Annotated in this window: 44 protein-coding genes, 3 pseudogenes and 1 riboswitch (2 of these 48 cut by a window edge); of the genes and pseudogenes, 32 read left to right on the top strand and 15 right to left on the bottom strand. The window is 38.9% G+C overall.

Annotated elements, in window-relative coordinates; all coding sequences use genetic code 11:
• Both ACZ43M_RS03500 and dacB read left to right on the top strand, forming a co-directional pair.
• A protein-coding gene (locus tag ACZ43M_RS03500) for a GMC family oxidoreductase (protein ID WP_464506075.1) crosses the window boundary here: on the top strand, positions 1-728 show its 3' portion. The gene continues 1,009 nt to the left of window position 1, outside the view; the window shows 728 of its 1,737 coding nt (coding positions 1,010-1,737); its start codon lies off the left edge, out of view; it ends in the stop codon at positions 726-728.
• Between the two features lie 504 nt (positions 729-1,232).
• Positions 1,233-2,627, top strand: a complete 1,395-nt coding sequence (gene dacB, locus ACZ43M_RS03505) for a D-alanyl-D-alanine carboxypeptidase/D-alanyl-D-alanine endopeptidase (protein ID WP_464506076.1) — start codon at positions 1,233-1,235, stop codon at positions 2,625-2,627.
• A 337-nt stretch (positions 2,628-2,964) separates the two neighbouring features.
• Here the strand turns inward: dacB and ACZ43M_RS03510 are convergent, their stop codons facing one another.
• The 3 genes from ACZ43M_RS03510 to ACZ43M_RS03520 all read right to left on the bottom strand — a co-directional run bounded on the left by ACZ43M_RS03510 (position 2,965) and on the right by ACZ43M_RS03520 (position 6,078).
• The gene (locus ACZ43M_RS03510; protein ID WP_464506077.1) at positions 2,965-3,612 is read right to left on the bottom strand and encodes an NADPH-dependent F420 reductase; all 648 of its coding nucleotides are present in this window, start codon (positions 3,610-3,612) and stop codon (positions 2,965-2,967) included.
• A 199-nt stretch (positions 3,613-3,811) separates the two neighbouring features.
• Positions 3,812-5,044 carry an MFS transporter gene (locus ACZ43M_RS03515; protein ID WP_464506078.1) on the bottom strand — a complete coding sequence of 411 codons (1,233 nt, stop codon included), beginning with the start codon at positions 5,042-5,044 and terminating at the stop codon, positions 3,812-3,814.
• A 164-nt stretch (positions 5,045-5,208) separates the two neighbouring features.
• Entirely contained in the window at positions 5,209-6,078 is an 870-nt protein-coding gene (locus tag ACZ43M_RS03520; RefSeq protein WP_464506079.1) for a LysR family transcriptional regulator, read from the bottom strand.
• 315 nt (positions 6,079-6,393) lie between these two features.
• On the opposite strand from ACZ43M_RS03520, the gene ACZ43M_RS03525 reads away from it, so the two are divergent.
• The 16 genes and pseudogenes from ACZ43M_RS03525 to ACZ43M_RS03600 all read left to right on the top strand — a co-directional run bounded on the left by ACZ43M_RS03525 (position 6,394) and on the right by ACZ43M_RS03600 (position 25,799).
• Positions 6,394-7,344, top strand: coding sequence for a threonine ammonia-lyase (locus ACZ43M_RS03525; RefSeq protein ID WP_464507936.1), 951 nt, complete (start codon positions 6,394-6,396; stop codon positions 7,342-7,344).
• 76 nt (positions 7,345-7,420) lie between these two features.
• Positions 7,421-7,540, top strand: a pseudogene (locus ACZ43M_RS03530) (M48 metallopeptidase family protein); the annotation flags it as partial.
• A pseudogene (locus ACZ43M_RS03535) lies at positions 7,541-7,672 on the top strand (cytidine deaminase); the annotation flags it as partial.
• 585 nt (positions 7,673-8,257) lie between these two features.
• Positions 8,258-12,037, top strand: a complete 3,780-nt coding sequence (locus ACZ43M_RS03540) for a discoidin domain-containing protein (RefSeq protein WP_464506080.1) — start codon at positions 8,258-8,260, stop codon at positions 12,035-12,037.
• Positions 12,038-12,317: 280 nt separating this feature from the next.
• Positions 12,318-12,776: a heme-binding protein gene (locus tag ACZ43M_RS03545; RefSeq protein ID WP_464506081.1), complete on the top strand. Its 459-nt coding sequence runs from the start codon at positions 12,318-12,320 to the stop codon at positions 12,774-12,776.
• Between the two features lie 17 nt (positions 12,777-12,793).
• The gene (locus ACZ43M_RS03550; RefSeq protein WP_464506082.1) at positions 12,794-13,501 is read left to right on the top strand and encodes a M48 family metallopeptidase; all 708 of its coding nucleotides are present in this window, start codon (positions 12,794-12,796) and stop codon (positions 13,499-13,501) included.
• A gap of 375 nt (positions 13,502-13,876) precedes the next feature.
• Positions 13,877-15,625 (top strand): beta-N-acetylhexosaminidase, encoded by a 1,749-nt coding sequence (gene nagZ, locus ACZ43M_RS03555; RefSeq protein ID WP_464506083.1) that lies wholly within the window; start codon positions 13,877-13,879, stop codon positions 15,623-15,625.
• Positions 15,626-15,863: 238 nt separating this feature from the next.
• A complete protein-coding gene (locus ACZ43M_RS03560; RefSeq protein WP_464506084.1) occupies positions 15,864-16,460 on the top strand; it encodes an NADPH-dependent FMN reductase in 597 nt (198 codons plus the stop codon).
• Between the two features lie 198 nt (positions 16,461-16,658).
• The gene (locus ACZ43M_RS03565) at positions 16,659-17,387 is read left to right on the top strand and encodes a GntR family transcriptional regulator (RefSeq protein WP_464507937.1); all 729 of its coding nucleotides are present in this window, start codon (positions 16,659-16,661) and stop codon (positions 17,385-17,387) included.
• Between the two features lie 186 nt (positions 17,388-17,573).
• Positions 17,574-18,479 (top strand): ribokinase, encoded by a 906-nt coding sequence (gene rbsK / locus ACZ43M_RS03570; RefSeq protein ID WP_464506085.1) that lies wholly within the window; start codon positions 17,574-17,576, stop codon positions 18,477-18,479.
• 12 nt (positions 18,480-18,491) lie between these two features.
• The gene (locus ACZ43M_RS03575; RefSeq protein ID WP_464506086.1) at positions 18,492-19,436 is read left to right on the top strand and encodes a nucleoside hydrolase; all 945 of its coding nucleotides are present in this window, start codon (positions 18,492-18,494) and stop codon (positions 19,434-19,436) included.
• 14 nt (positions 19,437-19,450) lie between these two features.
• On the top strand, positions 19,451-20,842 hold the full coding sequence (locus ACZ43M_RS03580; RefSeq protein WP_464506087.1) for an MFS transporter: 1,392 nt from the start codon (positions 19,451-19,453) through the stop codon (positions 20,840-20,842).
• 293 nt (positions 20,843-21,135) lie between these two features.
• Complete coding sequence (locus tag ACZ43M_RS03585) at positions 21,136-21,666, top strand: RNA polymerase sigma factor (protein ID WP_464506088.1); 531 nt, start codon at positions 21,136-21,138, stop codon at positions 21,664-21,666.
• Positions 21,653-22,633, top strand: a complete 981-nt coding sequence (locus tag ACZ43M_RS03590; RefSeq protein ID WP_464506089.1) for a DUF4179 domain-containing protein — start codon at positions 21,653-21,655, stop codon at positions 22,631-22,633. The genes ACZ43M_RS03585 and ACZ43M_RS03590 overlap by 14 nt, the downstream gene beginning before the upstream one ends.
• Positions 22,634-22,995: 362 nt before the next feature.
• The gene (gene speG, locus ACZ43M_RS03595; protein ID WP_464506090.1) at positions 22,996-23,511 is read left to right on the top strand and encodes a spermidine N1-acetyltransferase; all 516 of its coding nucleotides are present in this window, start codon (positions 22,996-22,998) and stop codon (positions 23,509-23,511) included.
• A gap of 575 nt (positions 23,512-24,086) precedes the next feature.
• On the top strand, positions 24,087-25,799 hold the full coding sequence (locus ACZ43M_RS03600; protein ID WP_464506091.1) for a M4 family metallopeptidase: 1,713 nt from the start codon (positions 24,087-24,089) through the stop codon (positions 25,797-25,799).
• 422 nt (positions 25,800-26,221) lie between these two features.
• Here the strand turns inward: ACZ43M_RS03600 and ACZ43M_RS03605 are convergent, their stop codons facing one another.
• The 3 genes from ACZ43M_RS03605 to ACZ43M_RS03615 all read right to left on the bottom strand — a co-directional run bounded on the left by ACZ43M_RS03605 (position 26,222) and on the right by ACZ43M_RS03615 (position 29,415).
• Complete coding sequence (locus tag ACZ43M_RS03605; protein ID WP_464506092.1) at positions 26,222-26,929, bottom strand: FTR1 family iron permease; 708 nt, start codon at positions 26,927-26,929, stop codon at positions 26,222-26,224.
• A 187-nt stretch (positions 26,930-27,116) separates the two neighbouring features.
• Complete coding sequence (locus ACZ43M_RS03610) at positions 27,117-28,472, bottom strand: glycoside hydrolase family 27 protein (protein WP_464506093.1); 1,356 nt, start codon at positions 28,470-28,472, stop codon at positions 27,117-27,119.
• A gap of 463 nt (positions 28,473-28,935) precedes the next feature.
• Positions 28,936-29,415: a PAS domain-containing protein gene (locus ACZ43M_RS03615; RefSeq protein ID WP_464506094.1), complete on the bottom strand. Its 480-nt coding sequence runs from the start codon at positions 29,413-29,415 to the stop codon at positions 28,936-28,938.
• Between the two features lie 331 nt (positions 29,416-29,746).
• On the opposite strand from ACZ43M_RS03615, the gene ACZ43M_RS03620 reads away from it, so the two are divergent.
• A complete protein-coding gene (locus ACZ43M_RS03620) occupies positions 29,747-31,156 on the top strand; it encodes an IS110 family RNA-guided transposase (RefSeq protein ID WP_464507938.1) in 1,410 nt (469 codons plus the stop codon).
• 563 nt (positions 31,157-31,719) lie between these two features.
• On the opposite strand, the gene ACZ43M_RS03625 is transcribed toward ACZ43M_RS03620, so the two are convergent.
• The 3 genes from ACZ43M_RS03625 to ACZ43M_RS03635 all read right to left on the bottom strand — a co-directional run bounded on the left by ACZ43M_RS03625 (position 31,720) and on the right by ACZ43M_RS03635 (position 33,388).
• Positions 31,720-32,046 (bottom strand): hypothetical protein, encoded by a 327-nt coding sequence (locus ACZ43M_RS03625; protein WP_464506095.1) that lies wholly within the window; start codon positions 32,044-32,046, stop codon positions 31,720-31,722.
• Positions 32,046-32,426, bottom strand: coding sequence for a hypothetical protein (locus ACZ43M_RS03630; RefSeq protein WP_464506096.1), 381 nt, complete (start codon positions 32,424-32,426; stop codon positions 32,046-32,048). Before ACZ43M_RS03630 ends, ACZ43M_RS03625 begins: the two co-directional genes overlap by 1 nt.
• 71 nt (positions 32,427-32,497) lie before the next feature.
• Positions 32,498-33,388, bottom strand: coding sequence for a hypothetical protein (locus ACZ43M_RS03635; protein ID WP_464506097.1), 891 nt, complete (start codon positions 33,386-33,388; stop codon positions 32,498-32,500).
• A gap of 509 nt (positions 33,389-33,897) precedes the next feature.
• A riboswitch (glycine riboswitch) is annotated at positions 33,898-33,978 on the top strand.
• Between the two features lie 134 nt (positions 33,979-34,112).
• Between ACZ43M_RS03635 and ACZ43M_RS03640 the strand changes: the two genes are divergently transcribed.
• Together ACZ43M_RS03640 and ACZ43M_RS03645 are read left to right on the top strand one after the other, a co-directional pair.
• On the top strand, positions 34,113-35,477 hold the full coding sequence (locus ACZ43M_RS03640) for an amino acid permease (RefSeq protein WP_464506098.1): 1,365 nt from the start codon (positions 34,113-34,115) through the stop codon (positions 35,475-35,477).
• Between the two features lie 501 nt (positions 35,478-35,978).
• A complete protein-coding gene (locus ACZ43M_RS03645) occupies positions 35,979-38,948 on the top strand; it encodes an EAL domain-containing protein (protein WP_464506099.1) in 2,970 nt (989 codons plus the stop codon).
• A gap of 365 nt (positions 38,949-39,313) precedes the next feature.
• Here the strand turns inward: ACZ43M_RS03645 and ACZ43M_RS03650 are convergent, their stop codons facing one another.
• The 4 genes from ACZ43M_RS03650 to ACZ43M_RS03665 form a co-directional block, all read right to left on the bottom strand.
• On the bottom strand, positions 39,314-41,224 hold the full coding sequence (locus ACZ43M_RS03650) for an N-acetylmuramoyl-L-alanine amidase (protein WP_464506100.1): 1,911 nt from the start codon (positions 41,222-41,224) through the stop codon (positions 39,314-39,316).
• A gap of 437 nt (positions 41,225-41,661) precedes the next feature.
• Complete coding sequence (locus tag ACZ43M_RS03655; RefSeq protein ID WP_464506101.1) at positions 41,662-42,792, bottom strand: Ger(x)C family spore germination protein; 1,131 nt, start codon at positions 42,790-42,792, stop codon at positions 41,662-41,664.
• A 13-nt stretch (positions 42,793-42,805) separates the two neighbouring features.
• Positions 42,806-43,891, bottom strand: a complete 1,086-nt coding sequence (locus ACZ43M_RS03660; RefSeq protein ID WP_464506102.1) for a GerAB/ArcD/ProY family transporter — start codon at positions 43,889-43,891, stop codon at positions 42,806-42,808.
• A gap of 8 nt (positions 43,892-43,899) precedes the next feature.
• The gene (locus tag ACZ43M_RS03665) at positions 43,900-45,384 is read right to left on the bottom strand and encodes a spore germination protein (RefSeq protein WP_464506103.1); all 1,485 of its coding nucleotides are present in this window, start codon (positions 45,382-45,384) and stop codon (positions 43,900-43,902) included.
• Between the two features lie 236 nt (positions 45,385-45,620).
• On the opposite strand from ACZ43M_RS03665, the gene murQ reads away from it, so the two are divergent.
• The 8 genes from murQ to ACZ43M_RS03705 all read left to right on the top strand — a co-directional run bounded on the left by murQ (position 45,621) and on the right by ACZ43M_RS03705 (position 52,902).
• Positions 45,621-46,520: an N-acetylmuramic acid 6-phosphate etherase gene (gene murQ, locus ACZ43M_RS03670; RefSeq protein ID WP_464506104.1), complete on the top strand. Its 900-nt coding sequence runs from the start codon at positions 45,621-45,623 to the stop codon at positions 46,518-46,520.
• A 45-nt stretch (positions 46,521-46,565) separates the two neighbouring features.
• Positions 46,566-47,858: a PTS sugar transporter subunit IIC gene (locus tag ACZ43M_RS03675; protein ID WP_464506105.1), complete on the top strand. Its 1,293-nt coding sequence runs from the start codon at positions 46,566-46,568 to the stop codon at positions 47,856-47,858.
• Between the two features lie 33 nt (positions 47,859-47,891).
• The gene (locus tag ACZ43M_RS03680; protein ID WP_464506106.1) at positions 47,892-48,845 is read left to right on the top strand and encodes a GNAT family N-acetyltransferase; all 954 of its coding nucleotides are present in this window, start codon (positions 47,892-47,894) and stop codon (positions 48,843-48,845) included.
• Positions 48,846-48,860: 15 nt separating this feature from the next.
• On the top strand, positions 48,861-49,559 hold the full coding sequence (locus ACZ43M_RS03685) for a PIG-L deacetylase family protein (protein ID WP_464506107.1): 699 nt from the start codon (positions 48,861-48,863) through the stop codon (positions 49,557-49,559).
• Positions 49,560-49,571: 12 nt separating this feature from the next.
• Positions 49,572-50,648: a DUF871 domain-containing protein gene (locus ACZ43M_RS03690; protein WP_464506108.1), complete on the top strand. Its 1,077-nt coding sequence runs from the start codon at positions 49,572-49,574 to the stop codon at positions 50,646-50,648.
• A 170-nt stretch (positions 50,649-50,818) separates the two neighbouring features.
• Positions 50,819-51,667 carry a MurR/RpiR family transcriptional regulator gene (locus tag ACZ43M_RS03695; RefSeq protein ID WP_464506109.1) on the top strand — a complete coding sequence of 283 codons (849 nt, stop codon included), beginning with the start codon at positions 50,819-50,821 and terminating at the stop codon, positions 51,665-51,667.
• Between the two features lie 19 nt (positions 51,668-51,686).
• Entirely contained in the window at positions 51,687-52,169 is a 483-nt protein-coding gene (locus ACZ43M_RS03700) for an alanine racemase (protein WP_464506110.1), read from the top strand.
• On the top strand, positions 52,156-52,902 hold the full coding sequence (locus tag ACZ43M_RS03705) for an aminotransferase class V-fold PLP-dependent enzyme (protein WP_464506111.1): 747 nt from the start codon (positions 52,156-52,158) through the stop codon (positions 52,900-52,902). Before ACZ43M_RS03700 ends, ACZ43M_RS03705 begins: the two co-directional genes overlap by 14 nt.
• A gap of 120 nt (positions 52,903-53,022) precedes the next feature.
• On the opposite strand, the gene ACZ43M_RS03710 is transcribed toward ACZ43M_RS03705, so the two are convergent.
• Positions 53,023-54,963, bottom strand: coding sequence for a discoidin domain-containing protein (locus tag ACZ43M_RS03710; protein ID WP_464506112.1), 1,941 nt, complete (start codon positions 54,961-54,963; stop codon positions 53,023-53,025).
• A 362-nt stretch (positions 54,964-55,325) separates the two neighbouring features.
• Here ACZ43M_RS03710 and ACZ43M_RS03715 point away from each other — a divergent pair, with 362 nt between their 5' ends.
• A complete protein-coding gene (locus ACZ43M_RS03715; RefSeq protein WP_464507939.1) occupies positions 55,326-56,168 on the top strand; it encodes a MurR/RpiR family transcriptional regulator in 843 nt (280 codons plus the stop codon).
• 80 nt (positions 56,169-56,248) lie between these two features.
• Here the strand turns inward: ACZ43M_RS03715 and ACZ43M_RS03720 are convergent, their stop codons facing one another.
• Positions 56,249-56,515, bottom strand: coding sequence for a DUF6081 family protein (locus ACZ43M_RS03720; protein ID WP_464506114.1), 267 nt, complete (start codon positions 56,513-56,515; stop codon positions 56,249-56,251).
• Positions 56,516-56,941: 426 nt separating this feature from the next.
• Here ACZ43M_RS03720 and ACZ43M_RS03725 point away from each other — a divergent pair.
• Together ACZ43M_RS03725 and ACZ43M_RS03730 are read left to right on the top strand one after the other, a co-directional pair.
• Positions 56,942-57,121, top strand: a pseudogene (locus tag ACZ43M_RS03725) (SDR family NAD(P)-dependent oxidoreductase); the annotation flags it as partial.
• A 229-nt stretch (positions 57,122-57,350) separates the two neighbouring features.
• A protein-coding gene (locus tag ACZ43M_RS03730) for a sigma-54-dependent Fis family transcriptional regulator (protein WP_464506115.1) crosses the window boundary here: on the top strand, positions 57,351-57,671 show its 5' end (the start). The gene runs 1,620 nt beyond the window's last position; 321 of the gene's 1,941 nt are visible here — the first part of the coding sequence; its start codon is at positions 57,351-57,353; the stop codon falls past the right edge of the window.

Here is a 57,671-nt window from a genome sequence, read left to right on the forward strand (position 1 = left end):
TAGAAACAGGTAGACTGCTCCAGGTTTTTGGTGCGGACCCCAATCAGCCTCTGACATTAGGCGCTTTTAAAACCGATAAGGGGACAGGCCGTCGTCTGCAGTTATTAGGGATTATCGCCCCAACTTTTATACCAGTCCAGGATGTGTTCATTAATAATTGGGCATTTGACGGAGGAAAGCCAAGTAATATTATGAGTATTGGGATTATTAACCTAAACCCTAGCAGCGATGGAACAATAACCCTTGCCCATAGTGACCCCGAAGCATATCCATCTATTACCTTTAATCCCCTTCAAAATCAAGATGACGTAAACTTTTTAGTTGATTCATACATTGAAACCTTCAATATCATGATGAGAGCACGTAAACTAGACCCCGATGGAAAATATAATGTAGTCTATCCTCCCGAGCATATCTTCCTGAACCCGAATGAAAAAGAAAAGCGAAATCAACTTGCAGCATATGCCAAAGCTTCGTATGCCAATTTTGATCACTTTGGCGGACAATGTAAAATGGGGCGGGATATTCATGAAGGAGTAGTAGATGGGTTTTTGAATGTATACGGTACTAGAAATTTAAAAGTCGCCGATCTTTCTATAGCTCCCATCTTACCAGACGGTAACACTTCTATACCTGCACAGATGATAGGTTTAAATGCGGCAAGAATCATTAAAGATCATGATCACCTTGATGGAATTGATGATGAGGAAAGCGAAGAATCTGATTAAATAGTTAAAAAAAAAGCTCTGTTATTTTCACTGTTGATTTTCGTATAGATATGAGAATCTATAGACGGAGAATTTCCGGCTAATGTATATAGAGGTAGTTTAAGAAGCTGATATAAGGGGAGATATTCCGATTAACTACTTTAAATAAGACAAAATCCAAAGATTTGGATCATATAAGCGGAAAAACTTCCTTTATTATTAAGGAAATATGGGTATTTCCCAATTTAACCGGAATTTCTCCGTTTATTTTTCAAGCACAGTGAAATCAATATAAAAGGTGCCATCACTACCCGTAATTGGACGAGTATTCATGAGAATATTGGGGGTAGGACTGGCACTCTTTTTGTTGGGAGAGGATTGATTGTGCTGATTTTTCAGTATTATTTAAAAATTAAACCACCTGAAATAACACAAATATGGGATAATTTGAAGAAGCAGCGATTCTTTCGCTAGAACAGGATGGAAGCATTTCTTTTTCAAAAAAAAGGGCGGGGGAAAATGGATATGGAGATAACAAACCAAGTACAGAAAGCAGATTGGAAGGATAAATTAGATAATTACATAGCGCAGCATCCAAAGCTGCAAGGGGCGATAATCGGCGTCGATGTTTGTGAGGCTGCAACCGGCCATAACCTCTATCACCACAATGCAGGTACACGGCTGCATCCGGCTTCTAATATGAAATGTTTGACAGCCGCTGCCGCTTTGGAAACGTTGGGGAAGGATTATGTGTTCCCCACTGAAATATGGATCGATGGTGAAATAGTCAATCAGGAACTCCAAGGGAATCTGTACATCAAAGGAATGGGGAATCCGACACTGCTCCCAAAAGACTTGGAGCAATTTGCAGAGCAACTGTACCATCTCCATGGCATCCAATCTATTTCAGGCCATGTGATCGCGGATGATGGGTGGTATGATGATGTACGCCTATCACCGGATTTGTGTTGGGATGATGAACATTTCTATTACGGTGCCCAGGTGTCTGCCTTAACGCTTTCACCAAATACCGATTACGATGCGGGGACCGTGATGATACAAGTACAGCCAGGAACAACAGACGGGGAAGCAGTCCATGTCTCAGTATTTCCTGATACGGCTTATGTCCAAATTGAAAATCATGCGGTCACGGTAGAAGATGTAACAAACGAAAAGGAAGTGAAAATCGTCCGCCGCCATGGGGAAAATACGATCACGATTAACGGCAAGATGGCAGTGGGAACCCAACCCATCAAAGAATGGATTGCTGTTTGGGAACCAACGAAGTACGTTTTACAAGTTTTCGCAGAAAAACTAACACAGGCTGGCATTCAACTAAACGGAAGCAAGGAAATTGGCACCGTCCCTGAACACGCTAGACGCTTGATCCATCATACATCGATACCGCTCGCAGAGCTGCTCATCCCATTCATGAAACTAAGCAACAATGGCCATGCCGAAATATTGGTAAAAGAGATGGGGAAGAGGGTAAAAGGGGAAGGCAGCTGGGAAGCGGGAATGGACGTGCTGGTAACAGAGGTGGCCAAGCTCGGAGTCGACCCGGATGCGGTGCTACTCCGAGATGGGTCAGGACTTTCGCATGTGACGTTAATCTCTCCGAATCAATTAACCAATCTACTATTTCACGTACAGTCCAAACCATGGTTCGATGCCTATTATCACAGTCTGCCCATTGGAGGGCAGCCAGAACGAATGGTGGGAGGCACCTTGAGGGAACGCCTTGATGGTCTGAACGTGCACGCGAAAACCGGAACGATTTTCGGGGTAAGCACGCTGTCAGGCTACCTGCAAACAGAGTCAGGGAAGAGGTTAATTTTTTCCATCATGCTGAACAACTTACTAGATGAAGAACAGGGGCCAGAAATACAGGATCAGTTACTTGAACTGCTTGCTCAATAGTAGGTTTAATCAAAATCTATTGAAAAGGGATTTGCCATTGTTGCTGGAGTGATAGTTTGTGAAACAGAACAGAACTAATATGATGCCGGAGAAAGAAAAATCGGATCAATGGGGGACCAGTATAGTTTGAAAATGAAAGTTTAAATCAATATAACAGTGGGACATAAGCAAGTGCCTGTTACCACACGTAATTTGTTGATAATTGATCAACATGATTCGGCAGGTGACAGGCACTCTAGTTTACATTGAAACATGTAAGACTTCTTATACAGTAAGGTTTTTAAATGAATCCATCACTGGGATTTCTGGATATAAACTGAAGTGGCTGCAGCACCATTTATCTGGATTCGCTTAATTTCATACCAAATAATCGATTTGATACATAAGGGTAGTTCTCATACCGAATGGCAATTTCCCGTTCGAAAAGTGTAAGCCTTTCAATAATCCTGTTGTTTTTCAGTTTACCTCCATCAATAACTCTAAATGGAAGAGGACTCAGTAACGTCATGACATTTTGTTTTGCACTTTCATGATCAGAGGTTACATAAACATCACTCTTTAAACCTTCATGTATAGGCTCTTCGAATACTTGAAAAAAGGTATTTTTGAAGGCACCTACTATTTTTGTGCCGGGAAGCAACATTTGCAGCTCTTCAGCGGCGGAATTCCCCCAATCTAAAGTAAAATCTGTAAAATCCTCTGTGAATGGGTTGGTGATATCAATCAAAATTTTATTGGCTAGTTTCTCCTCGTTTTCCTTTGCCCAAGGGATTACATCCCTGAACCAGAGTGCAGGAATAATGATGTCTGCCTCAAGTGCTTCTGCATAGGATACTGCTGCAATACTAGATAATTTATTTGCTTGTATGAAAGACTCTATGCGTTCTTTATCCCTTGAGGCCCAAAATAATTCATTTACATATGGATCAAGCGTTTTAACCAGACCGCTCCCCATTCGTCCGCTTCCGATTATACTTACTTTCATGTTCTATACCCCCAAATTGTTTAATAACAATAACATAGTATCTTGATTATGAGGAAAATGGTAATCCCTATATTTTATAGGTTTATAACTTAGAGTTATAGGGATAGAAATAGTGATACGTTTGATAGTAATCCAAAGGTTTATGTTTATAAATTAATTCTATCCCCAACCGTGCTTGGGCTGGAAATAACTAAGAACTCTATATCGTCTCCGCTTCTTCCGCAGCTTTCATTCCAATGAATGTATACGATAGAGGAAGAATTAATAGTAAAGAAACAGTTAAATAGGACAATAAAATACTTCTTTCTGCCAGATAAGAAACGAACAAGGACATAATGATCGCTTGTGTCAAACTAAGCATCGAAACAGTAGTCATAACCCTGCCGATAAATTTCTCCTCAACAAACTCGAAAACTAAGATTCTCGATAAGACTTTCACGTTTCCAATAAAAAAACCAATCATAATGTACGTGAAAAAGGCAATGATGACTGAATGGGTAAAGCTAAATAAAACCGTAGAAACGCCTAATAAAAGGATGGAAGTGATTAGGTATTTTTGGGAGTTAATTCTTGCAGCAAGAAAAGCGCATAACATGGCTGATAGTAAGCTGCCGATTCCAGCTCCGCTATCAATAATCCCTAATGTAGTACCAGTACCATTCAAGATGTATTGATTAAACGGGGCAATTAAGGCATTAATTCCGTAAAAATAAGGCAAGGTTATGCTTGTAGTTAAAATAAAAAATTTCGCTTTTCTATTTTGAATGAAATAGGACCACCCTGCTATGAAATCAGCGGTGTATTTCTTATAGGATAATCGGGTGGTTTCCTGTTCCCCTTTGAGTTGATTAGGTAATTCAATAAGTAGAAAAAAGATGGCGGCTGGCAAATAGGTCATACCCGCTAAAAGAATGGAATACTCTACTCCAATCCAATCAATTACTAACCCTGCAATGACGGCTGAAGCCAATAGTCCTACTTGCCATGCTCCTTGGACTAAGGCAATCCCTTGTCGATAATGATGTTTGTCCAGGATGTATTTTAAAATACTTTCCTTCGTTGGTTCTAAAATATACCAGGCGATGTAACTAAAGAATATGGATATAGAAAAAACAGAAATGGAAAAAAAACCAGCATAAAAGCTAACCGGAATAATGAAAATAGCCAGTAGTCGAACTAAGTTGCAAAGCATCGCTACCTTTCTCTTGTCCATTCGGTCAATCAGCACCCCAATGAAGGGGGCTAAAATCACCGACGGGAACAGTGTTAACACGAACATCTTTCCAACTTCAAAAGCGGAATCGGTTTTACTTAAAACTAATACGATGGAAGAAAGCCCAAAAATCCCCTCACCAAGTACACCGATTAGGCTGGCAGCAAAAAAGTACCTAAAATTCTTTTCGCTGCATAATGAGAAATAATTTTTATACATATTTACACATCCTGTCAAAGCTTATTCTTTAGTTTAAGAGTACAGCTGGTTAGAAAAGGATGGTAATACATAAAAATTACGAATCTATAAGAAAAAGTTATAGGGTATTGATCTCCATTTAGGAAATGTAAAAGCCGGTAATGGAGTATGACTCTTTACCGGCTTTATGTAGTACCTTCTAAATGTTGAATAACCTCATTTGCTTTCTTTCTGTAAGCATACTTATAAAGTAAATCAATGCTTCTTTTGAAGTTCTGATTAACAATCGATTTAATAATGGCGGAAGGAGTAGAGTATTTTATATGTTCTGCTACCATACGTGGTACAAGAGAAGAACCAATCCCCTTTGAGACAAACGCTATGATGGAATCGTTGAACTCTAATTCTATAATGGGATGGATGGATAAACCTATTTTTTGGCAATACCGATCTAAGAAAGCTCTAATATCACAAGGATCTTTATGCAAAATTAATGGTTCATTTAATAGCTCCTCCAAACTTACAGTTTCTAAGTTTATGAGAGGGGAATCGTGAGATAGAATCGCATCATAGGGTTCATTAAATAAATGCTTTACAATGATTTCATTGTAATCAGAAGCATCCTGAACAAATGCAAGATCAATTTTTTCATTTTCTATTAATGTTACAAGTTCAGAGGTTGTATCTTTAATAGTAAGTTCCATTTTATATTTTGGGCTTATTTTAGGAATAAGTGCCGGCAGCAAATAGCTGCCAATGCTGGGTAAAGCACCGATACGCAGAATGTTCTTTTGATTAAACGTATTCATTTGCTCTGTTAAATTCTCTACATCATTCAATATTTTCCTAGCATTCTCGAAAAAGTATTTTCCTGCTTCGGTGATTTCAAGTCCTGTAGTCTTTCGATAAAACAGCTGACAGCCGAGTTCCTCTTCTAATTGCTGAAGCTGTTTGGTTAGAGCAGGCTGCGAAATGAATAATTTTTTAGAGGCGGATGTAAGACTGCCAGCTAAAACAGTATGAACAAAGTACTCCATTTGTTTTAGTTTTATCAAATGCCTCGACTCCTTTAAGGTAAGTTACATATTTTTATTTTCAATCAACGGTTGTAAATTGTAAAGCATTAACAGGTAATGAAAATACTGCCGATTGACCCCCAATATGGCGCCCTGCACCACACCTCAAACTGTTCCTCATAACTAATAGTTATGAGTTTTAAACCTTTTAGTATTACCCCCCAAAAAAAATTTATTGTTAGTATTAATTTAACCAATTCACGAATCTTCCTAAAAAGTCGTACCCTTACCATCCGAACTACAAATAATCATGTTTTTCTTAAAAACAAAAAGGAGTGAGAACTTTTGGGTGGAATGATTACTTTACAAGAAATTATCCAAACAAAAAAACGTATTCAAAATTATATCCATCATACACCATTAGAATATAGTGAAGAGTTAAGCATAATCCATGATGCGGAAATTTATTTAAAATTAGAAAATCTCCAAGTAACGGGTAGTTTTAAAGCCCGTGGAGCGTTTAACAAGGTTTTGACGTTAGCTCAAAATGACTCAACTAGTGGTGTCATTGCTCCTTCTGCTGGAAACCACGGAATAGGTTTAGGATTTGCTGCTAAAAAGTTGAACATGGAGGCACATATTTACTTACCCGAAGATGCGGATCAAAGTAAAGTAAACATGTTGGAGAATTATGGTGTGAAACTGAAGTTCTTTCCTTCTATAGAAGCGGCTAGACATACTGCCCTTTTGGATGCAAAAGAAAAAGGACTTACTTTTGTTTCAGCCTATAATGATGAAGCCATGATTGCAGCTGGAGGATCTGTAGGATTAGAAATAGTAAATGATTTATCCGATGTTGATATTGTATTGGCTGGCATAGGAGGCGGGGGACTAACCTCTGGAATCTGTATTGCTCTTAAGTCGATAAATCCCAAAATACAAATTTGGGGTGTCCAGACTGCAAATAGTCCTACCATTGCAGTTTGGTATCAGCAAGGAAGAGCCATATCTGTAAAAATTAAGCCCTCTATTGCCGAAGGATTAAGTGGCACAATTGAACCAGAAACGATTACGTTCCCGATTCTTTTAAAATACATGGATCGAATAGTTACGGTATCTGATGCAGAGATAGTAATGGGGATGAAGGGACTTTTTCAGGCAAATTATATCGTCGAACCTTCTGGCGCAGCTGCAGTGGCTGCATTAAAGGTTGATGAACAGGAGCTGAAAGGTAAAAAGGTAGCGGTTGTTGTTACTGGCCGAAATGTCTCGTGGTCAAGGTTTAAGAATTTAGTTGAGAATTAGTCCATGGATGAAGTTCAACTTTTCCGGTCCATTAAGGTGATTGCATGATACATACCTACATGGGGGAGACCATCATAACTTCAAAACAAAACCCCGTTCTATTACGATCAAAGATAGCAAAACGGCTTGGGGAACCTGTGATTCAAAGCAGCAGTTGACCTTTAATTGGCGGCTGGCAATGGCACCACAAGAGGTCCCCTGTGGTATGTGTCGAGAGTTAATCAGTGATTATGGAAAAAATATAGATGTAATCATTCCTTATAATGATAAATTAGTGAAATGTAATGTATTGGAGCTACTGCCTGAAAAATATACAAGCGATATTTAATAATATCTTCAACGGGCTTTAATAGAATAAGAAGGCTCAGAGCAGTAAACTCTGAGCTTTTTAGAGTGTAATTTACTGATTGAATTAATAGGAATTCATTTAGCTTGTTACTTTAAATCTCCTCCACAATAACTGAACAAATTACCCGGGTAAAGGATGGCCCTAAAACTTTGTTGCAAATAAAGTCATCGAAAAATCTCTGCATTCTTGACGATTAAACCATCATAAGTCATTTTGCTTGCTTCAGTTAGTCTGACCAAATTTGAAAAAATGGGAGGATATTTCTTGGGGATTGGATTTAACAAAATGCAATACTTAGAACTTATTGAATATTACAAAATTTGGTGGTAATCTAATATTACAGAAATAGTTTAATAAGGTTCACATGTGACTAATTCGATTAGGCATGGGGATAAACCGGAATGATTGTCAGTGCAAATCCTTCCGTTTTCCCCGTGCCTTTTATTATTTCTTCAACCAGTTTTGTCTTTTTTAAAAAGCATTTGGAAGCGGTTTCTAGTAGAAAGCATCATTTTCACTTTTTTAATAGGAACAATAACCAATTTTAAATCGAGGAGGATGAAAATGAAGAAAAGTAAAAAAGGAAGGGTCATAATGAGTTTGTTTGCTGTATTGCTATTATTAGCAAGCCTAGTACCCGGATCAATCGCTTATGCAGAAGCGGGCACGAATGAGAATACGCCAGTCGTGTTCAGCAATGCAAAAGAGGCGGTGAAAGTGATTAGCCAGATAAAGCCGCACTTATCGAGTGATGGAAAATCCGTTGTACTTCCTGAATCTCCTGACCCGCAATACGAGGTTGCTTTATATGGTTCAGATAATAAACAAATTATCGGCATGGATCATGCCTATTACGAACCAATCAGTAACATGACGGTCAACATCCTATACAAAGTAACAAACAAGAAAGACCGTTCTGACACCGCCGTTTCCGAAGACGATGTTCCCATCCAAGTGAAAGGGACCCATACCCGTGAAGAAGGGGACAATCCCGTTCCGAATGTGATTCCTGGATTGAGAGAATGGAAGGGATATAATGGGAACCTTACATTGACCCCGTCTTCGAAAATAGTTGTCGATGCCCGAAGTGGAGAGGCTCTAAAGGAAACAGCCGAGTTAATCCAAGGCTATTTTAAAAATATGCTTAAAAAAAAGATGGTGATAGTGGTTCGTCCAAAACCGTCTGCGGGTGATATTTTTCTCACGCTTGATCAAACAAAAAGCTCTTTAGGCGAGGAAGGCTACCTATTAGAGATTGCTGATCATATTACGATTACAGCCCCAAAACCAAAAGGCATTCTCTATGGCGGAACATCTATTACGCAAATTTTATATCAATCCCCAACAAAAGATGCTATTCCAAAGGGGATTGCCCGTGATTATCCGAAATATGAAGTTCGCTCCGGGATGATTGATGTCGGCAGAATGTATATCCCGCTGGAATATATTCAGGACATGGCGGAATACATGGCCTGGTTTAAGTTGAATGAAATCCATATGCATATTAATGATTTTCGCGCCGGGGCCAACTACGCGGGCTTTCGTGTTGAAAGTAAGAAGTACCCGGAAATCAATGCAAAAGACGGCTATTATACTCAGGAGGAGTACATTGCCTATCAGAAACATATGCAAAAGTATGGCCTAGATGTCGTAACGGAAATCGATACGCCTTATCATGCCGAGAGTTTCCGGGCAGTAAATCCTGACATGATGCTCCCGGGTACAAGAGGATATCTCGATATTACCACTCCTGAAAAAAGGGGAATTGTGTACCCCTTTATTGAATCGCTGTTTGATGAGTTTTTGGGCAAGGATATTCATGACCCTGACAGAGTCTTCTTAAGCAGCGAATTTAATATCGGCACCGATGAATATGACAAGAAGTATTCCGAGGAAATGCGGGCGTATACGAATCATTTTATTAACTATGTGAATGACAAAGGCTACCGGGCCAGGCTTTGGGGTTCGATTGGGAAAAATGGCTTTGACGGGGTGACACCAATAAGCAATGAAGCCACGATGAATATTTGGGCGCCTTATTGGTCCGATGTCCAAGAAATGTATGACTTAGGCTACGACATCATTAATACAAATGGCACGGATTTATACATTGTGCCATTAGGAAATGCCGGATTCCCAGACTACCTGAATATTAAAGATAAATACGATACTTTCGATGTAAATAAATTCATCACGACCAAATCAAGTGGAAAAGGCAGCGCGGAAATGCCGCTCGCTCATCCACAGACAAAAGGTGCGGCTTTCGCATTATGGAATGATTTAACTGCTTACACAGGCGGGCTGTCTAGCTTTGATATTTTTGACCGCTTTAAAGATGCTGTTATGCTCGTTGCAGAAAAGACATGGTATGGGGAGAAAACAGCAGGACAGACCTCGGATCAATTTATGGAGAGAGTTGACGCAGTCCAAACCATGACGCCAATGTCCAACCCTGCGAGATACGTAGAATCCAAGTCTCCACTCGTTGCGAAGTATGATTTTGAAAAAATTACTGCACATAAAATCCAAGACCAGTCAGGGAATGGCTATGATGCCAAAGTACACGGCGGTAAATTAGTGGATGGCCCAAGAGGGAAGGCATTAAAGCTGGATGGCAGCGGATATTTGGAATTACCGGTTTCTTCGATGGGATTCCCCTATAGTGTGGCGTTCGATATCAAATTGGACAAAGGTTCGCTTGACAATGCCACCTTATTCTCCGGAAAGGATGGAGACCTTTATTTGAATTTGAACGGCACCGGAAAAATAGGCTACGAAAGAAGTGAGCCGACCTCCGAAGGAAGCAAGGCCAAATTTGTAAACTATCAATTTACCCATGATTATGCCCTGCCGGAAGAAAAATGGCACCATGTGATCTTAGTTGGGGATCATCGTGAAACAAATTTATATATCGATGGAAAAAAGGTATCCACGTCCAAGCAAGCCAATAAATTAGAAGGCCGCACCAATGATTCAAGCACCTTTGTGCTGCCGCTTGAAAAAATTGGCCTTGGAGTCAAGGGCACAATTGATAACTTTGAAATCATGAATAAAGGTCTGGAAAACAGTCTGCAAAAAAATCTCGCGCTTGGCCAAAAAGCCACGGCATCTTCAGACTATGATTTATCGCAGCGGGCAGCCTTTATGGTGGATGGAAACCCCGGAACCAGATGGGGGTCCAATTACCGGAATAAGACCGAAGCGCAAAAAGACGACGAGTGGACAATGATTGAGCTTGATGATTCCTATGATTTAAATAGGGTCAAGATTTATTGGGAAACCGCAAGGGCCAAGGAATATAAACTGCTCGCTTCCAACGATGGCGTGAATTTTAAGCAAATCCATTCCTTCAAGCAGGGATCTTCTGATGGAAGTATTGATACGATTGAACTAAAAGACGTCCAGGCAAAATATATTAAGATTGATATGGATAAGCGAAACACAACCTATGGCTACAGTATTTTTGAGGTAGAGATATTCGGGAACACAGGTTTTGAACTTGGCGAGAAATTAATCAATGAGGCAGATCAACTGCTTGGTGCGGTTCCGGAAGAGGAAAGCGGGGAAAGTGAGCGAGCCGAGCTTTTAGCGGCGAAAGACGAGCTGAAGGACTTATTGGCAGCTGTGAATCCTGATTTGTTCACATTTGATGTGTTAGCAGGAAAGCTGCAGGCAAAATTAGACGCTTTTAAGAATACAATTACAGCTCCAGGCAATCTGGCAGTTGGCCGAAAAGTGGCGGCATCGTCGGAGTACAGTTCAGCACAAGCAGCCAGCTTAGCCACTGATGGTAATATAACGACAAGATGGGGCTCCCAGTATAAAAATATCCCCGTCGAAGAAATTGAAAACCAATGGCTGACGGTCGAGTTGGATCAGATGACCGATTTTGACACTGTTATCCTTCACTGGGAAGCAGCAAGAGCCAGTAAGTACGATTTGCTTGTTTCCAATGATGGGGTTCATTTTGAAAAAGCATATTCGTATACGCATGATGGAAGTAAGGTGCTAACGGATGTCATCCATCTAAAGGATGTAAAGACAAAGTATGTGAAAATTGCTATGTCTCAAAGGACAACAAAATATGGTTACAGCTTATACGAATTGGAAGTTTATAAGTTTACGAAAGCAACAAAACTATTGGAAGAAGCCGCCCAATTGCTGGAGCAAACGCCTGCCGAATCAGCGAGTGAAACGAAACGGGCTGAGTTGGTGAAAGCCATCAGTGAGATGGAGGGTTATCTATCCAATGTGGATAAAGAAGCAGTCCAATATCACATTTTAACGAAGGCATTAGAAAATGCAGTAGCCAGCTTTAAAGAGTCCATTGTCGGGCCAAGCTAGGATTGACGTAATTGCAGTCAAGCTGGAAAAGCGGCCATAGAAATAAAAAACATCCTAAAATCATGAATAATGACAAGGAAGCTGGCGAAGTGTAGATTTCGCCAGCTTCTTTTTGGTTGTATTCAAATGTCAGGGGAGGATCATAGTGAAATTGTGTTAGAAGTAGTTGAAAAAGCACCTTCCAGCGCTCGGTTAAAACTGGGATAATATAAATGGAGGGAAGATAAGATTCAAGTGTTCCCATCCGAATAACTGAGGCTATTGAAGAAGGTGAAATATAATGAACGATAAAACAAAATATACTCCTGAAGAAGTCCTTGCTCACGAGAAAAAATATCGGTTTAGAAAGTTTGATAATCAATTAGCATTAGATATTGCATTAAAGATCATTCAATATGTTAAAGATCATAATTTAAAAAGTGTTAGAATTCAAATCACCTTTGAGAATGAAGTGGTTTGTTACTATTTAATGCAGGGCAAAAATAAAAGTAATTGGTTAGATAGAAAAACTAAAACAGTTTTAACAACGTCACATAGTTCGTTATATACATTTTTGATGGCAGATAAAAATCCTGTCTATAAAGAAATGATAGCAGATGAACAATATTGCATTGGTGGCGGTGGTTTCCCTATTTTTGTTAATGACGAGCTTAAAGGGGCCATTTGTGTGTCTGGTTTACCTCATGAAGATGATCATAGCTTGATTATTGAAGTGTTAAAAGATATTGATGCATTTTAAATGATTAAGGTGATGGAATGATACATACCTACTTAGGAGAGACCATACGTTTTGAGGTCAAATATAAAAATCGAACATCGATGGGGATCACGATCGATAGTTATGGGAATCTGGAAGTCCAAGCTCCAAAAGGGACACCTGAAGAAGTGATTCATAAGCTATTAGAAGGAAACTGGGACCTTATTCAGCAAAAATTGACAGAAATGAAGGATAGGCTGGAAGGGCCGCAGAAAAAAGTGTATGAGTATGATGAGAGCTTTCTATATTTAGGCAGCGCTTATCCCATCCAAATCCTTGAAGATAAACATATAAATCAAGACCATGTAGTGTTTAAAGAAGATAGGCTGCACATATTGGTTAAGCAGCGTGACGCTGAAAAAATCAAACAAGCCTTAAAACGATTTTATTACCAGCAGTGCAAGGCGTTGGTTGAGAAGAGCATAGCTAGCTATCAACCTAACTTCAAAACAAAACCACGTTCTGTGACGATCAAAGATAGCAAAACGGCATGGGGAACCTGTGACTCAAAGCAGCAGTTGACCTTTAATTGGCGGCTGGCAATGGCACCACAAGAGGTCATCGACTATGTCGTCATTCACGAAATGTGTCATATGGTGCATCTTAACCACGACCGCTCCTTCTGGCGTCTTGTTGGAAAAATAATGCCTGATTATAAGGAAAAAGAGAACTGGTTGAAGATATCAGGTTGGAAAATGACGGTTTAGGGGGACGGTTATCCTGGCGCTTTCTTTTCTTGCCACATCATTGTAGCCAAAGCAGGGGATTACTGGCTTTGGCCGCAGAAATATGGAACCAGAAGAAGCAGGAAATTTGACTATGGATGTCGAATTACTTGTACAAAAACTTTAAAACTTCCTGCTTACTCAGGCAATCAAAAATTTTGCGATAATTCCTTAGAAGTAATTCCTTTAGATTAAAATTCCGTTTACTTATAAAGTGCTTCGAAACTTGAGCAAAACTTCCGATTGCCTATATTAGAACCGTCCCTGTGGTCCTTTAAGCGGATTGGCATTAAGACAAATAATCGGTAAAATAGTTACTCTAGACTTACCAAAAAAAGTGGAAAGGGGAATGGGGCAATGAGGAGAAAAAGGGCTTCTCGAAAGAAGCTGCGTATGTTTACGATTCTACTTTTCATGTTTGTCTTATTCATTGGAGTTTATTATGCCATCAAAGAAATGAATAGCGAACAGATGCCAGTGAAAGAAAGCCCCATCATAACTAAGCCATCCGATAAACCTTCCGATAAACCTTCCGATAAACAGGGGGTGAATCAGATTTCCAATCTTGAGAAATTAGTAGAAGAAACCTTTGCCTTATCTAAGGAAGGTAAAGTACTAAACATTCCCTTTGTCTCTGGTAAAACAGAATGGAAGGAAGTAACCACTGAGTGGGGAAAGCCAGACCATACTTCGGAAACGGCTAAAGGCAGGTATGAGGAATACAAGAGTCATCATGCTGCAATCGGTTATGCCAATCAGACTGTGAATGATATCCGATCATATGATACAGAACTACAAAAGATTTCTTTGAATGAAATTAAGAAAACGGGTGGAGAGCCCGATGCCATTCGTTACTATAAAGATTCCACTCATGACCAAATGATTCTTGTCTATCATGCAGCCACGGCCACTGATTTATTATGGGTTTTGCCTATAACAACAGAGCAGCAGCCAAATCCTAAAGTGGACCATATCTCACTTTTTACACAGGTTGAAGAAAAGCCAACTCAACAATCCATTGCGGAAGTAATTTCGAAAATGAGCTTAGAAGATAAAATAGGACAGATGATTCTTGCTGGAATATCCGGAACCACAATGGATACAAACGCAAAAAATTTAGTAAACCAATTCCATGTGGGGGGAATTATTTTTTACAAAGATAATTTCGAAACCCCTGCACAGGCGATTCAACTAGTCAATCAAATGAAAGCTGAAAATAGTTCGAATCTACCGCTCTTTTTAAGTACTGACCAAGAGGGAGGAACTGTGACAAGATTGCCGGGTGGGCTTACTAACTTTCCGCCAAATAGCCAGATTGGAAAGGTAAATAATCCCGAGTTTTCTTATAAGGTCGGAACACTATTGGGCCGTGAAGTAAAAGAATTTGGTTTAAATCTTGATTTTGCCCCTGTTCTTGATATTAACAGCAACCCTAATAACCACGTTATCGGTACACGTTCCTTTGGAATTAATGCGGAAATCGTAAGTGAACTTGGGATTCAAACGATGAAAGGGATTCAGTCGCAAAATGTCATCCCTACGATTAAGCATTTTCCTGGTCACGGAGATACGTCGGTGGATTCCCATCTGGAACTCCCAATTGTCAATAAGAGCCTTGAAGAGCTTAAGAAGCTGGAGTTAATTCCGTTTGAACGCGGGATTGCACATGGAGCAGATGTTGTGATGGTCGCCCATATCTTATTGCCTCAATTGGATAAAAATAATCCGGCCTCCATGTCAAAAGTGGTTATGACGGATCTTCTTAGAAAACAACTTGGTTTCACGGGAGTCATCATAACGGATGATATGACAATGGGGGCGATTACAGAGCATTTTGATATTGGCAAAGCAGCGGTAGAATCTGTAAAGGCAGGGAGCGATATTATTTTAGTAGGACATGACTATAATAAGGTTGTAAAGATTATCTCGTCTTTAAAAACTGCAGTTCAAAATGGGGAAATTTCACAACAAAGATTAAATGAAAGTGTCGAAAGAATTATCCAACTTAAAAGGAAATATAGCCTTACCGATGCGAAAGTAAATAATCCTAACATAAATGAAATGAATCAATCCATTAATAGCCTTCTGAAAAATTATTTACATTAATTATTCTTGTTTGCAAAGAAAAAAGTTTTTGCTGAAAGAAATGTAAGTATGAACGAGGTAGAAAAGCAGCCACAAAAATAAAACCGTCAATCTATCATTCGACCTATTCAGTCATTCTGAATAGGGGCATTACTGTAGCAACGGTAATGCTTTTTATTTTTATATTAAAAGTATAAAGAGATAGTACAAGGGAAACAGTAAATTTGTCATATATTTGATTTTAAAGGTGGTAACCAATATGGGCCTTTTTGACAAATTATTTGGAGGTTCTACTAATAAGGAGGAAGAACAGATGGCAAACTTAAACATTGGAATTATTTTGGGGAGCACTCGCGAAGGCCGTCTTAGCCCACAAGTGGGAGAATGGGTGAAGTCACTTGCGGACAAACGTGGTGATGCAAATTATGAAATAGTGGATATTAAAGATTTTAACCTGCCTTTCTTAGGTACAACTGATGGGTCAGAGCCAGGGATTGCAAAATGGAATGAAAAAATCGGCAGCTTAGATGGATTTGTATTTATTGTCCAAGAATACAACCATAGTATTACGGGCGCCTTAAAAAATGCAATGGATATGGCACGTGAGGCATGGTTTAACAAAGCAGCAGGAATTGTGAGTTACGGCTCAGTAGGTGGTGCCCGTGCCGCAGAACATTTACGAGCAATCCTATCTGAACAATCTATTGCACATGTTCGTACACATCCAGCTCTAAGTTTATTTACTGATTTTGAGAATGGTCAAACCTTCAAACCCGCTCAAATGCATGAAGGAACAGTAAAAGATATGTTAGATCAACTAAATTCTTGGGCAACTGCTCTTAAAACAGTTCGCTAATAAATTTAAGTACGAAACTCTACCCCTTTGGATACCTTCCAAAGGGGTGTTCTTTTGAGATTGCTACGTAAGATCTTCTTGTTTAAAAAAGACAGGAGATGTATAATTTTTTAGTGATGAGAAAAAATGTCAGGTATATAAAACTAGCTGCTTTACTAAAGAATTGAATAGCCGAGAGATTCAGGGGAGGGGAAAATAATCAAAAATAATGAGCTATTTAAAAAAGCAACACGATATGCTACTACATATAATCAAATCTTAAAAATGATACAAGATGGATTATATCCTGAGGATAGTAAATTACCTTCTGAGCCATTATTGGCAGAACAGTTAGGTGTAAGCAGGTCGACCTTAAGACAAGCATTAGGGTTATTACAGGAAGATGGCATATTAGAGGCTAAAAAGGGAATAGGTAACTTTGTTCGTAAAACGCTAAATGTGGACAATATTGGGCTTGAAAGAATGGGAAATCCATTCTATAAAAGCTGCATCGATCCGATTGACAATGTTGATATAGAGATGAAAATTGAAGTATCAAGTGAGCATGTTGAACGGATTTTCAACAGGAAAACCTCGGTAGTGCTTGCTATCTACAGGTATTATAAAGAAAAAGATAGTGTTAAGGGCTACTGTTTTTCCCATGTAGCGACTGATTTTGATTATATCAAATCAATTGATTTAAATAATCAGGATGAAGTATTAGATTTTCTTGAAAATCAGATTTACGAATATGGCCTTTCCTCAAAGCTTGAAATTCGCATTGTCTCAGCAACAGAGGTGATCAAAACAGCAAGTCAAGGTAATCCCTCTAAGTATTACCAAATGATTGCTGAGCGTATAACCGATAAAAATGGAAACATTATCGCCTATAATAAGTATTATATCCCTTTTGAACGTGCTGTTTTTAAGGTGTCCAGAAATAATTAAATAGAGTAAAGGAATGAAAACTTCCTGGTTTTGAGAAATCAAACCAGGAAGTTTTTTATTTTTAAATAAAATCAAAATGTTGACAGCGTTTGCATACGGGTATATTATGAATGTATAAAACATACAGCAATACATACAAGTGTACAATGTATGTTTAAAATCAGATTGATAGAAGGCGGTGATGGAATGAAGAGGATCGTTGTATTAGGGAGCTTAAATATGGATATGGTGTTGACCACAGAAAGACTGCCGCTAATCGGCGAAACTATCCACGGAAATCATATTCACTATATGCTGGGCGGAAAAGGAGCCAATCAGGCTGTAGCAGCATCCCGGATGGGGATTTCAACATCATTAATCGGGTGTGTAGGGAATGACACATTTGGTGAGAAAATAGTAAAGCATTTATCGGAAGAGAACCTAGACATTTCAGCTGTGAAAATGGAAGAAAATATTTTCACAGGAATTGCAAGCGTTTTTAACATAAAAGGCGATAATGCCATAGTGGTGATCCCTGGTGCGAATGAGTGCTGCAACCAACAAGTCGTGGATGACCATATCGATCTTATTAAGCAGGCAGATGTGTTACTAACCCAACTAGAAATCCCTATAGAAACGATTGCATACGCTTTAAAAAAGGCGAAGGAATTTGGTGTAAAAACAATCCTAAATCCTGCTCCATTTAAAGATTTACCTGCAGGGTTGTTAGAATATATTGATTATCTCACTCCAAATGAAACTGAATTTGAGAGTATGGCAGCCAAGAAATTGGAGACCTCGGAAGACTTTGATAAGGAAATGCTCCAATGGAGTAAAAACAATAAGGTGAATTTAATTGTTACTAGAGGGTCTAGAGGCTCTTCTTATATTGAAAATGAGAGCGTTTATACCGTTCCCTGCATGAAAGTGGATGTCGTAGATACGACAGGTGCAGGCGATACCTTTAATGGAATCTTAGCATACGCACTTGCGGAGGAAATGACCTTACGAGAAGCGGTAAAGATGGCTGGTATTGGTGCTTCTTTATCCATAACGGCCTTCGGCGCACAAAGCGGAATGCCTTCGCTAGAAAAATTAAAAAAGCATTTATAGGAAGGGGAAATAATGATGATTAAGATGATTTTGGATGTAGATACTGGTATCGATGATGGCATGGCGATCGCTTATGCTCTTGGGAGTAAAGAGATTGATTTGATTGGTGTGACAGGTACATTCGGAAATGTTTATACAGAAGATGGGGTACAAAATGTGTTAAATATATTGCATATGTGTGATGCGAGCGCTATCCCGGTATTTGCCGGGGAAAGCCATTCTCTATCACAAGACAATTTTACTAGATTAGAAGTGAGTGCACGTATCCATGGAGAAAATGGTGTTGGGCAAGTGGAAATGGAAACATCACCAAGGGAAAAAGAAACGAAAAGTGCCGTCGATTTTATCATTGAATCTGTAAAGAAATATGGGAAAGAATTAGTCATTGTCGCTACTGGGCCACAAACAAACCTTGCGATGGCACTAAAAAAAGCTCCAGAGATAAAAGACATGATGGGCAGAGTGGTCATTATGGGTGGAGCTTTAACCGTTCCTGGAAATGTCAATCAATATACGGAAGCCAATATTTCACAAGATCCAGAGGCAGCTAAGTTTCTTTTTGAAAGCGGTTTAGACGTTACGATGGTTGGTTTAGATGTAACGACGCGATCGACGCTAACGAACGCAGATACACAAAAGTGGAGAGAGACAGGAAGCGTAGCAGGCAAGACATACGCAGATATGGTGGATTACTATATTAATGAAAATTTGGGTGTCGAAGGCTGCTATCTTCATGACCCATCTGCTGCGATTAATGCCGTCCATCCTGAATACTTTACAGTGCTGCCGATGCATTTAACAGTTGTGACTGAAGGAGAAGCAGAAGGCAGAACGATTGGAGACCCCAATAAATTAAGAGATCCGAACCCTAATGTAAAAGTTTGTATTGAGGTAGATTCGAAAACCTTAGTAAGCCATTTAAATGAAACGCTATTATCCTTATTTCATAACAAGTAAAAGGAGGGATTCCTATGGGAGCCCAAGTTCAAACCCATTCGGAAAGGCCAAATGTGATCGCCCCTAAAGGTATCGCTGCTTTGACAGTAACCTTGATAATATGTATTTTGACTTACCAATTTAATTTAAGTATGGTTACCCCGGCACTCCCTAACATCGCTGCAGCTTTAAATGTCGGGATTGACCAGGTTTCCCAAGTTTCAAGCCTGCTCTTGCTCGTTTCATCGATTGCTGGTGTTATTCTCGCTCGTTGGAGTGACTTTATTGGCAGACGTCGTGCCCTGTATCTCATTCTCGTCTTGATGGGAATCGGAACCATTCTTTGTATGATTGCTCCAAACTTCACTGTTTTAATGATTGGTCGTGTGTTCCAGGGAGCTACCGGCGCAGCGTTCCAGCTATGTTACGTTATCTTGAAAGAGACAGTCACGCCTAAGCAGTTCGGAACCATTCTCGGAGTCGTCACCGCTGCAAATGGAGGAATTGCTGGTATTGATGGGTACCTTGGCGGCTTGCTCAGTGATACTTTCGGTTTCCGTTCCATTTTCGTCGTCATTCTAGTTGTCGGTATCATCGCCTTCTTTGGTGTAAAGGCTGCTGTTCCGGAAACGAAAGGTGATACAACAGGTAAAATGGACTGGTGGGGTGCGTTAACCATATCGATTGTCTTGATCTGTTTGACGAACTACCTAACGCTGGCTTCATCGACCGGCTGGTTTGCTCCCATCCCGCTTCTTTACCTTGCAGGTACCATTGTCTCTATGATTGCCTTCTGGTTGATCGAGAAGAAGAGTGATTCCCCGCTATTTCCGGTGGAACATCTCCGTTCTCGTCAAGTTTGGCCTGTGATTACGACGACCGTGCTGACATTGAGTGGTGTGTTTGCAGTTATCAACTTTACAATTGTATTGCTCAGTCAGAATCAAGAGGTTGGATTCGGAATGAGTGCCGCTGCGACTGGTTTAATGTTCTTAATGCCAGGTGCAATCATTGGTATATTTAGTGCACCATTATCTGGCTGGCTTGCCGGTAAAGTAGGATGGATTCGCATCATGCACATTGGCATTGTGTTAAATATCGCAATCCTTGTTGTGCTTGCCCTATTTTGGCAAAATCAATGGATGGTATTCGCTTGTGTCATCGCAATGGGCTTCACCTATAACGGACTGATTCTTACCACAATCAACGGTCTGGGTGTTATTCAATCACCAGATGATGCTCCTTCGGCCTTACCGGGACTGAACGGTGCGGCATTTGGTATCGGAGCATCCTTAGGTATTGGATTTGTTGCGCCATTTGTTGCAAAAGGCAACTTTACTACAGGCTTCTGGCTTTCTGTTGGCATCACAGTCCTAGCACTGATATCGAGCTTGTTAATTGCTCCGAAGCCGGAAAAGAAGAATTAATTTTATATATGGTAGAAACGAGGAACACCCAGAAATGATTGCTAATTTCTGGGTGTTTTTTTCTTGGGTGTGTGAACAATTAACTCAAATTTTTTCTATATGAATTAATGAGGTTTGTTATACTTTAAAATGACGGTTTAAAACGGACAATAAGCAACTCTTCTATATATCCTCCCTAGATTAACCTTGCTATTCGGTAGCAAGGTTTCCTTTTTATAAAAAAATATAAATTTGCGTGAACCGTTTCAATCTGTGGACCATCTAATAGATAGAAAAACAAGGGGGGGAGACATTTGGCTAGGGAACTAGACATAAAAAAAGCCCAAAAAGGGGATAAGAAAGCTTTTGTGGTGATTGTGAAAGATGTGGAAGACACACTTTATAAGGTAGCTAAGTCTATCTTACATAACGATGACGACTGTGCGGATGCGCTCCAAGAAGCCATATTAAAAGCATACAGTTCCATCCATAACTTAAGGGACGTTACTATTTTTAAAACGTGGATGGTAAGGATTGTGATGAACTGCTGCTACGATATACTGCGGAAAAACAAGAAGGTCGTTCCAATGCAGGAATGGATGGAGCAAGGAACCTCTGATGATCGTTCGGATTTTGAGTTGACAGATGCTCTTACATCATTGGAAGAGGAGTTACGCGTTCCGGTAACGCTCTATTATCTAAAGGAATGGAGCATTCGTGAGATCGCCCAAGCATTGGATATTCCTGATGGAACGGTAAAATCACGTCTCAGCCGGGCTCGGATGAAACTATCAGAATTCCTAAATCCAAAAACTGAGAGGAGAGTATATCATGGTGGAAATTGATGATAAAGAATTAAGTGAATTATTGAGACAAATGGAGAGCGAAGAAATGCCAAGTCAGGTCCGCAGTCGGATTGACGACACCCTCTCAAGTCTTCCGGAGCGAAAGAAGAAAAGGAAGAAGTCAACGATGATCGCTAGCGGGATTGTAGCTAGTGCGGCGATTCTTTTGGGGACTGGATTCACAAACACTACCATGGCCCAGGTACTGCAAAGTATTCCGTTCGTCGGTTCGGTGTTTAGTCATTCCAAAGATAGTACGTTAAAGACAACCGTTGAAAAAGGGCTTTCGCAAACGATAAATAAGAGTGCTAGTGATAAGGGCATCACGGTTACTGTGAATGAGGTGATCTTTGATGGGACTCAGGTTTCAATTGGCTATATAGTCCAATCGGAACAGGTCCTTGATGACAACGTTAATCCATCGATCGGCTTCAAAATCGATGGAAAGCAGCCCGGGAATTATGGTGTAGGAGGTAACAGTGAACGATACGATGACCATACGTTTCTTGGTGTCATGCACCTAGATTCATCTACACCTCTCCCTGATAAATTTGACCTCGACGTGAATTTCAGTAAGCTTGGCGCCACGGAAGGAAAGTGGAATATTCATTTTCCGGTGGAAGAAATAACTTCGGAGAACAAGGTAATTCTTCCAATGGAGAAGAAAGAAAGCGGTGAGATCTCCCTGATCGTTGAGAAGGTCACGTTTGCCCCGACTTCAACAGAAGTGGTCTACAAGCTAAAGCAGCCAGCAGAGCGGGAGATGGAGCTGAGTTTTGAACTATATGGAAACGACGGGAAAGCAGTGGAACCACAATCCATGTTTGAGAATAATGGGACAGTTAAGATCTCGTATGAACCGTTTGAGAGTATTCCAAAAGAGATTACATTCCGGCCCCAATCAAGGCACGATCAGGAAATAGATCAGATGTTAAGTAAATTAGAAATGAAGCTACAAGTAAAGTAGAGTGTGATGTTAGATTGTATAATGAATGGCTTGATGAAAAATCATTCTTAAAAGAATATGAGTTGCACCTCAGCGCTAGTAATTTCTTAGGTGCATACTTTCACCAAGATATTATTTAAAAGCTAAGTACCTGGGGATTGAGGTTGGATCAGGAAACAATTTGCATTAAACAACGAAAGTTTAGCGTGAAGCAGGGGCAGGATGGGCCGTAGGAGAATAATTCCTACGGCCCATTTTGCGCATATTACGGATGTTCCATATCTCTCAATCCCCCGTCCAGTAAGGGTTTCAATTGAAACGATTTGGGCACGCTAAATGGGAACACCCCTGATTGAATGTAGGATTTGGAGGATGGAAAGGTAATGAGTGATGTAAAATTAAGGCCATTAGAAAGAGAAGACTTAGGATTTGTCCATAAATTAAATATTAATGCCAACATCATGTCCTATTGGTTTGAGGAGCCATATGAGTCATTTGTTGAATTGCAGGATTTATATGATAAACATATTCATGATCAGGGTGAACGACGATTTATTGTACATAAAGGCACTGAAATGGTAGGGCTGGTTGAATTAGTAGAGATTGATTATATTCATCGCAGGGCTGAATTCCAAATTATTATTAGTCCGAGTCACCAAGGACATGGATATGCGAAGGCTGCAACCTATCTCGCAATGGACTATGCGTTTTCTGTATTAAATATGTATAAATTATATTTAATCGTGGATAAGACAAATGAAAAAGCGATTCATATCTATAAGAAACTCGGCTTCAAGTTTGAAGGAGAATTGATCGATGAGTTCTTTGTAGACGGTGAATACCATAATGCAATAAGAATGTGTATGTTTCAACGTCAATATTTTGATAGGGATTCTTGAGATAAGACCGTGAATTTGTTAAGAGACTCTTTTGACAGAAACTGTGGGAATGAATTTCCACAGTTTTTTATTCGTTTTGGATAATGGGGGGCAATCCCCGCCTAAATCTTTTCCTGAATGAAAGCATATGGCGAGTGTCTGTCACTACCCGCAAATAGGCGGAGAATTTCCGGTTATACTCCAGAATATAGCTCAGATCGGGGTAAATAAGCGGAGCTTTTCCGGTTAAGCATAGAAAAATCACCCATTTTCATGTTTTTTGAGTTAATAGTCGGAATTCCTCCGTCTATTGAAGCTAATTTTGATACTATTTTCTAAATAAGAGTAATTTCTCCGCCTATTTTTTCAAACCAACTGATTCCCTCATCTGGGTTCGTGGAGGATGTTGGCTCAATAGGCGGGCAAAGATGGAAAGTGATATATCCTGGTTAAAAGGAAATCCTACCCCTATTTAATAGTAAGAGAAAATATATTCAAAGCTACAGTTTGCTAGGCGAACTGGGCTTTTTTTACCATTATTTTAAAAATTTAAATAATTCAAAATACGGATGTGGGTTGATTTCTCTTAACCTATAATGAACGTATTGGAAAATAATAGGAGGTATGGAAAAGTGAGGAAAAAGTTTATTATACCGATGGTTCTGTCATCGGCAATGCTGGCAGGTTCTTTCCCAATTAGTAATGTTTGGGCAAATCCGATTGATTCAAAGGTGGTTACTAGTGTACAAGCTTCTGAGAAGTGGAATGCCAAAGCCAGCGTTCCAGTATTTGTGAAGGAGCGGCAGGCAGAGAAATTCTCCTCCAGCAACACATCCAATGCATTGAGTTATTTAAAGAAAAACCAAGATAAAACCGGGGTAAAAGATCCGGAGAAAAATCTAAAGGTAAAAAATGTCCAAAAAGATGAACTAGGTATGACGCACGTCCGCTTTGACCAGTCGATAAACGGGGTAAAGGTAGAAGGAGCGGAAGTCATTGTACATTTTAATGAAAATAATGAGATCACGTCTGTTAACGGAAGAGTGAATCAGACAATTACCGATGCTGCAGTGGACACGAAGGCCACTTTAAGCAGTGACACAGCACTTAAGAAGGCATTATCCGCTGTCAATGCCCCAGAAGAACTGACCTATGAGCCAACCTCTGAGCTGGTTGTCTATCCTTTTGAAGGGGAAAATGTGACAGCCTATAAAGTGAATGTGAACTTCATGGGGGAGGAACCCGGAAACTGGTTTGTCTTTGTGGACGCCAAAACAGGAGAAGTGGTTGATAAGGTTAATGGCTTAATGCATGCGGATGAAAATAAAACACAAAAAGGTGCCGGAAAAGGGGTGCATGGTGCTCATCGGGAGCTACATATCACCCAAGTGAAGGAACCAAATGCCGGAACGAAGTTTGCGTTAGCCGATTACTCTCATGAAAATCTTGGAGGAATCGTAACGTATGATGCAAAAAATGACAACACTTCAAGTAATGATACTGTCTATGTAGGGAACTCTGCTGCATTTATCGGGGACTATGATCGAGCGCTTGTGGATGCACACTATAATTCTGAAAAAGTATATAATTATTATCTAAATGAACATGGCCGTAATTCCTTGGATGGGAACGGAATGGCGATTATATCAAGGGTCCATTATGGCACTAATTACAATAATGCTTCCTGGAATGGGCGCTGGATGACCTATGGTGATGGGGACGGCGAGTTTATGATTTCTCTATCAGCAGGTCTGGATGTGGCTGCCCACGAAATGACGCACGGAGTGATCACGAATTCAGCTAATTTAGTGTATCGCAATCAATCTGGTGCACTAAACGAATCGTTTGCGGACGTCTTTGGAGCCCTCGTGGACGATGATGATTGGGAAATGGGCGAGGATATCATGGCCCCGGCTGCTAAAGCGAATGGTGTAAACGTATTGCGCAGTTTAAGTAATCCAAACGGTGTTGTTGTGAGCAATGCGGATAGAAGGGCATACAGTACAAATGGCGGCGTTTATCCGGACCATATGGACGAGTTTTATCACATGCCTGCATCTGTTGATGGCGGTGGTGTCCATGTTAACTCCTCGATTACCAACCATGCGGCGTACTTGATTGGCCAAGAACTTGGAAGAGAAAAGTTAGGAAAAATCTACTACCGTGCTTTAACCGTTTACCTAACCTCAAATTCCGATTTTAGTGATGCACGCCAGGCGGTAGTTCAGTCTGCCATCGATCTTTATGGTGAAGGCAGCGCGGAGGTGGCTGCTGCTAACTCCGGGTTTGATGCAGTAGGAATTTACTAATTGAAATAAAGAATAGTTCCGGAACAGCTGTTGCATCTGCTGCTTGGACGGCAGCGTTTCGGATGTAAATCATTTATATTTCACAGTAAAAAGGCTTAGAGATCTCTAAGCCTTTTTTGATTAAGCGAGCATGATAAACGGAGAATTTTCCCTTAATTAGAAAATAAGATTAAAAATAGAATAAATAGACGGAAGAATTCCGGTTATTGACTCGAAAAACATGAAAATAGTAAATTTTACATTGTTTAATCGGAAAAACTCCGCTTATATACCCCGAGTCCAGCTCTATTTAGAGTTTAACGGAAAAATTTCCGCTTAAATATCAATTAATATTTGCCAGTATAAAAAACGCACTGTAAAATTCAGTGCGTTTTCATATGTTGAATTTATATTATTCTACAAAAATCGGAGTTTTTTATAACTTATTTAGCAGCAATGCGTTTCTTCCATAATTGTTGGAAATCGGCCCATAAAAAGACGGAAAGCGATAGAATGATAAATGCGGCCATTCCAATTTCCTCTAGAATTTCCCCGCCTTCAAATAGTTTTACAAGACCCTCTCCAAACATCTCGCCGCCAACAAAGATAAGGAGGATCCCTAATGCTTTAAAGATAAGGGATAAATTAAGTTTAATAGATGTTTTAAATAAGATGATAGCTAATAGGACGGCAAGTATAATACCTGAAACACTGCCTATTGCTACTGAAAAAGAACTTTCTGTAATCTTGGTCAAATTGAAAACGACCAATTCTATCCCTTCCCGTACGACAGACAGGAAAGATAATACAAACAAGCCAATCGAACTTGTGTTTTTAGCTACCTTTTCCGTGACTGCTGAAGTATGGCCTTGATTTCTGTGAATCCAGAGGATGAAATAAGCAATAAGTCCGGCTGATAGGAGCATCATGATCCCTTCAATTAATTCTTCTCCAGCTTCTCCGGCCTCTTGAGCTTCACTGAAGCCAATAAATCCAACAACAGCACTAATAATAACCCCTAAAAGGGTACCAGCATATACAAATTTAGATAAATCTCTACGTCCAATCCGAGTAATTTGGGCAAGGATGATACCTATAATAAGTGCAGCTTCAAGCCCTTCCCGAAGAGACAGAAATAAACTATCAAACATTTAAAACCCCTCCTAAATGATTATGAGAATCATTTTCAATTATAAATGTAACTGAAAATAATTCTCAGGTCAATATTAAATTTTCAAAAAAGGTACTTTGATTTTTGAATAATTTAGGGTTTTGGGCTAGGTATACAAAAAAGCTAGTACATAATTCAGGTGGTGGCTGTGGTACTTTTAAGGTAAATCAATCACTTGCAGCCGACTTTAAGGATGCAGCCAGTAATGATATCGGAACCACGTTGATCATGCGGGCATCATGGGTAGACAGGCTTGCTGTAAATTCCGAATCGACGATTCCAACATCATGATGGCTCCACAAATCACGAACGGCAGCAAAATCTTCAATCCCTAAATCAGACCACTTAACCGATACGGTTTGTTTGGAGGAACCGGTATTAAATAGGGCGACGTTGTACGATCCATCTGGCAGTGCTTGATAAAACACCTGGGACGTGGGCGTTTTATACAAGCGCTTCCCTGCAACTCCGCTTTGGTTCACCCAAATTATTTCGTCATTGGTTAAAAGGCTTAATCCGTACATGTCCAGTTTTGTCAGGTCGTTTCCAATCACAAAGTGCGATGCCGCAATTGCCCATAACGTAACATAGGAACGTTTTTCGGTTTTTGTTAAGCCGTCTCTAATACCGTTGGCCACATTGATTGAATCAAAGTCATTCCAAGCCCCTGGCCCGGCATGATCCTGCCAGATGGCAGCATCATCAAATCTTCTCGATACCTTTTTCCAATTGGTTAAGGTCGGCGTTCCATAGGCTTCGATATCGTGGTCGGTTCTCCAGCCATTGGACAACCGCTTCCATGTTTCAGCGTGTTTAATGTCAAGGTTATTGGATAATTCCACATGAATCGGTCTTCCTGTTTTCTTTAGCGCTTTGGCCCAAGCTTCCACATCAGGAATATCCTCGTTGCGGACACCGTCAATTTTCAGATAATCCACCCCGTAGGAAGCAAACAGCCTTGCCCAGGAATCGATAAACGCCTGTGCACCAGGCTTGGAAAAATCAATCGCATACATATGTTTAAAGTTAAAGTTAACTTTTTGGCCTTTGGTTAGGTCGACGATATCTAAGGCGTGATAAGGCGTTCCTTCAATCGGTGTGTTTTGGTCAACCGCCCCTTTGGGAATTCCTAACGTAACATACATGCCAAACTTTAATCCCTTTTTATGGATATAGTCTCCAAGTGCTGCCATGCCGTGGGGGAACTCCTTCGGATCCACCACCCATCTGCCATACTGATCAACTGTAGTAGTCCAATCCAGCATATAATAATCATCAAGATTGACATATTGATAACCATGGGATTGAAAAATTGCCGCTAAAACATCGGCTGCTGCCTTGATTTTTCTCTCCGTTGGTTTCTTCCGAATAGAGCTCCAGCTGCTCCAGCCCATTAATGGACGTTGTGCTGAAGTGTTGTAGGCCGAAGCTTTTGCAGCTTTCATTTCTACTGGTGAGAATGGGTAATTCCCACAAAATATAATCGATAATAAGATCAAAGATATCAAAAATCTCTTTAGCATAAACGCTTCCCCCGAGAATTGGTTTTAATCGATAGGCTAAAATCCAAGTAAATAGTAAGTCAGTTTAAAATATAATCAACAGTAGTAACATTAAGGAAAAATAGGTTCCTGTCACATAGGTTGCCCAGTGGGGGGCCAAGCAATTTTTAAAATTTACCTTTATGTCTACCAGTAATTGGGAACCTAAAGACGATTTCACCAGTTGACGAACCAATTTTGTCTTTAAAAACCGGGCTTAAAGACATTTTTGCTCTTTTGACGTAAATTTTGTCTTTAGGATACCAGTAATTGGAATCCTAAAGACGATTTGACCAGTTGACGAACCAATTTTGTCTTTAAGAACCGGGCGTAAAGACATTTTTGCTCTTTTGACGTTAATTTTGTTTTTAGGCTACCAGTAATTGGAAAAAGAAAAACACATTGAATTGGGCGATTCAATGTGTTTTTAGTAGCTTCTCAATTTTTACTCAGGATTAACAGCTATAAATTCTTCAATAGTTTCAGGGGTATGTTTACCTTCTTTTCCTTGGAAAAGGTCAATATTAACGGTCACATCCATGCATCCAAGATATTTTCCGTTTTTATCACGTACTGCCATGAATTTTTGATAAATTTGACCAGTTTCTTCACCAGAGCGTTTTGGGAACCAAAATTCCCATTTGTCACGTGCTCCTGTACGAAAATCATTCAACAATTTTTCAACGTGGTGAGCCATTTTTGGGTGAAGCTCAAGTACATGGCGGCCAATCGCTTCTTTACGACGACCATGCACGCGGTTAGGATTATTGGAATACCAGCGGAAAATATCGTCGGCATCACAAAATCCCATTTCAAATGGTAATAGATTGATAATTGAATCCAAAGTGCTTGCTTTAATGGCACCACTTTCAAAATTAATGACAGCTTCAGGGCTAATTAATTCAGACAATTTTTCTTGAGCCATTTAAAAAACCTCCAATATATAATCTCCGCCTATGAGAAGAATAGAATAGTACAAAAAGTAGCGAGTGATTGTTATCTAACTTCATTAATAAGGATATCATTATTAACGAGGGCTGATTGTGATTTATATCACAAAAAAATAATGGCATCAGGTGGATGTATAATATTGGTTTTAATTACCGGCTCCGGCTTTCAAATGACCATCCATTTAAAGAAAGTGCCTAGTATAGTAAATAGGTTCAAATAATAAGAAAGGCCACCATTTTCATTGTAAAATGGAAGTACCTATCACAGAACTTCCAATTACTCACCCTACCAAGGAGATGAAAATGATGGCTTATTCATTATTGAACCACATTCAAGGAAAAAACGGAAGTCGATGGGCACAATTTGTACGGGAAACAGGAACAGATCGTATGTTGATAGTAGCGATTGATGCAGCGAAGTTTACTCACAAGGCAATGATATGTACGTTTTATGGGGACGTTTTGGTGAAACCATTTGAGTTTGATGCTTCCCTGACGGGACTTGAAAAGGTTAAAGAACATATTCAAACAGAAAAGAATCGGCTTGGGATGAAGGAGGTTGTGGTGGGGGTTGAAACCACAGGGCATTATTATGAGGATTTAGTTCGACGTTGTCATTCTGAAGGCTATCATGTTCGCATCTTGAATGCAGCTACTACTGCACAGGAAAGGCAAGCTCTTTTGAATTGGTCCAAAACGGATAATCTAGATCTGATGGCAATTGTTCAATCTATTATTAATGGCCGAGGGACATCCAGTGAGTTGTCTTCAGGATCTGTACACAACTTGCAGAAATTAACGCGTGCCCGTCGGGCGCTTGTGGGGGAAAGGACATCGACCGAAAACCTGATTCGGGTATATATTGACCATATTTTTCGGGAGTTCCAGGGGAAAAGTATGTGGATAAATGGGAAGCGCGAACATGTCGAACCTTTCTCGAAGTTATTTGGAAAAGCACCACGATATTTTATGCGCCATTGCCTTCATCCAAGTGATATCCTTACCCTTGGAGAGAAGGGATTACGTGAACTTTCCATACGGGAAAACCTGAAGCTCAGGGATAAATCGATTCAAATACTGCTTGAATTTGCACAGAATTCAATCTCGCAACCTAAAGAGCTTTTGGAAATGGAACAATTTCTTTTGATTCAAAAACTTGACCAATTAGAGCTTTTAGATAAGCAGATTCAATTGCTAGAGAGGAAAATCGAAGATATATTTGTTCAAACTGAAGGAGCAGTCATTCTTAGCGTTCCAGGAATAGGAGTTGTAACGGGGGCTGAATTATACGCGGAAATGGGCGATATATCTGATTTCGACCATGCAGGGCAATTAATTAAAATGGCGGGGACAAATCCAATTGTGAAGCAGTCAGGGGGTAAAAGACCTTCATACTATGGCGTTTCTAAACAGGGAAGAAGAACTTTCAGGAACGTTACTTATCAAGTTGGAAGATCCCTAGCTGTTAATAACCCTGAGATGAAACAGAAATATTTGGCCTTTAAAGAGCGTGGAAAGCACCCGGGGCAAGCATATATTGCTTTAGGAAACCGAATGATCCGTTTAGCCTTTTCAATGATTAAGCATCAATCGCTCTATCAAACAAATCAACCAAACTATGTCTTAATTGATGAAATAACAAAAAAGATTCATAGCCCAAATGTAAGATGCTTTTATGAAAAGTTTGTCGTATCAGCTGTTAATAAATCAGCGTAAACCAGAAACAAGATTTTTAACATGTGGATAGCTCTGCATAAATTATATTGTCATTTAATCAGCTATGTTCCTAAGTTTTTCTTTACAATTGTGCATAACCTAAACCCTTTTTAACTGTTAATTAAGCTTTAAAAACAAAGTGGAAAGAACAATCTCTTAGAAATATTATTCCTTTACAAATGGGGCTCCTCTAGGACGTTAGATCACATTGAACTTCGTGCCTGAGGCTCCAGACCTCGAGTGACAGCGTTATGGATCTTGTCCTACAAGTACGAATAATACGTGAAATCTAAGTTTAGATTTACTAGGCGGTATCCTCTGTAGGATGAAAATTCAAGATCCCTTCACGTTCTAGAGGGGCCCTATTATAATTCTGTGATAGTCGACTCTTCAAAAAAATGGATATTGGGAGTTCTAGTTTAGGTCGGTCTTTTTTTATAAAAAATTATGTTTGACTTATTAGCCATTATACGCTGTCACATCCCGTAATTTGTTGGCAATTGATTAACATTTTCCGGGAATGACAGGCACTTTTAATTAGGTGTGCCAGGTACTTGTTATAATTAAAGAACCTTATTCTTTTGTCTTAGGCCAATTTCAACTTCCAATTCACCACTGGCAACCTTGTCAAGGTGCCACCACCATTCTTCAAGAGGCTCGGTAGAGAGAGAAAAGTCATATACTTTCCCGATATGTTTAACCATTTCTTCTACATGTTCAAGAAGTTTTAAGTCATATTTCATAAGAAGTACACGTTCTTGTAACGACATTTTTGATGATTCTTTGTTCAATCTGCTGCGGCGATGCAACATATCGATTGTTTCAAATGGACTTACCTTAATATCAGTAACATCCTCACCATAATATTCAATATCTTTCAAGAAGTCCATTACTGCCACACCTCCTTCATTTTACCGATATACCTATAACCTTTTCTTTCGTCTAAATAATGATTGTACCTATCAGCAATAATTGCTGTTTCAATGATACCATTTTCACCTATAATAACAATCCAGGCGTTCCCATCAGCAAAAACGAAGTAATTTTGGTTAAAGCTTTCTTTGAAATAAATATAAATATCATTTTCTTTATCAGTAAGTAAATTCATAATTAACGTTATATAATCCTGCATCTCCCAATCATAGGGAACGTGTTGGCGGTTCTTCCGTTTTGATAAATGATATTTGTCCTTTCCTGTTTTCCATGTTAGCCCATTTTGTTCTAAAGATATGAGAATGGCTTTAATTTGATTCTTTAGTGTAACGTCCAAATTATTACACCTGCCGTTGTGACTATTTATTTAAGATGTAGAACTTCTTTAAATTATGAAATTAAATATAGTTATTTCTTAAAAAAATGAACCCCATCGTTGGTGCCTAGACCTTCCTGTTTAACTGAAACGGCGTAATCCAGTTTTCTTCCTTTAGGCGGGTGGATTCCAATTGTAATGTACCAATTCCACGTCTGCTCTCCGCTTTTTTTGCCAATGACTCCACTTAACGTAAAACCAGGCGCAAGCAGCTCACTAGGCAGATTTTTAACGTAATACGTACAATTTGTTTTCAGTTCGTTCAGTACTACGGTTGTCCCAATGATGGTGGTGACTTTAAAGTGGCTTTCTATATCTTCTATACATTGGCTGAATTCTTGATTGATTCTCTCCACATCTTGTTGGAAATTCCAGTCAGCGTGGTGAATCCGGGGGAAGTGGCCTAATACTAGGCGATACAGGACTTTTTCGCAGATTTTAAGATTAGCAATTGCTTCAGAAGTATATTGCTCGACGGTCGAAAACCAAGAGGTACCAACCCGCTTATCAAGCCAGCGAACAAATTTTTTCAATTGATACAGGAAGTTTTCTACGGATTTTTGGTCTGGTGAAAATTTGATGTGATCGGGATAGAAGGAATAAATGAAGTCTTCCCAAAATGAAGGCTGGCACTGTTTCCACGAAGGGGGACAATCATCTTCCAAATAACTAGCCATATACATGGACATGACACGGAGGAATTCATTGCGGTTTTTGTCAGAAGGTTTTTCACGCTTATAGGCAATAAAATCTTTGCCGTAGTATTCGAAGAGTCCGCGGTATCGCATTTGAAACTCGGAGCTAGTGGCTAGATCCATCAGCATTTTTTGCCGTTCCTCAGGATTCGCAAAGTGATGGACGCGCATACTAACTTCCGGCCCGTTTTTACTACGGATATCCTTTATTTTCATTTTGTTTGACATAAAACGAAATCAACTCACTTTCAATATTTTTGGAAAAAATAAGAGAGGTCTGAATGGGGATTCTTAGAAGTCTTATTAATAGCATAGCGCATATTAATGTCGGAATATGGTGATAATTTGTATATTTTGTGAATCTTTGAAAGGATTATTAGAAAAAGTTAAGCCGGGTACGAAAAAAGGTGCTAGTCACGTCCCGCAACTTGTCGATACGTACTCAACATTATTTCGGGCGGTGACAGACACTTTTTTTGTATACATTATTGAGGGCAGATACGTACCTTTGGGTGCCTGCCACTGCCCAAAGGAGGGCAGCCATCTTAGTAGAATTTTCCTGCCTTTGAAATACTAATAGAGCAAGCAATATATTTCTCTGAATAAGAGTTTAATTGGATTTTTATTTATGTGGTTGACAAAGTAATTCACTACTACTAAAATTAAAAAATATTTAGCAATAGTTAATAGAATTTAATCATAAGCAGGCTATGATTGCTATGGATCACACTATAGCAGGAGCAGCTTCTGGAGAGATCGCAAGTATTTTGCGGCGCCGAAGGGTTCACAATCTCAGGCAAAAGGACAGAAGAGTACTGAATATTTATTTTTTGTGCTCATTATATTTAGCATGACAAATATTATTTGTTATTCTTTTGGAAAAGAGATTGGATATCCTCCAATCTCTTTTTTTATTGGTTTAACTAAAATATTTAATAAGGGGGAGTCAGGATTGGCACAACAAGAATTAAAGAGGGATTTATCAAATCGTCATGTTCAACTAATCGCAATTGGCGGCACCATTGGTACGGGATTATTCTTAGGATCCGGTAAAGCCATACAATTGGCAGGTCCATCCATTATCCTTGCTTATTTAATCGTAGGAATCGCTGTTTTCTTTGTTATGAGGGCGCTTGGAGAACTTCTGTTGTCTAAAGCGGGTTATCAATCCATTACAGACATTGCTGAAGACTATCTTGGACCTCGGTTAGCGTTTGTAACCGGATGGACCTATTGGTTTTGTTGGATTATGACTGCTATGGGTGATGTGATTGCAGTAGGGATTTATGTCCAATATTGGTTTCATATTCCACAATGGATACCAGCGCTCATCTGTTTGATGATTTTACTGGGACTCAATCTACTAACTGTAAAACTTTTTGGAGAATTGGAATTTTGGTTTGCTTTAATAAAGGTCATCACGATTCTCGCATTAATTGTCATTGGGATTATATTACTGGTGATGGGATTCAAGACAGCTCAAGGTATGGTTACGCTTAAAAATATTTGGGAACATGGGGGGCTTTTTCCAAACGGAATCTCAGGGTTCTTACTGTCGTTCCAAATGGTTGTATTTGCATTTGTCGGTGTGGAATTAGTAGGTGTATCGGCAGCGGAAACATCCAATCCAGAAAAAAATATTCCATCGGCTATAAATAAAATTCCTTTAAGGATTCTATTTTTCTACGTCGGCGCGCTTATTGTCCTTTTAACTATTAACCCATGGACGGAATTGAATGCAGCAGAAAGTCCCTTTGTTAAAACGTTTAGTTTAGTCGGAATACCGATTGCAGCAGGAATCATTAATTTTGTCGTATTAACTTCAGCAGCTTCTGCTTGTAATAGTGGAATGTTTTCAACAAGCCGTATCCTATATAGTTTAAGCAATCATAAGCAAGGACCTTCTAATTTTGCAAAACTAAATAAAAATCATGTCCCAGGTAACGCATTATGGATCTCCACGCTTGTTCTATCGGTGGGAGCCCTTTTGACCAAACTTGTTCCGGAACAAGCTTTTGGAATCGTGACGACTGTTAGTGCTATTTGTTTTATTTGGGTTTGGGGTGTCATTCTGGTTTGTCATTTAAAATATAAGAAAACACGTTCAGAATTACAGGCAAAATCAAAATTTAAAGCCCCATTAACACCATTTATTAATTACGTTGTCCTAATCTTGTTTGCCATCATTCTTATTATAATGCTGTTTGCTGAAGCTACACGGTCTGCCCTTTTGTTAACACCTTTATGGTTTATTCTATTATTTACTTCGTATTCATATTGGAACAAAGAAGAAAAAAATATTAAATTATCAGCATAGAATCACCCATAAATTATATCTGAGCCCTTATATGGAAATGCCTACAGGGAGTGGAACCGTACCTTAAGATTGTTGTATAGCTTTGGCTTTGTTAAGATTTACCTGGCAATGCTACCCGAGTCAGAGTAAAAGCAGCAGGCAGCCTAGCGCAATAAATAAAGTTTAATGGCAACCTATAAAGTGCCTGGTCCTATCCGCAAATTGTCGAATCTCTCGACAATTTGCGGGTGGTGCCAGGTACTTTTTTGAGAAATTAGGCTTATAAATTTGATTGTCCACAAAAGCATCCGTTTAGCTGAAGAAGGTTATTCTTGTCCCCATTAGTGAAATTTTTAACAATCTCCACACCGTATTTCAACACTCAGAGTTACAGACCCAAAGAGTTCCGTTTTGAGGTGCATTATTCACCATTTACAAAAGAATTGACACTTAAATTGCGTTATGTTGGACATTATTATAATTAATACTCTATTTTGTTCTAATGCGAAAGGAGATAAAGTTTTGAGTAAGACAAGCAATACTGAAATCATTTTGGAAAGAGTATCTGATGGGTTTTATTCGTTAGATAAAGACTTAAAATTTGAATACATAAATAATGTTACTGAAAGGCTTTTACAAATTAAACGTGAAAAAGTGATTGGACAATATATATATAAAGTATTGCAACACAGTGAAATACAGAAATTTGTAACCCGATATAAAAGGGCGCTATCAGAACAAGAATCTATAGAATTTGAAGAGTATTTTAACAATAGATGGTATGAGATAAGGGCTTTCCCTTCTGCTGAAGGTTTATCCGTATTTTTTAGAGATATTACGAAACAAAAGCAAGAGTATGAAAAAATGAATTATCTAGCTAATTATGATGTTTTAACAGATTTACCCAACCGATATTTTTTTAATAATTACTTAAATGATAAGTTACAATCTCCTGAAGTGTCTATTGCAGTATTATTTTTATCTATGAACAAAATAGAAAAAGTAAATGATACATTTGGTCATGAAACAGGTGACTTATTAATAAAACAAGCAGCAGAACGTCTAAAAATGATTGTAGAACCAATAGGGTTTATTGCTCGTTATTCTGGAAACGAGTTTCTTGTCGCTATGGAATACCGTGATGAGAAGGAGATATCTTGTATTATTGATCAAGTAATGGAATCGGTTTTTAATCCATTTTTTATTAATGGCTTTGAACTAAAAACTTCACTAAGTATCGGCATAAGTCAGTCTCCAAAGGATGGAGATAGCGTAGAATTATTAATGAAAAATGCAGCATTCGCAATGAATAGATCTAAAAAATTCAGAGGAAATAACTTTAAATTCTACTCCTGTAATCAAGATGAAGGAAGTATTGACCCATTAGAGTTGGAGATGGAGCTTAAAAAAGCTATAGACCAAGAACAATTATTTCTCCATTATCAACCTAGAATAAATTTAAATACAGGGAAAATAGTGGGGGTAGAAGCTTTAATTCGTTGGGAACATCCAGAGTGGGGATTGGTTCCACCACGGACATTTATTCCAATAGCTGAAGAAACGGGATTAATATTACCTATTGGTGAATGGGCTTTGAATGCTGCTTGTAAACAAAACAAAATATGGCAAGAACGAGGATTTAAAACAGTTGTTTCTGTCAATTTGTCAGCGATTCAATTTAATCAGCCTAATCTAGTTGATACAATTGAAACTGTTCTTCAAAAAACAGGACTTGAACCACATTTTTTAGAAGTTGAAATTACTGAAAGCATGACGTGTGATATTGAGAGTACAATACTAATGCTACAGCATCTAAAAAAGATTGGTGTTCGCATAAGTATTGATGATTTCGGAACTGGGTATAGTTCTCTAAGCTATTTAAAATATTTCCCTGTAGACATCTTAAAGATTGACCAATCATTTGTTAGAAAACTTCATAACAATCCTAATGATGAAACAATTGTTAAAGCTATCATTTCAATGGCTCATAATTTAAATTTAAAAGTAGTTGCAGAAGGAATAGAAACAAATGAGCAACTTGTTTTTCTGCAGTACCATTTATGCGACGAAGGGCAAGGATTTTTCTTAAGTAAGCCGCTACTAGCCAATGATTTAGAAGAAAAACGTTCTAGGATTGAACAAATTGTTGAAGACAATGGGATCCCTGTGGATCTAAACGAAAAATTGCGGATGAAAGAATATTTTGAAAAAACTAAAAGAGAGTTACAAGATACTGTTCGATTACAACAAGGTATGATTTTTAAGTTTAAAAAAATTAATGATCGATTTATTCATACACTCTGCGATGGGGAATTACTCTACAGATTTGGATTGATCCCTTCTCAAGTTATTGGGAAAAGCTTAGAGGAATTTCTGCCTCATGAAAATGCTATCGAAAAAACTTCCTTCTACAATAGGTCATGGGAAGGAGAAGAATTTGTTACTTACGAAGACGAGTTAAATGGAATTTGGTATTTAGCCACTTTACGCCCATTAAAACAGGGAGGAGAAGTAGTTGAAGTTATTGGATCCTGTATTGATATAACAGCACGAAAAAAAGCAGAGGAGGCTTCAAAAGAGAGTGAGTTTAAATATCGCCTTATTGCTGATAATATGACCGACATAATCATGTTATTGGACATCAATGGGAAAATATTATATTCATCACCATCCTTAGCAAATATAATCGGTTACCCGTTAAGATCATTTGTAGGGCAAAGTTCATTTGAATTAATACACCCCAAAGACAAACAAAGTGTAATAATGGGGTTTCAACAAGTCATAGACACTATAACACCAGCTAGGATGGAAGCTCATTTTTTGACAGGCAGTGGAAATTCCGTATTATTTGAAGGGGTTGGTACTCCGGTACTTGGAAAAAATGGAGAACCAGAATACTTTATTGTGGTTGGAAGAGATATTACCGAAAAAAGAATAACAGAAGAACAGCTCTCAAAAGCTGAAAAACTATTTATTGTTGGTCAACTTGCAGCAGGAGTAGCACATGAAGTTAGAAACCCTCTAACGTCAATAAAAGGGTTTATCAAGCTTCTTGAGCAAGGAAGTAACAACAAAGAATATTTTGAAATCATGTTTAAAGAATTTGATCAAATTGAGGGAATTCTAAATGAATATTTAACTCTTGCAAAACCACAGGAGATTCAGTTGAAAAAGGTTAATATTCAAACTATTTTTAATGACGTTACAATATTACTTAAGTCCGAAGCAAATTTGCGAAACGTAGAGATTTCTCAAGAATTTCAACCAAATCTTCCACAAGTTTTGTGCGATGTAAACCAAATTAAACAAGTTTTCATTAATATTATAAAAAATAGCATTGAAGCAATTCCTAATGGAGGATTTGTGAAAATTGAGGGTTCTGTAGAAGATGGGTATCTCCTAATGAAAATTATTGATAATGGAATCGGTATAAGTAAAGAACGTATTAAACGATTAGGTGAACCGTACTACAGCAATAAAGAATTTTTATAAAAATTTTTGTATTTTACGACTCGTTATTTTGTTTGTTTATAAACAACATTCACCTGCTTTACGTTTAATCTAGCTCCTTGGCCAAATAATCGACTAGAATCTAAGCTTACTTCATCCACAAAGGAAAGAGGCGTCTGGCCAGTTATTGGGTGATAGTAGAAATTGTCTTCCGTTGAAAGCTTAACCAATCCCGATTATTAAGGAGTTTAATAAGGTTTATCCCGACAGAAAAATAACCGATATTAAAAAGGTTGATTTTGATTATTGGCAAATTCGGGACTATGAGATTTCTAAATAAAGATTAGTAAATAAGCTGAAAAAGACTCGATAAAACGAGTCCTTTTCAGCTTAGGAAATAATAAAAGCTATTTTTGACTAACGACAACATCAACATCGCTTTTCTTCACAAACCCAATGCGATGATTGAAAGAGATTTGGTAGTATTCTTCCGTACCCTTCACGACCTTGTTAGTGGCTGGATCATTGAAAATTTTGGCGTAATAGTAATCGGATTGGATTGGTCCGGTCGCTACATACATTTGTCCTTTTGGCAATTGATATAAGACCTCTGCTGCTCCTCGTGCCGAGACTGCAATTCCCGTGCCGTCATAAGCGGAATTTTCCGGATAGGCTGCCCCGTAAACTGGAATAGAAGTAAGACCCTCTTTCGGTTTAATGACAATTCCATTTCCCGGAACGGTGTTTTTGTTGTTAGGATTGTAAAACCAAGCCTTTTGCCCGGCGAAGTAGATGGCAGTCCAATCCCCTTGTTGATCGGCTTTAACATAGCTTTGCCCCATTGTGGCTTTGGCTCCCCAGTCATTGAGCCGCGTTGTTCCTGGAGCGGTCTTATTTAGAATCGGGTCGCTGATAAGAGGGGAGTTAAAATCTGGCTCCTTATATAACTGTAAGAAGCTGGATGATAGGGAATCAAGATCATTTCCGCTATACGTATAACTTGTTTTATTCGTGTTAAAGTTCGGACGGATCGTTACAATCGAGCTGTTTTTGTCCCCATTGCTTGGATTCAAAGATTCTCCAAGCAGGTTAAAGAAGTGGGACCAATCCCAGTATGCGCCTGGATCCCAGTGCATGGCAGCATGCTTGGAAACGGTCAGACCCGGGATTTCATCGTGGCCAATAATATGCTGTCTGTCTAATGGAATGTTATACGTTTCAGATAAATATTTTACAAGTTTGGCAGTTGAACGGTACATTTGCTCACTGTACCAGTTCGTTCCTTCCACTGCAAATCCCTCGTGCTCTATCCCGATGGAGTGCATATTAAAATACCAGTTTCCCGCATGCCAAGGGATGTCGTTTGGACGAACCATTTGTGAGACCTTCCCGTTTGCTGAGTCAATAATGTAATGGGCGCTTACAAAAGATTGGTTACGGAAGTGATTGATGGCCGACTGGGCACTCCCCTCGATATCATGGATCACGATATAGCGAATATCAATCCCATCTTCAGGGCGGCTGGCAATATCATAATTCCCATAATTGGTTGGACTGCTTGAAAACTGTTTGTACAGTGCAGGAATAAAGGAACATTCCAATCCGTTTGGACAATCCGAATTGTTGAATTTTGCATTCCGCAGTGGAATATTTTTGGCCGTATCTTTATTCGGAACGATATTCTCCGCTGTTAGCGTCAGTTTCTCGCCGCCATGCGTTGATTTTACCGCCCCGTTTTGGATGGTTTCATACACTTGATCGGCATAATCTGTGGCTAATTCTGCAATTTCTGATCCGCTGTATTTTACAACAGCCCCATACCAATCGGCAGCATCGGAAGGAAGGCCGCCAGTCGTTTCCTTAGCGTATTCAGCTAACAGGGCGGCACCGCCGCGGATGTTTTGCTCCGGGTCATCCTTTAACAAATCTGGACTTACTTTAAGAATCTGTGCTGCTTGGTCAAGTGTGGATATGGCTTCATCAGCTGTATATGTACCCTCGGCTGTTTCATCCCCTTTGGCACTATGCTTTTGATCCGCTTGGACCAAATTCATGATTCCAAACCCGCCTACTTCGCTATGCCCCTCATGCTGGACCCAGCGTGATTCATTGTAGGACACAGCCATCAGGACATTGACGGGAACCCCGAATTCCTTTGCCACATTTTTAAATAATTGTTGTGAAACTTCCGAACTTCCGATAGTTTCCGCATAGGATTTGACTTCGTTCTTGGAAAAATACGAAGGCGCAATCAATAGGGAAGCCGCGGGTACGGAAGCTGCTGCAACTTTTGAGACCTTTTTCACATGAAAAACCATTTTACAACCCCTTTATAACAGAATTTTTAGAATTGTATATTTCCCCCGCCATGACAGTTTTTCCTTCCGTAGAGATGTAAAATAATTCAAATTGCATAGAACGAAGTTCCTGTTTGGGAAAAAGATAGGTATATGTCACTAAAGAGGTCAAACAATTGAAGAAGCTTTAAAAACCGGCTATTGCGTGGCGGTTTGAGAAGGCGGGGGTGTTGTGAGAGAAGGGAAAAGTTTGTGGTATTAGATTTATATTAAGTAACCGGAATTTTAATAGAAGAGGGGTACCTAATATTCAACAAAGGGGCCACATTGTTGGGTTATGGTTTAGCAATAATAGTGGAGAACCGTATCATAAGTAAATGAGGTTCTTCTTAGTTAATATTTTTGAAAGTAATACTTGAAAGAATAAGATAGTAGAGTTTTTTTCTCTACTATCTTTACTAATCAGTAGCACCTGTTCGTTCTATTTCAACCTTAATAGTTGATTTTAACTTTAATGTTGAATACTTTTCCCTCAACTCTTTATCACTTAAGTTTGAGTATTTTCTGATGCTTTTTATTTTTCTTCCAATGCCAATTGGATCACTATTTAATTTTCTTAACTCCTCAAGAAAATCCCCCAATTGTTTGCTTAGTTCTTCCCCAAGCAGCTGCTCCATTTTTTTTATAGATTTCTTATTGTTAAGAGGAATGGCAGGCTGTACTTCTATAGTTGAAACCTTAATCGTTGCGTTTAGATAAAAGTCATCTTCTTTAAATAATTTAACTTTTCCGCGGTGCTTTATTGGGCGAATTGTAATATTAAATTTATCTCCTTTTGGCTTTTCGACTAGTGGTATTCCCTTTTTTTCTAAAACCTCTAGAGGAATGTTTAATGTTATATCTCCTAAAGAAGCCCTGCGATTGGTGAATAATTTGATGAACAAGGTTTTTTTCAAAGAAGCAGAACCAACCATTTTATCATCCTTTAATAATGCCACCTTTTCAATATAGGGTGCTCCACCCTTCTTATTCGATATAATAGGTATGGTAGGATCGATGCCAATTTCATATAAAGTGGAGAAAAAATCATGCAGGTTGGAGTTTATTAACATTTCATTCCTTGCTTGCTTATCCAATAATTGATAAATATATGACCCCATTTCAGGGTATTCTTCATAGTGATTATTTTTAATGACTTCTTCAGTATTGTTTGTAATGGCCAAAAATACTAATGATCCAATGGTGCTGTCTCGTTGCATTGAATCTAGGAAAGATGAAATTCCTATCTTTTCACTTATATCTTCATCAAATAGTATGGTCCTCAATTGTCCAGATGTAATGTCGTGGCTTGTTTGCTGTTCTAACCTTTGTCTTATTTGTTTGCTTGTAGTACCGACGGCAGAAATGGTTTCACTTGTTTTTTCTTCTTTACGGTCGAATTGCAACAAGCTAATAGAGCCTTTATATGTTTCTTTATCAACTAAATCATAACCAATAATAGTTGAAATCCCTTGCCTTTCTAATATTTTTCCAGGTGGCACGCATGCAGTACAGAGAAGACAACAAAATAGAATAAGCCATTTTTTCATCTTTTCAACTCCGTTAAGAATGTGAAAAAAGTTTAGATTTAATAATTGAAATGGAATATAACAAGATCGGATAGATAAACCATAGGTAAAAGCCGACATGACCAACTTGATCAAAAAAAAGGTTAGTGTCGACTCTTTTGGTGACAAAAAAGCTCGTGATAAAAATGATTATTGAGATTACCCATATACCATGTTTTTGTTTTAAATGAAATATTTGCTTTACTCCTTTTGAAGAAATGAACAGGTATAAACATAAATTTGGAAAAATAACCAAGATCCATAATGGAACGGCAATAAACTCAAACCGTTCAAGAAATGGAAAATGGACCGTGCTTATCATACTGACCACAGGCCAAATATGTTTTTCCAATTCCTTTGGACTAAAAAATAATATCGAAATAACAGTTGTTATAAACACAAAAAGTGTAGTAAACCAGATTGCTAATTGACTGAAAAAAAGCAGCTTTTTTTTCTCCTTTATAAATGGAAAAATAAAAAATAAAGTTTCAAAACCTAACATTGTAAAACTGGTTTTAAATGCTCCTTTCATTATTTGTGCTGGGGTCGCCGACATGACGGGTAAAATTCTAATGAAGTTTATCGATTCAAGTGGTTGATAAAAAACAAATACCAGCCATATAGTCATTAAGAAGGATAAGAAACATGTCCCTGCAATTACTCTGAATCCGCCAGATACGGCATAAATGGTTACTAATAATAGCACTAAAACACCAACCCATTCATCAACTCCCTCATATCCCCATGTCAGGGACAATTCAACATAAGCGATGATGATAGAGTAAAGAGCTGCCATAAAGTAAATAACCATAAAGGTATTAATGATACTGCCTATAAAGCGACCAAATACATTCTCGTGTATTTCATAAAGATTACAGTTTTCATATTTAGCAAGGATGCTAATTATCATCCAAATGATAACACTAATGAAAAGTCCAGAGACTAGAACGCTGATCCAGGCATCTTGCTTAGCTTCATGAAAAAGAATCCTAGGGACGCCAAGTATACCCATCCCGATTTGTGAAGTGTGAATAATAAAGAAAGCCATATAGGCGTTTACAAAATTAATATTTGATTTCATTATCCACCTCAAATTTCATCTAGATCGTTTTCTGTTTTTTTAGATTTCCATCCTATCCGGAATACGTTTAATGGACGATTAACAACAGGACGTTTCCTATAAAAATGGTGTGGAAGACGTATAAGGGCATATTTTAAATCCTTTATCCTAAGCGGGTATAGAGGTGCAAGGTAAGGCCTATTTAAGGATGTCAACTTTAACAAGTGGACAACCAGTACACAGACACCGATCATAATCCCATTAAAACCCCCCACACCCGCTAGAATAATGAAAGGAAATCTGGCAATTCTTATAGCAGTCCCCATCTCATAAATTGGAGCCGAAAAAGCCCCTAATGCACTAAATGCCACGATTATAATTAAAATATTGCTAGTTAAGCCAGCCTCAACAGTTGCTTGACCAATAACAATCCCTCCAACAATCCCCATTGTTTGACCTACTTTGGATGGAAGACGTGCCCCTGCCTCTCTAAGTAATTCAATTAATAATTCCATTAATATTGCTTCTAGTAGAGGGGGAAAAGGGACTTGTGAACGTGATTGCCCAATGACAATTAACAATTTAGATGGTATAAGTTCATAGTGATAGGTAAGGATTGCAACATAGAATGCTGTAAAGAGCAGTGATCCAGCCATAGCAACAAAACGTATTAATCTTATGAAAGTACTCAAAGACCAGCGTAAATAAATATCTTCTGTTGATTCAAAAAAAGAAAAAAAATTAGCAGGCCCAATAATAGCCACTGGGCTTCGATCTAAAAGGATACCAACCCGTCCATTTAAAATAGAATAGAGAAATCGATCGGGCAGTTCTGTCATGATAAACTGAGGAAAAAAAGAATAATGATTATCTTCAAGACACTGTGCCAAAACTGAACTGTCACTTATATCATCAATTGTAATAGTTTCAAGCTTCTGCTTAAGTGTTTTAAGTATGTCTTCATCCGTTAAATCTTTCATGTAAATAATTCTTAATTTCTTCTTAACACGTTCTCCTATTTCTAATTCATCCGTACACAAATTAGAATTATTTAAATTTTGTCTGATAATTTTTATATTAGAAGTCAATGATTCTGTAAACGAAATTTTAGGGCCGTATACCAAAGATTCAGTTTCTGCTTTCTCGATAGATCTTTCAATTGGATCAGCACAATTTACTAAAAGGGCTTTATTTTCTTTTAATACGTAAATATAAACAAATCCATTTAAAAGTGAAGAAATAATTTCCTGTTCCTTAAAGTCAATCTTTACCTCGTCAATGGGGATATTCTTTATTAAATAAGAATAGGTTATATCTTTTTTTGGCAGCTGTTGAATGAATTTAATAACATATTCATTAACTGTTTCACCCTTAATTAAATTTTTCATAAAGACAACTTCAAGACAATCTCCAGCGACCTCAATTGTCCTGCAAAGTAAATCTGGTGATTGATTGAGGATATATTTAATTTGATGATAATTTGGGCAGTTATTTTTATTTGTTGTGTTTGTCATTTAAACAATCCTTAATCATTTTTTTTTATTATTTGAAATAAAAAAATTTTTATCCTTGTTTTTACAAAGAAGTAAGGCAAAAAGTAGTTTATGGACTACTGTTTTAGCCATTTAAAATAACATTTAAGGATTGAAATAAAATTTCAAAATTTTTATCATTTCATTGAAATATTATAACTAGGGTGTTATAATATTTTTGAAATCGATTTCAATTTAGTATAAGAAGGGGAGCCAAGATGCTAAATGATCTATCTACGGAGATGAGGAATCCGCGAACAACTAGTCTTGATGAAATGTCTCCAGAGGATATTTTAAAAATCATGAATGAGGAGGATGCTGGCGTAATTGAAGCAGTAAAGGAGCAAATTCCCCAGATTGCAAAGGCTGTAAAACGAATTGAGCAAGCATTTCATGTCGGAGGGCGTCTAATCTATTTAGGGGCCGGGACAAGTGGAAGAATCGGCTTATTGGATGCAGTGGAATGTCCTCCCACGTTTGGGACAGATCCAAATGAAGTGATTGGCATCATTGCGGGGGGAGAAACGGCTTTTATTAAAGCTGTTGAAGGTGCTGAAGATAATCAGGAATTGGCTGTTGAAGATCTAAAAAGGATTCATTTAAGCAATAAAGATATTGTTGTAGGACTCGCTGCCAGCGGCCGCACTCCTTATGTTATCGGGGGAATGGTCTATGCCGGATCAATGGGGGCCACGACGATTTCTGTTAGCTGCAATAAAAATTCGGCTGTCAGCCAACATGTACAGATACCTATTGAAGTGAACACCGGTCCAGAAGTCCTGACGGGTTCCACCCGCCTGAAAGCCGGCACTGCGCAGAAAATGGTCTGTAATATGTTATCAACCACTTCCATGATCAGAATTGGGAAGGCTTACAGTAATTTAATGGTCGACCTGCAGCCGACAAACGAAAAATTAATCGACCGAGCCATTCGGATCATGATGGAAGCAACGGATTGCAATGTTCAAACAGCCAGCCACTACCTGGAAATGGCTCAAGGAAAACCCAAGATTGCGATTATTATGTTTTTAACTGGCATAACTTTCGAAGAAGCAAATGAACGTTTAAAAAATTCTGATGGATTCATTCACAACGCTATAAAACTATCTGTTATTTAATTCAAAAATTATATTTTATTAGATTACAAGGATGGGTGAGAGGGTATGTCATTAGTTAATAAAATGTCTGGCATTATAGAACACAAAGTTGCACCGCCTCTAATCAAATTGTCAACAAACCGATACCTTGATTCGATTCAAAAATCCTTTATCACACTAATGCCAATTATTATTTTGGGTTCCTTCTTTGTTTTATTAGCATCATTGCCAATCCCTGCATGGCAAAATTTAATTAAACCGATTGTCGGTTACCTTTGGGGCGGAAATGGCTCTACCATGGGACTGATTTCCATCGGTTTAGCGCTCGGAATCGGATACTTTCTATCGGGTTTTTACAAAGATAAGATTGCTAAGGTAGACCCGATTTCCGGAGCATTTATTAGCTTGTTCAGCTTCCTGCTTATGTTCCCAGTGGCGGCAGACGAGAAGCTTGGTTCCTATATTCTTGCAGGCAATTTGGGGAGTACAGGAATGTTTGCCGCTATTGTTGTGGGTATTTTGAGTGTTGAAGTGTATCGATGGTTCTTACAAAAAAATATTACCATTAAAATGCCTGAAGGCGTACCGCCAATGGTGGCTAATAGCTTTACAGCGTTAATCCCGGTTATGGTCATTTTAGGATCATGGTGGCTGATTCGCTTCGTCGGTCAATTGGACTTAGTTACTTTAATAATGGCTGCGTTCAAACCAATTATTGCTGGCGGAAGCAGCTTCATAGCCCAATTTATTGGGGTAGCAATCGACCGTTTGCTTTGGTTTGTCGGAATCCATGGTTCAAACGTCGTATTCTCGGTTATGCAGCCGATTTGGATGGATATGCTGGGTGGCAACGTAGCAGCAGTTGAATCAGGTAAAGCAGTGCCTTATATCGTCAGCGAACAATTTTTAAACTATTTTGTAAAAGGCAGTATGCTTCCAATTATTGTTTTAATGCTTATGTCTAGTGTAAAACGATACAAATCATTAGGGAAATTGGCATTGCCGGCATCTATTTTCAATATAGCAGAGCCTGTAATTTTCGGTTTGCCTTTAATACTGAATCCTATATTGTTTATCCCTTGGGTTTTTGGTTATCTATTCCTGTTCGTGTTCAGCTATGCTGTCATTGCAGCCGGTTTAGTGCCTGCACCATATATCTTAGTCCCATGGACCACTCCGGGACCAATTGCAGCTTACTTAGGTACCGGCGGGAGCTGGGCAGCAGCTATTTTGGCTACTTTGAATTACGTGATCATGTTCTTTATCTGGCTTCCATTCTTCAAAGTTTTAGAAAAGCAAAGCTTGAAAGAGCAGCAATTACAAGAGCATAACGCAAAACCAACGGATATTGGAATTTAAAATTGTACCTTGTGCGAGGAGTGTTTTTTAAAAATGACTGAAATAAATATAAGACCATATGCTTATACGGATGAAAGTCAGGTCATCTCGTTATGGAATACATGTTTGATAAAGGATCCGGTTAATCAAGCGGTTTTTCACAAAAAAGTATTATTGGATCCCAATTTTGATACTGATTTAGCTGTAGTCGCTGTAAATGAGGAACAGGATGTCGTAGGGTACGCACTTGGGTTAGTGCGAAAGTATCCTTACGAGGAAAGAGGATTGGAACCTGAACGTGCCTGGATTTCTGTCATGCATGTCGACCCTGGTTATCAACGGCAAGGGATTGGCAGACAGTTGGTGCAGCACTTGGAGAATAAGTTTAAAAAAATGAATCGGACGAATGTTACCTTAGGGGCATACAGTCCTAACTATTTCTTCCCTGGGCCGGACAAAGAGGCTTACGGCGGTTCGATTCCGTTTTTCGAATCATTGGGCTATCAAGTAACAGGGGAAGCAGTAGGGATGGATAAGGTCTTATATAATTTCACCATTCCAGAAGAAGTGAGGGCTATTAAAGGAACCCTGTTAAATGAGCATGGAATCAAGATTATTCCTTTTACAAAGGAATATACGCTGCCATTGTTAGGCTTCCTCCATGAAAACTTTCCGGGCGGATGGGTCCGGAATGTCAGGGAGGCCCTCACGAAGTTTAAGGGGGAAGAAACTATCATTCTAGCGGTTGATCGCGATAACAAGATTTTAGGCTATTGCCAAAGGGCCATTGATGACCTGGAAGGACATTTCGGACCATTTGGCGTTTCAGAGAAGATGCGCGGCAAAAAAGTTGGCAGTGTGCTCTTCTATGAAATGCTGATGGACATGTATTCACGGGGAATCTTCCATGTCTGGCTTGCTTGGACAGACCAGGATGCTCAGAGGTTTTATGAGCGTGCCGGAATGAAAGTCATGAAAAGACACGTAACGATGAAAAAATTTTTATAAAAAAGGGAGATTAACATGAAAAAACATCATGTCATGACAATCGGTGCCCATGCGTTGGATGCTGAGTTAATGGGTGGCGCAGTTGGTATCAAGTATGCAAGAGAAGGCCATGAAACAACTTACGTCCATATCACTAGAGGTGAGAGGGGCCATCACTGTAAATCCAGCGAAGAGTATGCAAAACAACTGGATGTAGAGATTCCTAAGGTTGCAGAAGCTTTAGGAGGAAGAGCCATTTGGTCAGGCTATATCGCTGGGCAGCTGCCTTCACAGGAACAAATCATCCTCGACCTTTGTGAATTAATTCGTAAAGAAAAACCGACGATTGTGATTACCCATTGGAGGGGAAGCATGCACCCACGACATGTATTAACCCATGATGCCGTGGTGGAAGCTGTAAAAATGGCAGCCAATCCAAACATTCAAACCGAGTCAGAACCGCATAAGCTGGACTATCTCTACTTTGGAGAAAACTGTGAAGACTTGAACGGCTTTATACCTCAATTATATGTTGAAATTGAAGATACCTTTGAGCAATGGTTTGAGGCACTGTCCAAATATGAGTTATTTGGCGGTGGTAATGCCAGTGTGCCATATCAGGATTATTATCGGACGATGGCAGCCATCAGGGCAATTGAAGTCGTCGGCAGCGGACAAAAGCTATCAAAAGCATTTATGACGGCTACCAGAACGCAAAATTATTTGCATGAATAGAAGAGGGTTGCAATGTTAGGCATTTCCGTTTATCTTTCAAAACAAAATGAAAAGTTTAACGAAGAGTGGATTGAAAAAGGCCATCAACAGGGCTTTTCCGCCATCTTTACCTCTCTTCAAATCCCTGAGGAAGATCCTTCCGTTTATAAGGAATTGCTGCTTCAATTGGGTGCAGCGGCTAAAAGGAACAATATGGACTTAATTCCTGATATTTCGCCAAGATCCTTTCAGCACCTGGACCTTACACCAAGTGAAGCGGAAAGCCTCCTTGAATGGGGTGTCACCGGGTTGCGAGTTGATTATGGCTTCAGCACGGAAGAAATCGTACAGTTATCCCAAAAAATGAAGATTTCCTTAAATGCAAGTACTCTAAATGAAAGCTTTATGGAGGAACTGCTTGAAAAAGGCTTAAACATCGACAACGCCGAGGCGGCCCATAATTTTTACCCGCGGCCGGAAACGGGATTATCAAAAGAGTATTTTATTCAAAAGAATCAATGGATAAAAACATACGGACTAAAGGTAACGGCCTTCATTCCTGGAGACGGCATCAAACGGCAGCCGTTGTATTGCGGACTGCCGACACTAGAAGAACATCGTGAACAGGATTTGATATATTCCTATTTAGAGCTAATAACTGATTGTCATGTCGACCATGTTTACATCGGTGACATTTCACTCTCAGATGAAACGCTTAGCAGGTTCTCTGTCCTGAAGGAGCAAAAGGCTATACCAATCCGTTATAGAGGTGTGCAAGATTTCCAGCCTATCCATGAATACCTGTTACAGACTCATACCAACAGGTTAGATGCTTCAGCCAAAGTCATCCGTCTTGCCGATTCGAGGATCGATCTCCAAAAAAGAGTCGACTTGAGCCCTAATCATATCGTTGAGCGGGTATGGGGAGCCATAACCATTGATAATGAACTGTATGGAAGATATGCAGGCGAAATCCAAATTGCTCTAGAGAATCTTCCTTTAGATCCGAAGGTTAATGTGGTCGGACAAGTGATCCCCGAAGATCTCTCTCTATTAAAATTTGTCAGAGGGGGAACGACCGTTTTATTGCAGAATGTATCGTGCGTTTAAAGCAAGGTGAATTTTTGATTTCTTAAAGGGGGCTGTCTGGTGTTTAGTAGACTGCCCCTTTTTAAATAAGCAGCATGTGGTGATTGATTCATTTGTATCACTATTCTCTAGATATGATCCTGTTATAGAAGAGAGGGTGCGAAATGTCATTTTCAAATGGGGGGCTTGCAATGCTTTCTCAAATGCTCCCTAAGCTTTCTCCATCAGAGAGAAAAGTTGCATCCTATTTACTGCAGAACCCAAGTGAGTCGGTATCTCTAACTGCAAATGAGCTAGGTCAGATAAGCTTGACAAGTAGTGCTACCGTCATCAGATTATGTAAATCTTTGGATTTGAAAGGCTTTCAAGAGTTAAAGCTGCGCATCGCAGGAGACGTCCAAAAGTCGAATAACCTTGCGACCCGTGATATTGAACCAAATGAATCTACCTTTACTATTATCGAAAAGATGACAAACAATAGTATGCAAATCCTAAAGGAAACGGCAGAATTAATTAACCCAAATGAGCTTACCAAAGCTGTAGAGGCCTTGCTGGAGGCGAAGAATATCCATTTCTTTGGAGTAGGTGCATCCAGTATCATTGCCCAAGATGCCCAACAAAAATTTCTGAGAATCAATAAAAATGCGACTTCTTTCTCGGATACCCATATGGCCGCAACATTAGTAGCCAATGCACAAATAACTGATGTGGTGGTAGGAATCTCATTTTCGGGTGAGACAGTAGAAGTTTCCAAAATTATTGAATTAGCCAAAAAACAAGGTGTCAAAACGATTAGTCTTACAAAATATGGGGCATTATTAGTCAATTCACTGGCGGATATCAGGTTGTATACATCCGCTGCTAGTGAGCCCGCCTTCCGAAGCGGGGCTACAGCTTCTAGGATTGCACAGCTTCACGTGATTGACATTCTCTTTATGTGTGTGGCATCCCAACGCTATGACGAAACAATAAATTATCTAGACCGAACGCGGGAGGCAATTAACTTTTTTATAGAATGTAAAAAAAGTACTAAATGGTAAATTATAGGAAGTGAGAAATTTGATTTTAGATTTGACACTGAGAAGAAATCCTGAGCTGCTAGATTTCGCCTTTTATTTACATCAAAATGGGGAAATATTGCCTGACACGTATGTCATTGATCTCGATGCAGTGCTCCAAAATGGCCGGTATATGATAGATGAAGGCAATAGAAATGGACTTGAATTATATATCATGACAAAGCAATTTGGCAGGAACCCGCTCGTTACCTCTGAACTTATGAAACTTGGATTTCATGGCACCGTTGTCGTTGATTATAAAGAAGCCAGGGTCATGTTTGAAAATGGGATTCCGGTTGGCCATATCGGCCACCTTGTGCAAATTCCTTCTCATTATGTAAACGAAGTGATTAAGATGAATCCAACCTATATCACTGTTTACAGTATTGAGAAGGCAAAAGAACTGAATGAGGCCTGTCGGCAACAAGGAAAAAGACAAAAGATAACTGTACGGATTAAAGCCTGTAATTGTGGATTATCATGATTTGATTGCTGTTCAAGAAAGTCTCCCGAAAGTTAAATTGGTTCTTATCCAACATTCTTATCAGCAAATTAAAGATTCTTATCGTATTCAAGATGTGATCCATTGTATTAAAGAAGCAGTGCCGGATATGCCGATCGTTGTAGATGATAACTATACCGTCTTTAAAACTCCCGGAATAGGAGTTCAAATGGGTGCGGATGTGTCAACCTTCTCTGGATTTAAATTACTCGGTCCTGAAGGCGTTGGCGTCGTCATTGGCAAAAAAGAACCTATCGAAGTCATTAAAAATCGGAACTATTCCGGCGGCGGCCAAGTCCAAGGGCCGGAAGCGATGGAACTATTGCGTGCTCTTGTAAAAGCTCCTGTTCTGTGTGCCATTCAATCGGCACAGGTAGAAAAAATTTGTGAACGCTTGAATCAAGGGGAGATTGGAGAAGTAGAGTGGGCCCAAGTTTCCAATTCGCAATCACGAAACGTCATCATCAAGTTAAGGGACCCTATTGCATTTGAGGTAATCGAAAATGCAGACGAATTTGGCGGTGCGATTCATCCTGTAGGGGCGGAATCAAAATATGAAGTTCTCCCTATGATTTATCGGGTATCAGGTTCGTTCTTAGAAAGTGCACCGGATATGGCCCCCTATTTGCTTCGTGTAAACCCAATGCGAAGCGGGGCGGATTTGACGATTAGTATTATTAAAAAGGCCATTAAAAAAGTAAAGAATGAGTCGTGACTATACAAAGAACTGCGGCGAGGCGGCAAAATTTGATTAAAAAAGCACGTTATCACGGATTTAAGATTCACTGTGAAATCTAATTCCGTATTAGCGTGCTTTCATAATATTGACTATACCTTATTTCAGGTAAGCCTCAATTTCCCAAAGGGAGAACGCATCTGGAGTCCATTGGGAAGCGCCTGCCTTAATACCATTTGTTTTTGGTCTTTCTGTCATATTCAATTTGATATACCGTGCTTCTACTGGTGTAGAGAATTGGACCTCATCGATCGGCTGTGGTGCTTCTTTTGTTCTAATTGCATTTGTTTGGTCAGCTGCTTTTGTCCACTCTTTTCCATCATTGGATACTTCAATGTTGAATTTGGTTGCGTAATAATCCCAATAGAATTTAAGATGATCAAACTTCTTAGTTGAACCTAAATCTATTTGAATATATTCTTGTTCCTTTTTGAATATTTTTGACGCCCAACGGGTTGTCAAATCTCCATCAATGGCCTTGTCCGGCATAAAATCATACGTTTGTGCGTAAGCATAATCGGTTTGGAAAGCAATGGACGATGCTTCGCCTGTTTTGAATTTTGCCAGGTTTGGCGTTTCTTCTAAAGAGTGCTTGCTATTTTTTCTAGGAATTTCAATAGCGACAGCAGAATAAGCAGGGACCGTCCAACTAAATTTATCAGAGACATTATTGATCGCTTCTTTTCTTAAACCATAGTGATTTAAATGGTCCGCAACGACAGGGCCGTCCAAGATCCAAGCTGCGGCATCCCCGCGAACATCATATTTTCCTAAGTCAAAGTTTATCGTTTTAGCTTGATTAGGAGACTTGTTAACTATCATTAAATAAAGAGTATCGCCATTTTTGCTTACACTGGCATAAGAAGATAAATCTTCAATATTTGACTGGGATTCCACCAGGGTCTTGCCAAAATGCTTATTATATAACTGATAAGGGTAATAATTAACATACGGTTTAAAAGCAGGGCTGACAATCCCAAAGTCTCCACTGCCAGGTGGATATGGATTCATTAATGCCCAGTATGCTGCCGCATCGATTTTTTCTTCAGCAAAGGTCCCAAGTATATCAGTCATCCAAAGTCCTACTGGAAGTGAATTGACAGTCCAATCTTCTGGTCCCCACCATACTGTATTAAAAGAACCAATATGATATTCTACATCCTTATCAATTCCAGCCTCTTTCACCCAACCTTTAACTGTGGAGATTTCTGTCCGCAGTGTGTCCGGTGTTTGCAGTAAATCTTGATAAAACTTTTCTTTATTTTCTTCTGTATAAGGTGAGCCTGGGCTATACTTGCTGGAAGGAGCTAATGGTAAATGATGAATGGAATAGACATCGATATATTCCCCAACCTCACTAATTACCTTCTTAGTGAACGCTGGGTTATAAGCGCTTACATTGGCGATAATTTTAATGGATGGATCCGCCTTTTTCATCACAGGGGCAAATTGCTTCACTTTGGCAATAAATTTATCTACCGTGGTTGTCAAATACGGTTCATCAGCAATTTCCCAATACTTGACTCCAGCTTTCTTCTCTTTATTAACGTACTTAATCCAATCGGCAGCCATTTCCGGCGATTGATTCTCGTTAACTGAGATTTTTACGGTTCCGTTTAATTCCTTACTTAACTCAAGAAATTGATCAGTAGTCATTTCAGTTGGTAAATTCGGTTTATTCCAAATAAAATTAGCTCCGTAATTTCCGCCAGGGTAAACTAAAAATCCGCCTACTCCCGCATCTTTCAGTTCTTTTACTAGCTGTTTATTAAGAACGCCATGATCAAAAATTGTTTCATTCCATGCAGGAACGTGTACACCAAATAGTTCTTTTTTGATTTTGTTTAATTTGTTATTCGCATTTACATATACCGTATTTTCTGCTAACTTTTCTGGAATTTTATAAACTGTTTCCGTTGGCTGCTTTGAGGTTTGGCTATCAGCAAAAACAGAGCTAAAGGATGAACCCGTGCACAATGTGAAAGCAGTTGCAACCATCATTGAAGAAATTATAAAGGATTTCTTTTTGCTTATTTTCACCGTTTTTCCTCCTAGTATTTTATCATGATTTTTCAACAGTCAACTTCAGATAAACAGAATCCCCCCTTTTTTCGTCTTATATGTAGAGTTGTTTACACAACTTTCATAAGATGTTAAAATAGAGTTTGCTGATTTTTTATTACAAATTAATTATAAAATTAATGAAATATTTTTTCGATAGGTATTTGGTAGTATTTGTTATTATTATTTTATTAATATACAAAATTTTGCATACCGAAGCATACGAATCTAAGCTTTGATATTAGTAAAAAGTGAAATATTATTATGGTACATTTATAATAGGTATAAGTGATTAATCCAAAGGAGGGAATGTGGTTTTGTCATTAACAGGCGGAATTACCATGCTTCAAAAAATCATTACTAGTCTGCCACCTTCAGAACAAAAAATTGCCGAATACATAATAGAGCACCCTGAGGAAGCCATTACGGCTACTGCCAGTGAATTAGGAGAACGCACATCGACCAGCAGTGCAGCCGTGATTCGCTTGTGTAAATCCCTGGGGCTCAAAGGGTTTCAAGATTTAAAATTGCGGGTGGCTGGAGATCTTCAAAAAAGCCATGTTGAAGGGTACCGAGATATTAAACCGAATGAATCGTATTTTTCTATTATTGATAAAATGACATCGAACAGTATTCAAGCGTTGCGGGAAACAAGTGAGATCATCAATACGGAGGAGCTTTCAAAAGCGGTGGATCTATTATCGGCAGCTCCTAATATTCATTTTTTTGGGAGGGGCGCTTCAGGTATTGTCGCAACAGATGCACAGCAGAAATTCTTAAGGATTAATAAAAACGCAACCGCCTTGACAGACATTTATATCATTGCCACCCAAATTGCTAATGCCGACCCTAATGATGTCGTTATGGCAATCTCCTTTTCAGGGGAAACCGACGACATTGTAAAGGTCTTAGATATGGCCAATGCTAAAGGAATCAAGACGATAAGCTTAACAAGTTATGGAATATCACCAGTATCGGAACGGTCCATGGTCAAGCTTTTTGCATCTTCTTCCAAAGAGGCTCCTTTTAGGAGCGCAGCCACATCTTCACGTCTTGCACAATTACATATTATCGATATCCTGTTTATGTGTTTGGCCACACAACAATATGAGCAAACAGTCCGATACCTTGATCAAACCCGTGAGTTGACGAAGTCATTAAATATGAAGTTCACTCCAGAATAGGTCCAGGATTTTTAATAAGAAATCCCTATTGCGGGTTGCACTGCTGCCGCAATAGGGATTTTTTCTATAATGATTAACACCTAAACTAAGCCCGCCACATATCCCCAACAGAAGGCATTCGGAAGGTTCGTATATACTCGCTGAATAGGTGTCTGGCCTGTTAGTGGATGGTAATAAAAATTCTCTTCCGTTGACAGTTTAACCAATCCCTTTCCGTCCTCAAAGGCATCAAGCAAAGTAAACATCCCAATTCCCCCAACTAATTGATCCGGCTTAACCAATTGTTCTTCCCCACCGTGGTCTAAAATCATATACTGAGGGTCTATTTTATAGCCAATTTTATTCACACTGAATACTTATTTTTCATCCGGGACTTATCAATTAATTTATAGACATCTTCTCTTCTAATTGCCATTTTAGATCTCCTTTTCATTTAAAATATATCGTATCCTATAACGATTTAACATATTTCAACCTTTAGGATTCGGTGCTATAAAACTTTTTTAATTGGGGGCCGTCTTCGTCTTTCCTGTGACCATCCATTTTAAGAAAGTGCCCTGTTACTACCTCTTATTTGTTGATATTTGATCGATCGTCGGGCGGTGACTAGGCACTTTTTTAATCGACTTAATAGAACTGTACTTCTTCAACAAAAATACTTTTAATTCGAGATTCTTTAATTAACAATATTTTAATATAGGACTATTATGAAGGTGTTCACAAAAAGTTCACAAGTTTTTAAATATAAACTTTAAAAGATTGGGGGAATTAACATGACAAATCTACAAGATAAAGTAGCCATTGTAACAGGTGTTGCCTCTGGTATTGGACTTGCAACCGTGAAAGCGTTTTTAGAAAAAGGCGCAAAAGTTGTGATTGCAGATTACAACGAGCAAGCAGGATTAGCAGTAGAAAAAGAATTGAGAGAAACCTATGACCATGTATTGTTTGTGAATATGCGGATCGTAACATTCGGGTAAGGTATAGAGCTCCCTCAGGCTTAATAGTTGAGGGAGTTTTTTGGTTTTAAAGTGAGCAAAAGGCACATTCGGAAAAAGCGAAGCAAGGACTATGTTAAACACTAAACCGACTGTTATGATTTGGAAAAATAGTTAGAAACTGTGATAAAATGTAACTAATTCATACATATCAACAGGCAGTTCAAAAATGGGAGTGGGTAGCTTGGAAAAAATAAGTGAGTTTAATAGCACGAACATTATGTCTGTAAGTCCACAAAGGGAAACAGAATTTTCAAGCATTATTCATCAATCATGGGAACGTTCAAGGGGATACAACATTGATCCTAATCGAAAACATGGTAAGGTTTCAAAAGAATTATGGAAGAAAAGTGTCGTAAACAATGCTGAATTAATAAATACCGCCTTACCCTTAATGAACGATATGTACCAGTTAGTAGAAGGCACAGGGTTTATGGTGATTCTTTGTGATAGGAATGGACGATTATTAAAAACGATAGGAGATGAGGAAATTTTAAAAAAAGCG

The sequence above is a fragment of the Neobacillus sp. B24 genome, from assembly GCF_055381825.1.

What these genes read in the sequence shown, in the direction of transcription:
- dacB (WP_464506076.1), top strand. Translation starts at nt 1,233, where the DNA reads ATGGAGATAACAAACCAAGTACAGAAAGCAGATTGGAAGGATAAATTA.
- ACZ43M_RS03510 (WP_464506077.1), bottom strand. Translation starts at nt 3,612, where the DNA reads ATGAAAGTAAGTATAATCGGAAGCGGACGAATGGGGAGCGGTCTGGTT.
- ACZ43M_RS03515 (WP_464506078.1), bottom strand. Translation starts at nt 5,044, where the DNA reads ATGTATAAAAATTATTTCTCATTATGCAGCGAAAAGAATTTTAGGTAC.
- ACZ43M_RS03525 (WP_464507936.1), top strand. Translation starts at nt 6,394, where the DNA reads ATGATTACTTTACAAGAAATTATCCAAACAAAAAAACGTATTCAAAAT.
- ACZ43M_RS03540 (WP_464506080.1), top strand. Translation starts at nt 8,258, where the DNA reads ATGAAGAAAAGTAAAAAAGGAAGGGTCATAATGAGTTTGTTTGCTGTA.
- ACZ43M_RS03545 (WP_464506081.1), top strand. Translation starts at nt 12,318, where the DNA reads ATGAACGATAAAACAAAATATACTCCTGAAGAAGTCCTTGCTCACGAG.
- ACZ43M_RS03550 (WP_464506082.1), top strand. Translation starts at nt 12,794, where the DNA reads ATGATACATACCTACTTAGGAGAGACCATACGTTTTGAGGTCAAATAT.
- nagZ (WP_464506083.1), top strand. Translation starts at nt 13,877, where the DNA reads ATGAGGAGAAAAAGGGCTTCTCGAAAGAAGCTGCGTATGTTTACGATT.
- ACZ43M_RS03560 (WP_464506084.1), top strand. Translation starts at nt 15,864, where the DNA reads ATGGGCCTTTTTGACAAATTATTTGGAGGTTCTACTAATAAGGAGGAA.
- rbsK (WP_464506085.1), top strand. Translation starts at nt 17,574, where the DNA reads ATGAAGAGGATCGTTGTATTAGGGAGCTTAAATATGGATATGGTGTTG.
- ACZ43M_RS03575 (WP_464506086.1), top strand. Translation starts at nt 18,492, where the DNA reads ATGATGATTAAGATGATTTTGGATGTAGATACTGGTATCGATGATGGC.
- ACZ43M_RS03580 (WP_464506087.1), top strand. Translation starts at nt 19,451, where the DNA reads ATGGGAGCCCAAGTTCAAACCCATTCGGAAAGGCCAAATGTGATCGCC.
- ACZ43M_RS03590 (WP_464506089.1), top strand. Translation starts at nt 21,653, where the DNA reads ATGGTGGAAATTGATGATAAAGAATTAAGTGAATTATTGAGACAAATG.
- speG (WP_464506090.1), top strand. Translation starts at nt 22,996, where the DNA reads ATGAGTGATGTAAAATTAAGGCCATTAGAAAGAGAAGACTTAGGATTT.
- ACZ43M_RS03600 (WP_464506091.1), top strand. Translation starts at nt 24,087, where the DNA reads ATGAACGTATTGGAAAATAATAGGAGGTATGGAAAAGTGAGGAAAAAG.
- ACZ43M_RS03605 (WP_464506092.1), bottom strand. Translation starts at nt 26,929, where the DNA reads ATGTTTGATAGTTTATTTCTGTCTCTTCGGGAAGGGCTTGAAGCTGCA.
- ACZ43M_RS03610 (WP_464506093.1), bottom strand. Translation starts at nt 28,472, where the DNA reads ATGCTAAAGAGATTTTTGATATCTTTGATCTTATTATCGATTATATTT.
- ACZ43M_RS03615 (WP_464506094.1), bottom strand. Translation starts at nt 29,415, where the DNA reads ATGGCTCAAGAAAAATTGTCTGAATTAATTAGCCCTGAAGCTGTCATT.
- ACZ43M_RS03620 (WP_464507938.1), top strand. Translation starts at nt 29,747, where the DNA reads ATGGCTTATTCATTATTGAACCACATTCAAGGAAAAAACGGAAGTCGA.
- ACZ43M_RS03625 (WP_464506095.1), bottom strand. Translation starts at nt 32,046, where the DNA reads ATGGACTTCTTGAAAGATATTGAATATTATGGTGAGGATGTTACTGAT.
- ACZ43M_RS03635 (WP_464506097.1), bottom strand. Translation starts at nt 33,388, where the DNA reads ATGTCAAACAAAATGAAAATAAAGGATATCCGTAGTAAAAACGGGCCG.
- ACZ43M_RS03650 (WP_464506100.1), bottom strand. Translation starts at nt 41,224, where the DNA reads ATGGTTTTTCATGTGAAAAAGGTCTCAAAAGTTGCAGCAGCTTCCGTA.
- ACZ43M_RS03655 (WP_464506101.1), bottom strand. Translation starts at nt 42,792, where the DNA reads ATGAAAAAATGGCTTATTCTATTTTGTTGTCTTCTCTGTACTGCATGC.
- ACZ43M_RS03660 (WP_464506102.1), bottom strand. Translation starts at nt 43,891, where the DNA reads ATGAAATCAAATATTAATTTTGTAAACGCCTATATGGCTTTCTTTATT.
- ACZ43M_RS03665 (WP_464506103.1), bottom strand. Translation starts at nt 45,384, where the DNA reads ATGACAAACACAACAAATAAAAATAACTGCCCAAATTATCATCAAATT.
- murQ (WP_464506104.1), top strand. Translation starts at nt 45,621, where the DNA reads ATGCTAAATGATCTATCTACGGAGATGAGGAATCCGCGAACAACTAGT.
- ACZ43M_RS03675 (WP_464506105.1), top strand. Translation starts at nt 46,566, where the DNA reads ATGTCATTAGTTAATAAAATGTCTGGCATTATAGAACACAAAGTTGCA.
- ACZ43M_RS03680 (WP_464506106.1), top strand. Translation starts at nt 47,892, where the DNA reads ATGACTGAAATAAATATAAGACCATATGCTTATACGGATGAAAGTCAG.
- ACZ43M_RS03685 (WP_464506107.1), top strand. Translation starts at nt 48,861, where the DNA reads ATGAAAAAACATCATGTCATGACAATCGGTGCCCATGCGTTGGATGCT.
- ACZ43M_RS03690 (WP_464506108.1), top strand. Translation starts at nt 49,572, where the DNA reads ATGTTAGGCATTTCCGTTTATCTTTCAAAACAAAATGAAAAGTTTAAC.
- ACZ43M_RS03695 (WP_464506109.1), top strand. Translation starts at nt 50,819, where the DNA reads ATGCTTTCTCAAATGCTCCCTAAGCTTTCTCCATCAGAGAGAAAAGTT.
- ACZ43M_RS03715 (WP_464507939.1), top strand. Translation starts at nt 55,326, where the DNA reads ATGCTTCAAAAAATCATTACTAGTCTGCCACCTTCAGAACAAAAAATT.